The 57,671-nt window shown below is 58.4% G+C and carries 47 protein-coding genes, 1 tRNA gene and 1 pseudogene (2 of these 49 only partly in view); 36 read left to right on the top strand and 13 right to left on the bottom strand.

What is annotated here, in order from left to right:
- The 3 genes from AB4O08_RS11740 to AB4O08_RS11730 all read left to right on the top strand — a co-directional run.
- Nucleotides 1-492: the end of a ShlB/FhaC/HecB family hemolysin secretion/activation protein gene (locus tag AB4O08_RS11740; RefSeq protein ID WP_457244227.1), read on the top strand. It extends 1,230 nt beyond the left edge of the window; the window shows 492 of its 1,722 coding nt (coding positions 1,231-1,722); its start codon lies off the left edge, out of view; it ends in the stop codon at nucleotides 490-492.
- Between the two features lie 31 nt (nucleotides 493-523).
- Nucleotides 524-7,792 carry a two-partner secretion domain-containing protein gene (locus tag AB4O08_RS11735; protein ID WP_460114143.1) on the top strand — a complete coding sequence of 2,423 codons (7,269 nt, stop codon included), beginning with the start codon at nucleotides 524-526 and terminating at the stop codon, nucleotides 7,790-7,792.
- 917 nt (nucleotides 7,793-8,709) lie between these two features.
- Nucleotides 8,710-11,298 carry an autotransporter family protein gene (locus tag AB4O08_RS11730; protein ID WP_460114142.1) on the top strand — a complete coding sequence of 863 codons (2,589 nt, stop codon included), beginning with the start codon at nucleotides 8,710-8,712 and terminating at the stop codon, nucleotides 11,296-11,298.
- A 63-nt stretch (nucleotides 11,299-11,361) separates the two neighbouring features.
- Here AB4O08_RS11730 and AB4O08_RS11725 read toward each other — a convergent pair whose 3' ends face one another.
- Together AB4O08_RS11725 and AB4O08_RS11720 are read right to left on the bottom strand one after the other, a co-directional pair.
- Nucleotides 11,362-11,949 (bottom strand): hypothetical protein, encoded by a 588-nt coding sequence (locus tag AB4O08_RS11725; protein ID WP_021491656.1) that lies wholly within the window; start codon nucleotides 11,947-11,949, stop codon nucleotides 11,362-11,364.
- Between the two features lie 15 nt (nucleotides 11,950-11,964).
- Entirely contained in the window at nucleotides 11,965-12,576 is a 612-nt protein-coding gene (locus tag AB4O08_RS11720) for a hypothetical protein (protein WP_460114141.1), read from the bottom strand.
- A gap of 272 nt (nucleotides 12,577-12,848) precedes the next feature.
- Between AB4O08_RS11720 and AB4O08_RS11715 the strand changes: the two genes are divergently transcribed.
- The 7 genes from AB4O08_RS11715 to AB4O08_RS11685 all read left to right on the top strand — a co-directional run bounded on the left by AB4O08_RS11715 (nucleotide 12,849) and on the right by AB4O08_RS11685 (nucleotide 18,270).
- Nucleotides 12,849-13,430, top strand: a complete 582-nt coding sequence (locus AB4O08_RS11715; RefSeq protein WP_010214229.1) for a hypothetical protein — start codon at nucleotides 12,849-12,851, stop codon at nucleotides 13,428-13,430.
- 40 nt (nucleotides 13,431-13,470) lie between these two features.
- Nucleotides 13,471-14,151 carry a CsgG/HfaB family protein gene (locus AB4O08_RS11710; RefSeq protein WP_010214228.1) on the top strand — a complete coding sequence of 227 codons (681 nt, stop codon included), beginning with the start codon at nucleotides 13,471-13,473 and terminating at the stop codon, nucleotides 14,149-14,151.
- 41 nt (nucleotides 14,152-14,192) lie between these two features.
- On the top strand, nucleotides 14,193-14,555 hold the full coding sequence (locus AB4O08_RS11705; RefSeq protein WP_010214227.1) for a DUF4810 domain-containing protein: 363 nt from the start codon (nucleotides 14,193-14,195) through the stop codon (nucleotides 14,553-14,555).
- Nucleotides 14,552-15,202, top strand: coding sequence for a DUF799 domain-containing protein (locus AB4O08_RS11700; protein WP_010214226.1), 651 nt, complete (start codon nucleotides 14,552-14,554; stop codon nucleotides 15,200-15,202). The genes AB4O08_RS11705 and AB4O08_RS11700 overlap by 4 nt, the downstream gene beginning before the upstream one ends.
- 112 nt (nucleotides 15,203-15,314) lie before the next feature.
- Complete coding sequence (locus AB4O08_RS11695) at nucleotides 15,315-16,955, top strand: vWA domain-containing protein (RefSeq protein ID WP_460114140.1); 1,641 nt, start codon at nucleotides 15,315-15,317, stop codon at nucleotides 16,953-16,955.
- Nucleotides 16,956-17,107: 152 nt separating this feature from the next.
- Entirely contained in the window at nucleotides 17,108-17,680 is a 573-nt protein-coding gene (locus AB4O08_RS11690) for an RNA polymerase sigma factor (protein WP_010214223.1), read from the top strand.
- Nucleotides 17,677-18,270, top strand: coding sequence for a hypothetical protein (locus AB4O08_RS11685; protein ID WP_042571286.1), 594 nt, complete (start codon nucleotides 17,677-17,679; stop codon nucleotides 18,268-18,270). The genes AB4O08_RS11690 and AB4O08_RS11685 overlap by 4 nt, the downstream gene beginning before the upstream one ends.
- Nucleotides 18,271-18,474: 204 nt before the next feature.
- Here AB4O08_RS11685 and AB4O08_RS11680 read toward each other — a convergent pair whose 3' ends face one another.
- Nucleotides 18,475-18,609 (bottom strand): KTSC domain-containing protein, encoded by a 135-nt coding sequence (locus AB4O08_RS11680; RefSeq protein WP_236447483.1) that lies wholly within the window; start codon nucleotides 18,607-18,609, stop codon nucleotides 18,475-18,477.
- A gap of 1,220 nt (nucleotides 18,610-19,829) precedes the next feature.
- Between AB4O08_RS11680 and AB4O08_RS11675 the strand changes: the two genes are divergently transcribed.
- The 4 genes from AB4O08_RS11675 (at nucleotide 19,830) to AB4O08_RS11660 (ending at nucleotide 26,045) form a co-directional block, all read left to right on the top strand.
- On the top strand, nucleotides 19,830-20,039 hold the full coding sequence (locus AB4O08_RS11675) for a hypothetical protein (RefSeq protein ID WP_289634958.1): 210 nt from the start codon (nucleotides 19,830-19,832) through the stop codon (nucleotides 20,037-20,039).
- Complete coding sequence (locus tag AB4O08_RS11670; RefSeq protein ID WP_460114139.1) at nucleotides 20,036-20,668, top strand: Fic family protein; 633 nt, start codon at nucleotides 20,036-20,038, stop codon at nucleotides 20,666-20,668. Before AB4O08_RS11675 ends, AB4O08_RS11670 begins: the two co-directional genes overlap by 4 nt.
- A gap of 824 nt (nucleotides 20,669-21,492) precedes the next feature.
- Nucleotides 21,493-24,090, top strand: a complete 2,598-nt coding sequence (locus AB4O08_RS11665; protein WP_460114138.1) for a hypothetical protein — start codon at nucleotides 21,493-21,495, stop codon at nucleotides 24,088-24,090.
- An 11-nt stretch (nucleotides 24,091-24,101) separates the two neighbouring features.
- Nucleotides 24,102-26,045 carry a hypothetical protein gene (locus tag AB4O08_RS11660; RefSeq protein WP_460114137.1) on the top strand — a complete coding sequence of 648 codons (1,944 nt, stop codon included), beginning with the start codon at nucleotides 24,102-24,104 and terminating at the stop codon, nucleotides 26,043-26,045.
- A 260-nt stretch (nucleotides 26,046-26,305) separates the two neighbouring features.
- On the opposite strand, the gene AB4O08_RS11655 is transcribed toward AB4O08_RS11660, so the two are convergent.
- The 4 genes and pseudogenes from AB4O08_RS11655 to AB4O08_RS11640 all read right to left on the bottom strand — a co-directional run bounded on the left by AB4O08_RS11655 (nucleotide 26,306) and on the right by AB4O08_RS11640 (nucleotide 28,945).
- Nucleotides 26,306-26,521 (bottom strand): hypothetical protein, encoded by a 216-nt coding sequence (locus AB4O08_RS11655; RefSeq protein WP_460114136.1) that lies wholly within the window; start codon nucleotides 26,519-26,521, stop codon nucleotides 26,306-26,308.
- 92 nt (nucleotides 26,522-26,613) lie between these two features.
- Nucleotides 26,614-27,456 (bottom strand): chromosome segregation protein SMC, encoded by an 843-nt coding sequence (locus tag AB4O08_RS11650; protein ID WP_460114135.1) that lies wholly within the window; start codon nucleotides 27,454-27,456, stop codon nucleotides 26,614-26,616.
- 98 nt (nucleotides 27,457-27,554) lie between these two features.
- Nucleotides 27,555-28,607 (bottom strand): annotated as a pseudogene (locus AB4O08_RS11645) (DUF927 domain-containing protein); the annotation flags it as partial.
- A gap of 261 nt (nucleotides 28,608-28,868) precedes the next feature.
- Nucleotides 28,869-28,945, bottom strand: a tRNA-Arg gene (locus AB4O08_RS11640).
- 371 nt (nucleotides 28,946-29,316) lie between these two features.
- On the opposite strand from AB4O08_RS11640, the gene gabD reads away from it, so the two are divergent.
- From gabD to AB4O08_RS11625, 3 genes are all read left to right on the top strand, one after another.
- Entirely contained in the window at nucleotides 29,317-30,759 is a 1,443-nt protein-coding gene (gabD, locus tag AB4O08_RS11635; protein ID WP_010214182.1) for an NADP-dependent succinate-semialdehyde dehydrogenase, read from the top strand.
- A gap of 180 nt (nucleotides 30,760-30,939) precedes the next feature.
- Complete coding sequence (gene gabT / locus AB4O08_RS11630) at nucleotides 30,940-32,217, top strand: 4-aminobutyrate--2-oxoglutarate transaminase (RefSeq protein ID WP_021491636.1); 1,278 nt, start codon at nucleotides 30,940-30,942, stop codon at nucleotides 32,215-32,217.
- Nucleotides 32,218-32,356: 139 nt separating this feature from the next.
- A complete protein-coding gene (locus tag AB4O08_RS11625; RefSeq protein WP_010214176.1) occupies nucleotides 32,357-33,565 on the top strand; it encodes an HDOD domain-containing protein in 1,209 nt (402 codons plus the stop codon).
- Nucleotides 33,566-33,567: 2 nt separating this feature from the next.
- Here AB4O08_RS11625 and AB4O08_RS11620 read toward each other — a convergent pair whose 3' ends face one another.
- Both AB4O08_RS11620 and desA read right to left on the bottom strand, forming a co-directional pair.
- Nucleotides 33,568-34,569 (bottom strand): GGDEF domain-containing protein, encoded by a 1,002-nt coding sequence (locus tag AB4O08_RS11620; RefSeq protein ID WP_010214174.1) that lies wholly within the window; start codon nucleotides 34,567-34,569, stop codon nucleotides 33,568-33,570.
- A gap of 188 nt (nucleotides 34,570-34,757) precedes the next feature.
- On the bottom strand, nucleotides 34,758-35,942 hold the full coding sequence (gene desA / locus AB4O08_RS11615) for a delta-9 fatty acid desaturase DesA (protein WP_010214171.1): 1,185 nt from the start codon (nucleotides 35,940-35,942) through the stop codon (nucleotides 34,758-34,760).
- Between the two features lie 166 nt (nucleotides 35,943-36,108).
- Between desA and dibA the strand changes: the two genes are divergently transcribed.
- The 6 genes from dibA to AB4O08_RS11585 all read left to right on the top strand — a co-directional run bounded on the left by dibA (nucleotide 36,109) and on the right by AB4O08_RS11585 (nucleotide 42,347).
- Nucleotides 36,109-38,022: a phosphodiesterase DibA gene (gene dibA / locus AB4O08_RS11610; protein ID WP_045791421.1), complete on the top strand. Its 1,914-nt coding sequence runs from the start codon at nucleotides 36,109-36,111 to the stop codon at nucleotides 38,020-38,022.
- Nucleotides 38,023-38,233: 211 nt separating this feature from the next.
- A complete protein-coding gene (gene oscA, locus AB4O08_RS11605; RefSeq protein WP_003170956.1) occupies nucleotides 38,234-38,416 on the top strand; it encodes a sulfur starvation response protein OscA in 183 nt (60 codons plus the stop codon).
- Between the two features lie 73 nt (nucleotides 38,417-38,489).
- Nucleotides 38,490-39,500: a sulfate ABC transporter substrate-binding protein gene (locus AB4O08_RS11600; RefSeq protein ID WP_021491633.1), complete on the top strand. Its 1,011-nt coding sequence runs from the start codon at nucleotides 38,490-38,492 to the stop codon at nucleotides 39,498-39,500.
- A gap of 158 nt (nucleotides 39,501-39,658) precedes the next feature.
- Nucleotides 39,659-40,477, top strand: coding sequence for a sulfate ABC transporter permease subunit CysT (gene cysT, locus AB4O08_RS11595; protein WP_010214167.1), 819 nt, complete (start codon nucleotides 39,659-39,661; stop codon nucleotides 40,475-40,477).
- Nucleotides 40,478-40,490: 13 nt separating this feature from the next.
- Complete coding sequence (gene cysW / locus AB4O08_RS11590; RefSeq protein WP_010214166.1) at nucleotides 40,491-41,363, top strand: sulfate ABC transporter permease subunit CysW; 873 nt, start codon at nucleotides 40,491-40,493, stop codon at nucleotides 41,361-41,363.
- A gap of 3 nt (nucleotides 41,364-41,366) precedes the next feature.
- Entirely contained in the window at nucleotides 41,367-42,347 is a 981-nt protein-coding gene (locus AB4O08_RS11585) for a sulfate/molybdate ABC transporter ATP-binding protein (protein WP_034101869.1), read from the top strand.
- A gap of 70 nt (nucleotides 42,348-42,417) precedes the next feature.
- On the opposite strand, the gene AB4O08_RS11580 is transcribed toward AB4O08_RS11585, so the two are convergent.
- Complete coding sequence (locus tag AB4O08_RS11580; protein ID WP_010214164.1) at nucleotides 42,418-42,942, bottom strand: Mpo1 family 2-hydroxy fatty acid dioxygenase; 525 nt, start codon at nucleotides 42,940-42,942, stop codon at nucleotides 42,418-42,420.
- 83 nt (nucleotides 42,943-43,025) lie between these two features.
- Here AB4O08_RS11580 and AB4O08_RS11575 point away from each other — a divergent pair, with 83 nt between their 5' ends.
- The gene (locus AB4O08_RS11575) at nucleotides 43,026-43,712 is read left to right on the top strand and encodes a Crp/Fnr family transcriptional regulator (RefSeq protein WP_010214163.1); all 687 of its coding nucleotides are present in this window, start codon (nucleotides 43,026-43,028) and stop codon (nucleotides 43,710-43,712) included.
- Nucleotides 43,713-43,749: 37 nt separating this feature from the next.
- Entirely contained in the window at nucleotides 43,750-44,115 is a 366-nt protein-coding gene (locus AB4O08_RS11570) for a response regulator (RefSeq protein ID WP_010214162.1), read from the top strand.
- A gap of 172 nt (nucleotides 44,116-44,287) precedes the next feature.
- Here the strand turns inward: AB4O08_RS11570 and AB4O08_RS11565 are convergent, their stop codons facing one another.
- Nucleotides 44,288-45,292 carry an AraC family transcriptional regulator gene (locus tag AB4O08_RS11565; RefSeq protein ID WP_021491630.1) on the bottom strand — a complete coding sequence of 335 codons (1,005 nt, stop codon included), beginning with the start codon at nucleotides 45,290-45,292 and terminating at the stop codon, nucleotides 44,288-44,290.
- A 100-nt stretch (nucleotides 45,293-45,392) separates the two neighbouring features.
- On the opposite strand from AB4O08_RS11565, the gene AB4O08_RS11560 reads away from it, so the two are divergent.
- Nucleotides 45,393-46,487 carry a fatty acid desaturase gene (locus AB4O08_RS11560; RefSeq protein ID WP_031290684.1) on the top strand — a complete coding sequence of 365 codons (1,095 nt, stop codon included), beginning with the start codon at nucleotides 45,393-45,395 and terminating at the stop codon, nucleotides 46,485-46,487.
- Nucleotides 46,488-46,623: 136 nt separating this feature from the next.
- Here the strand turns inward: AB4O08_RS11560 and AB4O08_RS11555 are convergent, their stop codons facing one another.
- Nucleotides 46,624-47,793, bottom strand: a complete 1,170-nt coding sequence (locus AB4O08_RS11555; protein WP_047544215.1) for a CynX/NimT family MFS transporter — start codon at nucleotides 47,791-47,793, stop codon at nucleotides 46,624-46,626.
- Between the two features lie 176 nt (nucleotides 47,794-47,969).
- Between AB4O08_RS11555 and AB4O08_RS11550 the strand changes: the two genes are divergently transcribed.
- The 8 genes from AB4O08_RS11550 (at nucleotide 47,970) to AB4O08_RS11515 (ending at nucleotide 54,929) form a co-directional block, all read left to right on the top strand.
- Nucleotides 47,970-48,821, top strand: coding sequence for a LysR family transcriptional regulator (locus AB4O08_RS11550; RefSeq protein ID WP_010214153.1), 852 nt, complete (start codon nucleotides 47,970-47,972; stop codon nucleotides 48,819-48,821).
- 226 nt (nucleotides 48,822-49,047) lie between these two features.
- The gene (locus AB4O08_RS11545; RefSeq protein WP_010214150.1) at nucleotides 49,048-49,629 is read left to right on the top strand and encodes an alpha/beta hydrolase; all 582 of its coding nucleotides are present in this window, start codon (nucleotides 49,048-49,050) and stop codon (nucleotides 49,627-49,629) included.
- A gap of 50 nt (nucleotides 49,630-49,679) precedes the next feature.
- A complete protein-coding gene (locus tag AB4O08_RS11540; protein WP_021491626.1) occupies nucleotides 49,680-50,606 on the top strand; it encodes a sigma 54-interacting transcriptional regulator in 927 nt (308 codons plus the stop codon).
- A gap of 126 nt (nucleotides 50,607-50,732) precedes the next feature.
- Entirely contained in the window at nucleotides 50,733-51,515 is a 783-nt protein-coding gene (locus tag AB4O08_RS11535) for a MetQ/NlpA family ABC transporter substrate-binding protein (RefSeq protein WP_010214145.1), read from the top strand.
- Between the two features lie 484 nt (nucleotides 51,516-51,999).
- Nucleotides 52,000-52,665 carry an amino acid ABC transporter permease gene (locus AB4O08_RS11530; RefSeq protein ID WP_010214144.1) on the top strand — a complete coding sequence of 222 codons (666 nt, stop codon included), beginning with the start codon at nucleotides 52,000-52,002 and terminating at the stop codon, nucleotides 52,663-52,665.
- Nucleotides 52,646-53,305, top strand: a complete 660-nt coding sequence (locus AB4O08_RS11525) for an amino acid ABC transporter permease (protein WP_010214141.1) — start codon at nucleotides 52,646-52,648, stop codon at nucleotides 53,303-53,305. The genes AB4O08_RS11530 and AB4O08_RS11525 overlap by 20 nt, the downstream gene beginning before the upstream one ends.
- A complete protein-coding gene (locus tag AB4O08_RS11520; protein ID WP_010214139.1) occupies nucleotides 53,302-54,078 on the top strand; it encodes an amino acid ABC transporter ATP-binding protein in 777 nt (258 codons plus the stop codon). Before AB4O08_RS11525 ends, AB4O08_RS11520 begins: the two co-directional genes overlap by 4 nt.
- Nucleotides 54,075-54,929, top strand: coding sequence for a transporter substrate-binding domain-containing protein (locus AB4O08_RS11515; protein WP_460114134.1), 855 nt, complete (start codon nucleotides 54,075-54,077; stop codon nucleotides 54,927-54,929). Before AB4O08_RS11520 ends, AB4O08_RS11515 begins: the two co-directional genes overlap by 4 nt.
- A gap of 99 nt (nucleotides 54,930-55,028) precedes the next feature.
- Here AB4O08_RS11515 and AB4O08_RS11510 read toward each other — a convergent pair whose 3' ends face one another.
- Nucleotides 55,029-56,189, bottom strand: a complete 1,161-nt coding sequence (locus AB4O08_RS11510) for an AAA family ATPase (RefSeq protein WP_031290682.1) — start codon at nucleotides 56,187-56,189, stop codon at nucleotides 55,029-55,031.
- 121 nt (nucleotides 56,190-56,310) lie between these two features.
- Between AB4O08_RS11510 and AB4O08_RS11505 the strand changes: the two genes are divergently transcribed.
- Nucleotides 56,311-57,393 carry an efflux RND transporter periplasmic adaptor subunit gene (locus AB4O08_RS11505; protein ID WP_010214134.1) on the top strand — a complete coding sequence of 361 codons (1,083 nt, stop codon included), beginning with the start codon at nucleotides 56,311-56,313 and terminating at the stop codon, nucleotides 57,391-57,393.
- Nucleotides 57,390-57,671: the beginning of an efflux RND transporter periplasmic adaptor subunit gene (locus AB4O08_RS11500; RefSeq protein ID WP_010214131.1), read on the top strand. 789 nt of this gene lie beyond the right edge of the window; the window shows 282 of its 1,071 coding nt (coding positions 1-282); its start codon is at nucleotides 57,390-57,392; its stop codon lies beyond the right edge, outside the window. The genes AB4O08_RS11505 and AB4O08_RS11500 overlap by 4 nt, the downstream gene beginning before the upstream one ends.

The following is a 57,671-nucleotide window of genomic DNA, read 5'->3' as shown; positions in this document are numbered from 1 at the left end:
CGCCAGCCCAATTCACGCTACCGCAAATACACCGCCACCGTCAGCTACCTGCAGCCGTTCGCCCTGTGGGGCGAGTCGTTCAGTTTCTCCAGCCTCGCCACCGGCCAACGCAGTGAAGACATTCTGTTCAGCCCGCAGCGCATGAGCCTAGGTGGTTCTGCCTCGGTGCGTGGTTTCAAGGATCAGCAGTTGATCGGCGATAGCGGCGGCTACTGGCGCAACGAAGTGCGCTGGGCCCGTGCGGTGACCGTCGACTGGCTGCGCCCGGCTTTTGCTGAATACGGCGCCAGCGTCGGCTATGACCAAGGCGTGATCAGCAATGATCGCTATAACGACCGTGTGCACGGCCGGGTTTCGAGCAACTCCCTGGAGCTGTTCGCCCGCGGCAAGAACCTGAGCACCAGTGTGACCTTTGCGCATTCTTTGGAACGCCCGGCAGTGATGAGCGAGCGCGAAGCGCCGATCTACTTCCGTATGGATTTCTTCCTGTAATTAAACGCCCCGCAGCAACGAGAATCTGAAAATGGATGTTCGCCAATTTGCCTTTCTGGCCCGCCAACCTTCCGCGGCATTGATACCGCGTAACTCGTTCCTCGGCCTGCCCAAGCGCGGGCTGGTGCTGATACTGGCCAACGCGTTGTTCTGGCAGCCGCTGCTGGCCCGGGCCGACGGCATCGTGGTCAGTGCGCCGGGGACCACCGTTGGCGCGGCGGGTAATGGCGTGCCCGTGGTGAACATCGCGACGCCTAACGGCAGTGGCCTGTCCCACAACCAGTTCAAGGACTACAACGTGGGTCCCAACGGTGTGATCCTCAACAATGCCAACGGTGCGGTGACCAACACCCAGTTGGGCGGCTATATCGTCGGCAACCCCAACCTCAAGGGCGGCGCAGCCAGCGTCATCCTCAACGAAGTCAACGGCGGCAGCCCCAGCCAGCTGCGCGGCTACACCGAAGTGGCGGGGCAATCGGCCAAGGTCATCGTGGCCAACCCCTACGGCGTCACTTGCAGCGGCTGTGGTTTCATCAACACGCCAAACGTCACCCTGACTACTGGTAAACCGGTGCTCGACGCGAACGGCCAGTTGCAGCGCTACCAGGTCGATGGCGGCGCCGTGACCATTGATGGCCAGGGCTTGAACGCGAGCAACGTCGACCGCTTCGAAATCATCACCCGCTCGGCCAAGATCAACGCGCAGATCAACGCGCGCGAACTGACGGTGATCGCCGGTCGCAATGACGTGGACGCGCGAACGCTGAACGCCACCCCACGCGCCGATGACGGCAGCACCAAGCCTGAGCTGGCCATTGATTCGTCGGCCTTGGGCGGTATGTATGCCGGCGCGATCAAGCTGGTGGGTACCGAAGCCGGTGTGGGCGTGAAACTCGACGGCACGCTCGCGGCCAGCGGCGGCGATATCCAGATCGATGCCAATGGACGCCTGAGCATGGCGCAAACGCAGGCCACCGGTAACGTCAAAGTCACGGCGCAGAACGTCGACCTCACCGACAAGGTCTACGCCGCCGGCAACGTACAAGTGACCAGCGCCCAGGCACTGGTCAACCAGAAGAGTGTGGCCGCCGGCCAACGCATCGAAATCAAGGCGACCACGGTCACCAACCCAGGCATCATCGAAGCGGGTGTCGCGCCCGATAACAGTCGAAACACCACCGGCGACCTAGTCGTCGATGCGCAAACCGTCAACACCACCGGCAACTTGCTGGCCAGCCGAGCCCTGGCGATCACCGCCGCGCAAGCGCTGACCAACCAGGGCGCAATCATCCAGGCCAAGAGCGTCAGCGTCAGCAGCGCCAAACTGACCAACCAGGGCGCCACTGCACGTCTTTTCGGCGAGCAGGCCCTGACCGTCGACGCACCGGCCATTGTCAACCTCGGCGGTTTGATCCGCTTTGGTGACGGCCAGGCCGCCACGCTGACCAGTGCCTCCCTGGACAACCGCCAAGGCCGCATCGAAATGGCCGGCGGCAGCCTGGTGCTCGACAGCCGCGAGCTGAACAACAACGGTGGGCAGGTCGTCGCCAACCAACTGACGGTCAACGCGGGCAACCTGAACAACCAGAACGGCGTGCTGCTGGCTGGCGTGACGACAGTCAACGCCACCAACCTTGATAACAGCCTTAAAGGCTTGATCCAGGCCGACAATGGCGCGTTGAATCTCACCGTCGCCAACGCCTTCAACAACAACCAGGGTTTCGCCCAGGCCAGCACCGACCTCAGCCTCAACGCCGGCACCCTTAGCAGCAACGCCAATGGTGTGCTGAGCGCCAACACCGGCAAGCTCACTCTCGTGACTGCCCAACAGCTCAACAACGCTCAAGGCCGCTTGCAGGCCGGGCAGGGCAATGTCGAGCTGCACGCTGCGAACCTGGATAACCAGAGCGGCGTGATCGTCGGCAAGCAGCTGCTGCTCGACGTCAACGCAGGGGACATCGACAACCGCGCCGGCCGTGTGCTCGGCGACAAGCTCGACGTACGCGCCTCCGGCCTCGATAACCGCAACGCCGGCCTGCTGGCCGGTGGTGCCGAAGGCGTCAGCCTGCTGCTCAAAGGCCCGGGCCAGTTGCTCAATGCCCAAGGCCGCATCCAGAGCGAAGGCCTCTTGCAACTGCAAGGCGAGCGCCTGGACAACAGCGCCGGCATCCTGCTCGGCCAAACGGTCGACGTGACCGCCCAGCGCTTCACCAACAGCAACAAGGGCGCGCTGGTCAGCGATGGCGGCGACATCACCTTCAACGTCAGTGACCTGCTGACCAACGTCGATGGCGTGATCGACGCCGGCGAGCGCAACCTGCTGGTCAAGGCCCTCACCACCCTCAACAACGACGGCGGCACCCTGCGCGGCAAGCGTCTGGACATCGCCGCCCAGTATTTGAACAACGACAACGGCCAACTGCTGGCCGGCAACCTGGGCCTGGGCTACAGCGGCCAGAGTGTGACCAACCGCAAAGGCCTGATCCTCAGCGGCGGCGCGCACACCGAACTGGACACCGCAAGCCTGGATAACCAGGGCGGCACTGTGCAAGGCGATACCTTGACCGTCACCGCCGACAAGGCCGACAACGGCAGCGGTGGCCTGATGGCGAGCTTGCTGGGCGACCTGCAACTGACGGTCGAAGCCCTGACCAACCGTGGCGGCAAACTGTTCGGTAAAGAACAGGTCACCGTCAGCGGCGCGACCCTCGACAACAGCGCCAGCGGCCAGATCAGCGGCAATGTGCTCAACCTGACCTCACGCGCTACCCTCACCAACCAGGGGGGCCTGATCGAAGCCAACCAAGGCCTGACCCTCGTCGGCGGCAACCTCGACAACAGTGCCGGCGGCCAAGTGCGTGCATTGGGCGGCGCCAACAGCAGCCTCGACTTCAGCGACCAGCTAAACAACCAGAACGGTACGTTGGAGTTCGCTAGCCAGGCCTTGCGCCTCGACACCGCGAACCTCAACAACCAGGGCGGTATGTTGCAGCACGCCGGCAGTGGCCTGTTCCATATCAACACTGCCGGCCTTACTGGCAGCCAAGGCAATATCCAGGGCATGGGCACCGCTGACTGGGCATTCGGTAAAGTCGTCAGCCTCGGCCGTGTACAACTCAACGAAGTCCTTACCTACAAAAGCGCCCAGGGCCTGACCCTCAAGGCCGGTGACCGCATGGCCAGTGGCAAGGGGTTGATCCTCGACGTAGCCAGCCTCGACAACGGCGGCGAATTGCTCAGCGATGGTGATTTGAGCATCACCACCACCGGCGACATCACCAACAGTGGTCGTGTGTCGGCCTTGCAAAAACTCAGCGTGACGGCGAATAACCTCAGCCAGAACGGCGGACGCCTGGCGGGCAGCCACACTCAACTGAACCTGGGCGGTACGCTGGATAACCTTGGTTTTCTTACCGCACGTCAGCAACTGGACATTGCGGCGACCCAGATCAATAACCGAGGAACCCTGGGCGCCCAGGGTGCCGTGAACCTGCTGGCGTCGAACGGTTTCACCAATGCTGCCGATTCGCTGCTGTTCAGTGGCGGCAATATGATTTTGCGTGGCAACAACTTCAGCAATACCTACGGTGACGTGTACAGCCAGGGCAACCTCAGCTTTGCCGCCATTGATGGCGGGCCTGCCGCCGGTTTCAGCAACCTTTCCGGCACCGTCGAAAGTACCGGCAATATCAGCATCAATGCGGCGTTTGTGGAAAACGCCAAGGCCGAATTCGAACTCGGGCAAACCCTGCAGGGTGGGCGTGTGGAGTGGTTATGTGGCCAGCATTGCGACGGGCATGATTCGTTCAAACGTGGCCAAATCAACATCTACCAGACCTACCTCGAATCAGCGGTCAAGGACTCGGCACCCGCTCGCCTTGTGGCAGGCAAGGATCTGCTGATCCAGGCGAATATGGTGCAGAACCGCTACAGCCTGCTGGCCGCCAATGGCAACCTGGGCATCGTCGCCAATGACCTGCTCAACCAGGGCGCGGGTACGCGCACCGGTCAAAACACCATCGTCATCGGTACGCCGTACAGGATCGACCTTGGCTATTGGGACCAGATGGAGTACGTCGATATCCCGGCGTTCAACGCTGCGGTCGCGGCCGGTAACTTTGACCTGGCGCGTTTCGAAGCACTCAAGGCGCGTTCTTCGGATGCCCGTTTCGCTGAGGTCAGTAACGTCACCACCTGGACCGACAACACCGGCCCAGGCTATGGCGCCACCCTGCAAGCCGGCGGCACCGTCAACCTCAACGTCGCCCGCACCCTGCAAAACGGCACGTTGCACGAAAACACCCTGGCGCAATTGACCGGCACCTTGGGCGATGACCAGACCGGCATCCCTGTCGGTGGCATCAACATCAACCTGAGCAAGCACGCCAACGACGTCAGCGCCCAGTCGCCCGGCACCGTGCTGCCAGTGGCCGGTGTCGCACCCGGCGGCGGATTCGTGCCTGTGGACTACACGGGCACGCCGTTCGCGCCGGTCGACCCCACCACCGCGCCCAACTTCCAGTTGCCCAAGGGCGAATACGGTCTGTTCGTTAAAAACGTCGACCCTACCAGCCATTACTTGATCGAAACCAACCCCGAGTTCACCTCGTTAGAGGGCTTCTTCAGCTCCGACTACATGCTCGGCAAACTCGGCTACAGCGCCGACGACGCCTGGCGTCGCCTCGGTGACGGCCAGTACGAAACCCGCCTGATCCGCGACGCGGTGCTCGCCCAGACCGGCCAACGCTTCCTCGCTGGCGGCCTGTACAGCGACGCCGACCAATTCCGCTACCTGATGGACAACGCCCTCGCGAGCAAAGACGCCCTGCGTCTGAGTGTCGGTGTCACGCTGACCAGCCAGCAGGTCGGCGCCTTGACCCACGACATTGTGTGGATGGAAAACCGCGTAGTCGACGGCCAGACAGTCCTCGTCCCGGTGCTGTACCTGGCCCAGGCCGAATCGCGCAACGTACGCGGCAACAGCCTGATTCAGGGGCGCGACCTGAACTTGGTCACCGGCGGCGACCTGGTCAACGTCGGCACCCTGCGCGCCAGCAACAATCTCTCTGCCGCCAGCACGGGCGGTAGCATTTACACCGGCGGCCTGATCGAAGCCGGCAACAACCTGAGCCTGCTGGCCGACGACAGCATCCGCAACGCCATGGCCGGCGAAATTCGCGGCAAGCAAGTCAGCCTCGCCACGCTCAAAGGCGACATCACCAACGACACCACCGCCATCCAGGTGCGTGACGGCGCCGGCATGCGCACCCTCAGGGACAGCAGCGCCGGCACCATCGTCGCCCGCGAAAACCTGGCCATGGACGCCCACCGCGACCTCACCAACCGCGGCGCCCTGGTCGCCGGTAACGACGCCAGCCTCGTCGCCGGCCGCGACCTCAACCTTGTTGCCGCCAGCGATACCAGCGTCAAGCATGAATTCAGCGACGGCGGCCACAAATCCAGCATCACCACCGACGTCAAAAACCTTGCCGCCTCCGTCACGGCGGGGGGCAACCTGAACATGAAGGCTGGGCAGGACGTCAATATCATCGGCAGCAACGCTACCGCTGGCAAAGACATGAACGTGCAGGCTGTACGCGATTTCAACGTTGTCTCCGTTGGTGATACGCACAACGTCGAGGGCCGGGAAAAGGATGGCAAGAAACGCATCAAGACCTCGGACGAGCAAACCACGCAAGTCGCGAGTGTGTTGACAGCTGGCAGGGACTTTACCAGCCAGGCCGGGCGTGACACGACGCTCGTCGCCAGCAAGATCAGTGCGGGGAATGAGGCGTACCTGTACAGCGATCGGCGCTTGGGCCTGCTGGCGGGGCAAAACAGCGCCTACACACTCTATGACATGAAGAAAAATAGTGGCTGGGGGAGTAAACAAACCCGTCGCGATGAAGTGACCCGCGTGACGCACGTCGGCAGTGAAATCAATGCAGGTGGCGATATCGGCTTGATCAGTGGCAGTGACCAACTCTACCAGCGCGCCAAATTGACGAGTGGCAAAGACGTCAACATCCTCAGTGGTGGATCGGTGACGTTCGAGGCGGTCAAAGACCTGCATCAAGAAAGCCATACCAAGAGCAAAAGCGATTTGGCCTGGACGAGCTCATCAGGGCGCGGCAACACCGATGAAACCCTTCGCCAGACTCAAATCGTTGCACAGGGCAAGTTCGCGATCCAGGCCGTCGATGGCTTGAAGGTTGATATCAACCATATCGACCAGAAAACGGTTGCCCAGACCATTGATGTGATGGTCAAGGCGGACCCGCAGTTGGCGTGGTTGAAGGATGCCGAGAAACGCGGCGATGTCGACTGGCGCCAGGTTCAAGAGGTGCATGACTCCTTTAAGTACAGCCATTCGAGTCTGGGCCAGGGCGCGATGCTGGCCATCATTATTGTCGTGACGGCACTGACCGCGGGAGCTGCAAGCGGCCCACTGGGTGCTGCGGCCGGGGCCAGTGCCGGGTCGGGTACGGCAATGGCGGCGGCGGGCAGTTCTGCGATGGTGACGGCGGGCACAGCGTCAGGTGTGGCGGCGGCAGGCTGGGGTAACGTGATGATTACAACGGCACTCTCTTCAATGGCAGGCACGGCGGCTGCAAGCACGATCAATAACAAGGGTAATCTTGGAAAGGTGTTTGACGATGTGACCAGCGCAGATGCCCTGAAAGGCTACGCCACGGGCGCGGCGATTGCCGGTTTTGGTGCGGCCTTCACCAACGGTTGGGGGCGTGAATTAACATCGGACGGTAACTACAAGACGGTGAGTTATGCCGAGCGGGTCAAGGCTTATACCGCGAATACCGCACTGAAAGGCGTGTTGAGTGGCAAAGATAAAAAGTCTTGGCTGACCATCGCGGGCACGGGGGCGCTGACCGAAGTGTATGAATACTCTGCTGGCCGTGGGCCGGATGTAAGACCAGGCGTGGACAGAGACGGAGGGGCAAAATATGACCCGCTTAGCGGCGGCTATGTCCCACAAGTTGATGAGGGTGGCGTGATAAGAGAGGGGAAAAATATTGGTCTTAACCGTACAACAGACTGTGGTAGCTTTTATTCTGTTTGTCACGGTACTCCAGTCAGCAATATATTAAATCAAGTTCCAGGGTTTAATGGGTTTGCTACATTGCACGATGGCTGGATGATTAATTTGGAAGCCTACAAAAAAGCGGATATGTCGCTTTTTGAAAATTTGGGCAGCATGCCGCCTGCTCTGATTGTGAATTATGGAGCCCTGTACGATAAGTACCGCCCAGCCATTGAATCGGAGAAAAAGCGTGAAAATTAATAAATGGCTTTTAATCGTATTATTGTCGGCCTTGGCGGGGTGCGCACCTTCCCATTCCAATTGGGAAAATGGAATGAATCTCTGGGTAGGTACTCATTTTGATTCCCATCTTTACAAGGACTGCACGCGAGGCTGTGGCGACTCATATTGGTCGCCTGTAAATGAGAACAAGACGTTTGATAAGGTTGTTGATGAAAGCGGAGGCAAACGCTATTACATAACTTGGATTAGAGATTGTCGATATTCGGTTTTTGTCGCTGCGGATCGGATAATAAAGTCATGGAGATACGAAACGTCTAACGTAAAAGGATGTTATGTCTTTTAACGGCTGTCTTGAGCGGAGAGAAAGCATACAGGTTTATTGAGTGATTACTGGCCGGTCAGCGCCAAGCCTAAATAAATCCGTCCCCATTTTCGCGTCCCCATTTTCGATATAGGCGGTTCGTCAGAAATTCTTGGAAGCAGTCTGCGCCTACGGTTCTGAAGTTATTAACGGCGTTATAACCAGTGGGTGCTCCAGCCAATAAAGCCAACTCCAGTTGCTACCTGTTTTAGAAAAAAGTCGGACACACGGGTGTGGTGTGATGGCGACGCGCGTAGATATTGATTTCTGTGCTCGACTACGCATCTTGCCGATACAGCCCCGAACCTTTTCGTGGATCCCAATGTCTTTACCCCGCCCAACCCCATCCGGTTGGGCTGCATGGACTGCAACGTTTTCAACAGCATTAAGGATTAATGTGAGCCTTCCCCCCTATTCCCTGCCTCGTCACTGCCTTTCGCGGTGCGAAGGGTTGCACCTGCGCATCCGGCACGCGCGACAAGGGTATGCACTCGGATCCTTTGATCCTTCGCTCAGTACACCTGCGGCCGCCGGGCCTATTGGCGGCTTTGATCTGTAGTTCATGGAGTTAGAAATGAAGCGCAAGCAGTTCCAGAAAAGCCTGTTGGCAGTCATGGTCGGCGCAATCAGCACCCAGGTGCTGGCGGTGGATGTCGACCTTGGCGCAGGCAAAACGATGTTCATCAGCGAAACCTACAATGAGTCGTTGGTGCTCACCGGGCAGACCACCCAGCTGGTCGATCAGAACAGCACGGCCGCTGCGGGGCTGGGGGTCGCCAATACCCACATCCAGGGCTCGTTGATCAACCGCGCGGACATTACGCTGAATGCCGATGGCCGTACCATCCGTGGCATTGCGCTGGACCCGATGTACTGGACCGGTCCTCAGAACCTGAGCCCCGGTTCTGTCACGGGTAACGTCGAGCAGGCCGGTATCATTTCGATGAACAATGGCGGCGACGAAGGCATGGAGATCGGCAAGACGGTCATTGGCGGCAGTGTGATCAACTCCGGCACGATCCGTTCGACACCCCCTTCGACACCGGCACCGTTTCCCTCCTTCATCGGTGGGGGCGAGGGTATTTACCTGCATGGCACCACCATCGCCGGGGATGTTTCCAACACTGGCCTGATCGACATGGCGGGTGAAGGCGCGATCGGCATCATTCTGGACCGTGACAACAATACCCCGACCACCATCGGCGGCAAGATCCTCAACTCCGGCACCGTCAAGGCGACGGGCGAAGGCGCCTGGGGCATCGAAGTTGAAACCGAGACCAGCCCGCTGCGTATCGAAAACAGTGGCCTGGTCTCGGCCAATGGTCTGGGCGCTCGTGGCATGTTGGTGTACCAGGGCACCTTCGATTACATCCTCAATACCGGCACCATCGAAGGCGTGGGCACCGATGCGGGGGCGTTCGAATTCTCCGGTGCCGACTTTGTGCAAAACAGCGCGGCGGGCTCACGCGGTATCGTCAACCGCGGGATCATCCGCGCTGACGGCACAGCCATCAGTGTCAACCCGGCCGACCAGGTCTCGACGTTTGAAATCAACCAGCAGGCCGGCGAGATTCGCAGCAATTCCGGTACCGCGATTGATGCAGCCAACCTCGCGACGTTGAATTGGACAGGTGGCAACATCATCGGTGATGTGCTGAACCTGAACGCGGTGAACATCGACGGCCAGGCGGGTTTCACGGGCAGCCGCATCATCGCGCCGGTGTCGATCAACTCAGGTTCACTGAACCTCTCCGCGCCAGGCACTGCCATTACCGGCAACCTCAACGTGGCCAGCGGCGCCGGCATTGATATGCACCTTTCCGACAGCGTGGTGCCGACCACGCCGTACCTGACCGTCAACGGTGCCGCCAACTTTGCCCAAGCCTCGAAGCTGACGGTAAGTGCCAACCCAGGTGATTTCGCCAGCACCAACAGCGGCACTCAATACACCCTGCTGCAAGCCACCAGCGTGCAAGATAACGGCCTGTCGGTGGCCAGTTCTTCGGCGCTGCTGAACGTGCTCAGCTACTCGGCCGACGCGCAGACAGTCAAGGCCGTGGTGGCGGTCAAAGATAATCAGCAAGTCCAGCAAGCGCTGGCCGGAGTGGGCGCCAGCGCGGCTTCAGCCACAGCGGTCAACACCTTCAAGAATGGCGTACTGAGCCAGCTCAGCCAAAACGATCAGGTGTTCCAGGCCCTGGCCAACGCCGGTACGGCGCAGCAACTGGCCCAGATCAGTGACCAGCTCAAGCCGGACGTCAACCGTGGCGCCCTGGATGTGGCGTTGTCCGGGCAAACCGTGATCAACGGCGCGATCTTCAATCGCCTCACTGACCAACGCGAAAGCCGCCAGGCCGGTGGCGTGTGGGTGCAGGGTCTGAGCAGCAACATGGACCAGGACGGCCGTGGCGGTGACAACGGTTACTCGGCCAACAGCAGCGGCATGGCGGTGGGTGTGGACAGTCGTGTGAACGACACCACCACCTTGGGCGTGGCGTACAGCTACCTCAATTCCAACATCCATTCCGACCTCGGCAACAAGACCGATGTCGAGGGTCATGCGCTGTCGCTGTACGGCAATTGGTCGCTGCAGAACTGGTTTGTCGACGGCAGTCTCAGCTACGGCCATAACGACAACGACAGCAAGCGCCATATCGCAGGCACTACGGCCAAGGGCAGTTACGACAGCAACGTATTGTCGGCCAGCGTGATCGGCGGCTACAGCTTCAAGCCGTCCCAGGCCGTCGTGATCGAGCCTCGTGTGGCTGCGCGCTACTCCAACGTGCGCATGGAGGGCTACGACGAGAAAGGGTCGTCGGCCGCCCTGAGCACAGGTTCGCAGCGTTATGAAGTGGGCGAGTTGGGCGCTGGCGTGCGTCTGGCTGGCAACCTGCCAATGGGCGCAGGCAGCCTGCAGCCGGAAGCGACGTTGATGGCGTATCACGACCTGATGGGCGATCGCGTGGCGCAAACTTCCAGCTACATGCTCGGCGGTTCGGCATTCACTGTGACCGGCGCGTCAGTGGCACGGGATAGCTATGAAGCCAGTGTGGGTGTGAACTACCAGGTTGCAGACTTCACCGTGGGCGCCAGTTACACCCGTCAGGCGCGCAGTGGGTTTGACGCCGATGGCGTGATGCTCAAGGCGCGCTATGCGTTTTAAGCACAGTTAAGGTCATACGCTTTGCCTGTGGCGAGGGAGCCCGCTCCGTCGCCACAGGTTTCATCAGAACAACTTGCGCTGCACCGCTTCATCCAGGGTACTGCGCGTCAGCGCCTCCACCACTTCCCGCGTGTCCGCCTGGAACGGGATGCCCACGATCAGCACCAGGTGCATCCAGGTGCGTACCGATTCGCTCTTCTTCACACGAGCCAACTCCTTGCCATCCTTGTCCTTGAATACCGTTTCCAGGGTGAAGGTGTTTTTTGCCGTGCTCGGAATGAGGAACAGCGTAAAGCCGGTGATGAACGCCGACACCGGGCTGTACTCTTCGTTGTTGTGCAGCGTGGCATCCACGTAGATGTCCGAGTCGACTTTGTCAGTGCTCACCCGTGAAAAACGATTGGACTGGCGCAACGAGTCAGCCACGGCTTTTTCCCACACCACCACCGGGGCACCGACGGCAGCATTGCCCGGACCGCCGTTGACGTGGTTTTGCGCGGTGGTATGCACATAGGCCGTCGGTTTTTGCGCCGGCACGTTAGCCGTCGGAGGCCAGGTCTGCACAGCTGGCAGTTCGTGTTGTGAGTAGGACACGCAGCCGGTCAGCAAGACTGCCGCGAGTACCAGGCAGTGTTTGATCAATCCTTTCATGTGTTGCTCCTGAAACTAGGGTTTCGCCAGGTTGGCGGTAGCGGCGTCGAGCAGTTGCGCGACCAGTTTGGTCAGTTGCTGGCCGCCCATCGAAGGCGCCCAATATTGGCCGCTGTACAACCCGACGTTATGTTCGAACTTGATCGACTCCTTCGCCGACGCCAGCTCCTTGCCGTCGCGATCGACGATGACCAGGTCGCCGGCGACGTCAAAGCTGTCCACGTAGATCGGTCCGTTGACCCAGATCCAAATGGTCAACGTCAGCAGCGCCCCCGGCACGTACGCCGGGTGCGGGGCGCGATGACCCTTGAGGGAAGTCATATTGAATTTGAGGGTGACGTCGTGCTCGCTCAGGCGTACCGGATACTCGGTCACCTGCTTGAAATAGCCCGCCGTGCGCACGTACTGGGTGATCTGGGCCGTCAGGGAGCTGCTGATCGCCGTTTTGTTGGCTTCATTGACGTCGGTGGCACTCACCGTCACATCGGCGACTTGCGCACTGCGCGGGCTGCTGGTGGAAGCCGGATGGAGCGGGGCGCCGATGGGGCCGGTGACGGTGTATGACACACAGCCGGTCATCGATAACGCGGCGACGAGCGTTGCCGCCCGGAGGAGGGTTTTCAACACGCAATATCCCTATAAATGAATGAACCAAGCCACTGTCTCGTCTTTCAGGGGCATAACTTGAGCGGAGGTTTTTTATCTGCCGGGTGAAGGCTATTAGCCATCACTCTTTTTGGTTGACTGACAACGCCTTAGCGCACGGCGACCGGATGTTTGCACGTAAGCGTCAGTAAAGCGACGCCACACGGGCTTCAAAACAACTTGAGAACGGCTTTCAACTCCGTAAAATGCCGCGACTGTTTAAAGCACGATACTTTTCAGGGACGAATTCAGACATGCGCGTGTTTGCCGTATTTCTCGCGGCGTGCCTTATGGCGGGCTGTGCCTCCAAGCCGGATTACTACATCTCCCCGGCGCCGGTGACCATTCCCAAGACCGCTACCTACTGGCTCGACACCTTCGATGTTGAGGTGGTGGGCAAGAACGAACGCTTCCTGTCGGATGACAAAGTGCGCCAGCAGCTCGGTGTCGATTTGATCGACCGCCTGCTCAAGGCCAAGCGCTACGCCAGCAGCAAGGACAAGGCCGATTACCTGCTGGATGTGAACGTCATCTATACCCGGCGGATACAAGACACCCAAGGCGGTTTCATGACGGCCATCGTCGATGACAAGACCATCCTCGCCAGTGTCGACTTCAACTACCAGGTCAAGGTCAAGAAAGCCGGCGCCGAAGTGCTGCATTTCTCTCAGGCTCGCCAAGGGCTGATGCCAGGCGGCTACAAGGGCGACTGGCAGAACATGAAAACGATGGCCGGGGTGCTGACCAACTCTGGCAACTCCAGTGTCGAGACCTTCTACACCGGTTTATTGAGCCGATTCATCGTTGACGATTTGCGCGACATTCCGTCCCGCTAGCGTCAGCGGCCGCACCCGATTTCCCACTTAGGAGCACCCTGTGAAAACACTGTCCAAAATCCTGCTGTCCGGCCTCACCGCCGCAGCGCTGCTGACCGTGGCCGGTTGCGCCACGGAGAGCAATCGCGCCATGCCGGTGGAACAAGTCGCCAGCGCCAACGTCGCCTATTCCGGTGTGCGGGTACCGATTGCAGTCGGTAAGTTCGACAACCGCTCCAGCTACATGCGCGGCATCTTCTCCGACGGCGTTGATCGCCTCGGTGGCCAGGCCAAGACCATCCTGATCACCCACCTGCAGCAGACCAACCGCTTCAGCGTGCTGGACCGCGACAACATGGGCGAGATCTCCCAGGAAGCCGCGATCAAAGGCACTGTGCAGAAGCTCAAGGGCGCTGACTACGTCGTGACCGGCGACGTGACCGAGTTTGGCCGCAAAGAAACCGGCGACCGCCAGCTGTTCGGCATCCTCGGGCGTGGCAAGACCCAAGTGGCTTACGCCAAAGTCGCGTTGAACATCGTCAACATCAGCACCTCCGAAGTGGTGTATTCCACCCAGGGCGCCGGTGAATACGCGCTGTCCAACCGTGAAGTGATCGGTTTCGGCGGCACCGCCAGCTACGACTCCACCCTCAATGGCAAGGTCCTCGACCTGGCCATGCGTGAAGCCATCAACCGCCTTGTCGACGGCATCAACGCTGGCGCCTGGAACCCACGCAACTGATCAGCAGCACCTCAAGCAGCACTTCAAGGAGCAGTACAAGGATGAGCAAGGCAGTCAAGTTGGCGCTGATGCTGACAGCAGTGGCGACGGTCGCCGGGTGCCAGACGGCGCCCCAGCCGTTGTATCAATGGGAAAGTTATCAGCCGCAGGTTTACGAATACTTCAAGGGCGAGCCCAAGGAAGCGCAGGTCGAGGCGCTGGAGCGGGACCTGCAGAAGATCAACGCCAGTGGCCGCAAGGCCCCGCCGGGTTACCACGCCCACCTGGGCATGCTGTACCTGAGCCTGGGCAAGGATGACCAGATGGTGCAGGAATTCCGCACCGAGAAGGCGCTGTTCCCTGAGTCTGCCTCGTACATGGACTTTTTGCTGAAGAACGCCAAGACCGGAGTCGCCACTAAATGAGCCTGTTGAAACTCACGGGCGCCTTGCTGGCCCTGGCCCTGCTCGGCGGTTGCGCAGCCCCCAAGACCATTGATTACACGGCATACAAACAGGCACGACCAAAGTCGATCCTGGTCCTGCCGCCGATCAATGAGTCGCCGGAAGTGCAGGCGTCCTACAGCATGGTCTCGCAAGTGACCTACCCGCTGGCCGAGGCTGGCTACTACGTGTTGCCGATCGCTCTGGTGGACGAAACCTTCCGCCAGAACGGCCTGACCACCGCCAACGATATCCAGGCGGTGCCACCGGCCAAGCTGCATGACATCTTCGGCGCGGATTCGGCGTTGTACATCACCGTTACCAATTACGGCACCAAGTACATGCTGATCTCCAGCGACACTTCCGTGACGGCCTCGGCCAAACTGGTCGACCTGCGCACCGGCACCACCCTGTGGACCGGCTCGGCGCATGCGTCCAGCGAGGAAGGCAACAACAACGGCGGCGGCCTCATCGGCATGCTGATCACTGCGGCGGTCAAGCAAGTGATCAACAGCTCCACCGACGCGGCGCATCCGATTGCCGGTATCACCAGTGCGCGCCTGCTGTCGCCGGGTCAGCGTGCGGGGATCCTGTACGGTCCACGTAACCCGAAATACGGTACTGACTGATTGAGCGGTTCGGCGGGGCAGGTTTTCCTGTTCCGCCGAACGGTTTAACCCGAACAGCCAGCCCCTCGCGTCTGACCTTGTGAACGGATCATTCATTCACGAGGTTCAGCCCATGTCCCGTCCTCTGCTCTTCCTGCGTCCTGCTGCCCAGGGCTTTGCCGTTACCTTGCTGGTGACGCTGGCCGGTTGTGGGCTGTCCTCTTCCCATGATGCAGCCGAGCCTGCCGAAGCTGCGCCGGTCTCCGAGCTGCAAAGTATCCCCGTACAAGGCGCATTGGTTAAACGCATGCCCATGCCTGCGCCCATGAGCGCACAAAGGATGATGCAGGAATCCATCGCGATGGAATACCGCAGCGAACCCCGCGAACAATACGAAAACCTGCCGGAAAACCCGGTGCATCGCGTGGCTGAAACGCCGGTTTCAACCTTCAGCGTGGACGTCGACACCGGCAGCTACGCCAACGTAAGACGTTTCCTCAACCAAGGCAGCCTGCCGCCCGAAGGCGCTGTGCGTCTGGAGGAAATGGTCAACTATTTCCCCTACAGCTACGCACTGCCCACCGACGGCTCGCCCTTCGGCGTGACCACCGAAGTGGCCGCCACACCATGGAACCCTCGCACCCAGTTGCTGCGCATCGGCATCAAGGCCTCCGACCGCGCCGTGGCAGAGTTGGCGCCGGCCAACCTAGTGTTCCTGGTGGACGTGTCCGGCTCCATGGACCGCCGCGAAGGCTTGCCGCTGGTCAAAAGCACGCTGAAATTGCTGGTGGACCAGTTGCGTGAACAGGACCGTGTTTCGTTGGTGGTGTATGCCGGTGAATCCCGGGTGGTGCTCAAGCCTACCTCGGGTCGTGACAAGCAGAAGATCCGCAACGCCATCGACCAACTCACTGCCGGCGGCTCCACGGCGGGCGCGTCCGGCATCGAACTCGCCTACCAGATGGCCCGCGAAGGCTTTATCGACAAGGGCATCAATCGCATCCTGCTGGCCACCGACGGTGACTTCAACGTGGGCATCAGCGACTTCGACAGCCTCAAGCAGATGGCCGCAGAGCAGCGTAAAAGTGGCGTGTCTCTCACCACCCTGGGCTTCGGTGTGGATAACTACAACGAACACCTGATGGAACAACTGGCCGACGCGGGCGACGGTAACTACGCCTACATCGACACCCTGCGTGAAGCGCGCAAAGTGTTGGTGGACCAACTCAGTTCGACCCTGGCGGTCGTGGCTCGGGATGTGAAACTGCAGGTGGAATTCAACCCCGCACGCGTCAGCGAATATCGCCTGCTCGGCTATGAAAACCGCGCCTTGAAGCGTGAGGATTTCAACAACGACAAGGTCGACGCGGGTGAGATCGGTGCAGGGCATACGGTAACGGCGTTGTACGAAATTGTGCCGAAGGGCGAGAAAGGGTGGTTGGAGCCTTTGCGTTACGCGGCCGTGCCGGCGCCTGAGGAAAAATCCGCTGAGCTCGCGATGCTGCGTGTGCGCTACAAGCCTGCTGCGGGAGGTGACAGCCAGTTGATCGAGCGGCCCATCAGCACTGTTTCGGGCAAGGCCAGTGAAGACCTGCGTTTCGCCGCCGCCGTCGCTGCCTTCGCCCAACAGCTCAAGGGCGATGGCCGCTACACTGGTAGCATGAGCCTGCAGGACACCGCTGCACTGGCCCGCTCGGCCCGAGGCAATGACCCGTTCGGCCTGCGCAATGAGTTCGTACAACTGGTGGAACTGGCCCAAAGCCTCAAACACTGATTGCCCATGCAACGACGATCCAATGTGGGAGCTGGCTTGCCTGCGATAGCATCATTGCGGTGTGACTGAAACACCGAAGCCTCTGCATCGCGGGCAAGCCCGGCTCCCACAGGTCATCTGCATTGATCCATCGAAAGGAGTTCGCCACCTACATGGCCGTACCCGATGATTCACCCAGCGACGAAGCGCTACTGGCCCGCTACCGAACCGGCGACAGTGCCGCGTTCGAAGCCCTGTACGCACGGCACCGCCAGGGCCTGTACCGATTCCTCGTATCCCTGAGCAACAAGGCCGAACTGGCCGAGGAAATCTACCAGGAAACCTGGCTCAGCCTGATCCGCAGCGCCACCCAGCCACAAGGCCGGGCGAGTTTTCGCACATGGCTGTTCCAGATCGCCCGCAACCGCCTGATCGACCATTGGCGCAAGCACGGCATCCACAACCCGCTGCACGACAGCTACGACGAGCAATTGCACGCCCAGGCCGACGACAGCGCCGGCCCCGAGCAGCAACTGAGCCTGAGCCGCGACCAGGCCCGCCTCGATGCAGCGCTGCAAGGCCTGCCCGAAGACCAGCGCGAAGTCTTCCTGCTGCGCCTGCACGGCGACCTCGAAGTGCCGCAAATCGCCGCCCTCACCGGCACCCCGCTGGAAACCGTCAAAAGCCGCCTGCGTTACGCCCAGCAGAAACTGCGCCGCCTGCTGGCCGAGGAGATACCCGCATGACCGACTCCCGACACACCCCGGACCCCGACGACGTGCTGCTCCAGCATTTCCGTCAACACAGCACCGGCGAACCGCCCGCGTCCCTCGACGCCTTCATCCTCAACGCCGCCCGCCGCGAAGCCCCTGCGCCGCAGCCGAACCTGTGGCAACGCTGGCTGCAAGCCTGCCAACGGCCACGCTGGCAAATGGCATTCGCCACCGTCGCAGGCGTGGCACTGATGATCGGCGTAGTGATGCGCTCGCCTGTGCCGCAACCCGAAATCTCCACCGCGACCTTCTCCGCACCTCAAGAGCAAGCCGCACGTCCAGCCCCGCCACCAATGTCCGCCCCTGCCCCCGTGGCCCGACTGGCCATCGCGCCCAAAGCCGAGAGTGCGCAAGTCATGGGCTCAATGGCGGACGAGTCGAGCACCCGACTCAGCAAGCGCGCGCCGGTGGCGCTACCTTCGTTGGAGGAGGGGTTGCAGGAGATTGTGAACCTGCGTGCGGCAGGGCAAAGCAAGGCAGCGGATGAGAAGCTGCTGGCGTTGCATCAGCGTTTTCCTGAGGAAGACTTGCCGGCGTTGTTGGAGGCGTTGCGAAAACATTGAATCGCTGCGCGTAAAAAAGCCCCAGGTGTTTTGAGCTGGGGCTTTCTTGTTATGTCTGGTGACCCGGCGTCGTTTGAACTGGGCGTAAGATGCCCGGTTTATACGGGTTCTTGTGGTGGTGTTTCGGTTAGGCATACACGAGGGCATACACGGCCCCCCGTGCTGGGTGTGCATCTGGCTTGAAATACGCCTGTATGCCCAAGTCTAGCACTGGTACCGATCCTTGATCATCCTATCGAAATAAGTACCTTTCGAGCCGGCCCCCATGAGGCCCTGATGAATGTTAGGTGGGACGCGGCAGTAGTCGTAAGTACGCCCTTGCTTGAACGTGATTTTCATCCTGCCTGTCGCGGGGTCATAGCCCACAGCTGTGATAGCCGTCGAGTTGACACGAACCATATCCATAGCGCTTTCCCTACCCCTGATTGATAACTTTCTCTGTTCTGATACTAGTCCGTGTTTCGTTCGGCGGTGCCATTGCGTCCTTGCAAAAGGAGGGCGGGGCTGAAAAGCTGCTGGGGACCCTGAGGTTTTTCTTCCAGCACGGGGCATGAAACCCGCGGGATCGAGTTAGTGGGAGGTGCCAGAAGTTACTGAAATTTCAATCGTTGAAATTGAAAGGATCTTGAAGAAAAAGGGCCATCGTTACAGCTTCGGTAAAGGTGGCTGTATCTGTTGCTGATAGTGAACACCTGCATGGCGTCAACCATGGTGATGGGTGTCAACCACGTCAACCTGTCAACTAACTTAAAAAATCCAGCCGCTAACACGAACGCGCGGGTTCTATGCCCCGTGTCTATCCGAAATGCCCAGGGTCCCCAGCGGCTTTTTGATTCATAGGGCAAATGTACTGGTGAACAGTAGTTCACCCGGTTCACCTGTTCACTAAGCTGGGCACTTTTCCGCTGACATGATCACGCGGGTTTCCTACCCCGTATCGGTCTCAATATGTCAGGGGACTCCGGTTCTGCCGGAATCTCCTCGCTGGTGGAGCTTATTGCTAACGGGGAGCGGGGACAGATACCTATCAAATACCCTGTTACTCGAGTTACGCGTGTTACATTTTTAATTAACTCGTTGAATTTAAATAATAAAAATAAAGTAACACTTGCTTGGATCCTCATTCGTCTTTGATGTAACACTGCTGGAAGGTGTTACGCTTTTAGTCAATCGCCAAGGATCAAGGAAACCAAGCACATAAGGTCAGCTGTCGGCCGAATAGTGGGCAGTCGATAAGCGAATAGGTAGCGTCCCCCCGGCTAGAGCCTACCCCTTAATGCTGCAACGGGCTGTGCGTGGCGCTTAGTCAAGGTTGCGTGCGGCTCTAGCCGTTTCGTATCGGGATGATAGATTCAACGGCAGGCACTGAGCGCACAGATAGAAAGCGTGAGAACAGGCTACAATCAGGGACGCTGACTATTAATCCACCTGCGTCGGTGTCTGGAGCCGGGAACGTAAATTTTCTTGCGATCTTCGTCAACGGGGCCGATAAATAAGTAATGACACATGGCGTGCGCGGGTGTCGAATTTATATGCCAACCAGTGCAAAGGAGGTAAACATGGCTAAGAATTTCTTGGATTTGAAGACCGATCCGGGTCTGTTGTGTGCGCTCCAAGGCGCCTCGCAACACAAGCAGACTGCCGCCGAGATGCTGGAACAGCGAGTCTCGTTCGTCTACGGGTCCGTAAGCTCGAAGAACGGCGTTACACGCGAACAGGTTCGAAAGCTGATCCTTGAGCAGGAAGGAGTCGAAGGAGCGAAACGTTGATCCTCTTTGAGCTGTGCGGCAATACCGAGCAAAATCCAGTCTACCAAGAACTGGAAATTTCCAATGGCAATCGGCAGTACGACTTCTTAAGGTCCATAGTAGGCGCTGCATTGGCTGTGGAACGCGCGTTTCTTTCGAATCACATCATCAAGGCATTGAATTTTCATGCCATCACTTGCCTGCATACGAACGCAGGCGAGTACCGTCCATGCCAAGTGGTCGTAGGCAATCATGTGCCCCCCGAGCACTACCGGGTTGAGGCGCTCATGGACGATTTTGTGAATATAGTGAATAGGAGCTGGGAGCAATCCGACCCAGTGACCCTCACGGCATACGTGCTCTGGCGGCTAAATCATATTCACCCGTTCATCAATGGCAACGGTCGAACGGCTAGAGCTGCCTGCTATTTCGTATTATGTGTAAAGTCCGGTGGCTGGCTACCAGGAACTACGATTCTTCCTGAGCTGATTTGTCGAGACAGGGATGAGTACGTCGTTGCACTCCAGCGTGTAGACGAGTCTTTGACCCGAGGTCCGTTCGACTTAAGCCCACTGCATGAGCTGTTGTCGAGGCTCGTCACCGAGCAACTCAGTACGCAACAGCCTCCCGCTGAGAACCCTCAGGTTTAATCTCTGTAACGCCTTTGTCGCTTTGGGCCAGATTCACCCTGGGGGTATTTCCATTTTAGGCTCTGGGGGATTTTCAACGTGCAGTGGCAGGCTCTTTGCGTTGGTAAGCAGGGACGCGCGCACAAGATGGTGACAGTTATTGAGTGGGCACGAGCAGCTGTGTTACTCGTTCAATCTTGAATATCAATTTCAGTCACTTAGCCTCTACGAAGCATTGAACTGTGTCTCGATCTGAGCGACATGCTCCATTATCTCCCCGATTTCTATAGCCCGGTTGGGCGTACGTCGATTGATCCCGAACCGATGATTTGTGTGAGCACCTACGCCGTGGGTGAATACTTTGAGAGGTTCTGGCCGAAATGCTACCGAAGCGCCTACCGCTGGCTGAGACTCAAGCCCGCTGTGCTTATGCTCCAAGAGGATCATCGTTCTTCGTATGTTCACGGAATATCAGATTGATACCGCACAAGGCGTGATTCTGGATGTGGTACTCACGCAGCTAAAAAGGCGCAAAGGCCAACAACGGTCCGGAAAAAGTTCAATGTGGTGAATAGGTTCTGCGATGGTAGTCTTCCTAGAGTTCAGGTGCTCTGGAAATCTGCCTTTATTCTACAGTAGTGGTCAATAGAGACCATTTGCTGGCGACGATCCTAGGCCGTTCATAGACCTTGCAGATTGTCGCCAATCCAGATTCCCCTTTGGGCACAAGGAAAGTAAGATGAGGGAATCGCATGATGGCTTTTTGTTATCGCTGCGCCAGCGAGCAGGGCCGTCATGAGATGTAAATATCTAGAAGTAAAAATAAACTAATGAACAGGATGTCTATGTCTAGGTTAATTGCGGTGAAATCTCACTCCCATTTTCAAGGGAACACTGGAGTAGTGATACCTCTGATAATTGAAGAGGATGGGAGGGCTCCTAGAGAGGTATATCCAGAGGAATTCGAACATGGGAATAAAATTTTCATTGCAGATGAATACCAGGCAAAAATTGACGATAGCTACAGAGAGGATGAGTTATTTGTAATAACTGCATGGAGTGAAACAGATAAGGATGACTGGAAGACTAATACTAGCAAACAAAGATACATATCATTCAGCAACTTGATTAGGCCGCTTGAAAAAAGTGCATATCTACCGATTGTTGATATGGAAATGCCTGACATAAGCACGGGGTCAGTGGAGTCAATTCCAAACTCGGGGCTTAGCAATACCCACTTTATGATTCGAAATGGAGGCTTCATAAGTGGTCCGTTTACCGCGCAACACAATGGTTCAGCATGGAGCGTATCACCAGTCCTTGTTAATACACCGCTTTCATTGCAAACACATAATATTGCGCAATTTACAGAAGAGGATTTATCTTCAAGTGGGTTGCTAATAACAACAAAGCTAAATGGTATTACACACTGCTACCTATCCTCCCTAGAGCGCGCGAAGCATGTTGAGCACGATGTGCAAGACTACATTTCAGACTCGGGACTTATTACTTACTACACAAAGAACGGTTTTGGGAAAAACGATAAAAATAGTTTATCTAGAACAGAGGCAGGTAAGCTCAAGGCTGCGGTAGAAGCTTACAAAAAGACTAATAAGGCAGTAGAGAATAACGATAGGCTTAATCGCCTTAAAGAAATTTTAGATAGCTACTTAAACTCTGAGGGAGTCGGCCTCGAAATTATTGATGGCTATTTAAATAATACACAGAATGGGCGAGACTTCTTAGAGAATTTTGTCAGGCAAAATAGAGATATTCTATTAAAGGATAAAGCTGAAGAGCTAAGGAAGAGGTTGGAGGAACAAAAGGAAAGGAACGATCTTGAGCTCTCAAAGCTTTCTTCTGAAATTGAGCAAAGAAAGCAAGAATTAAAGCAAGAAGAAAACAAAGTTTTAAATCAACGAAAGATCTCGGAGCAAGAAATTGAAGAGATCAAGAAAAAAACAGCTGCTCAGATCAAAGAGGATTCACTTAAGGGGCAAGAGGATCTAAAGGAAGAAATTAGGCATTTAGAAAAATTAAAAGAAGATTTGCAGGGGGAAGTGGAAGCAATTAATCTGGATTTTTCACAGCTCACTGAAAAGTTGAAGTTGCCAAAAGAAATACAACATATTCAGTTCACACTGGAGGATAGAAAAAGGCAAATATCTGAACTTGAACGTACGAATTACGATCTCGAAAAGCTAGTCGAAAGGCAGATGGCGAAGCTTTCATCTCCTGACTTAAGCATAGTTATGCTAGAGCACAAAACCATCAGCCAAATTCTAAGTGGGCAAAAAACCACTTACAATCCAAAAATAAAACCATATTTTCCTAAAAGGTCTGCTAAAGAGTTAGAGGATAATACTCGAGGAGATTATATTGAAGGTCTGAAAAAGCAACTTGAAGGTGAGGATGGTCGGCAGTTTAATTATGATGAGGTTGGCAATCTAGTAGTCACGATGATGCAGTCTTTTTTAACTGTTCTGGCTGGCCCTCCCGGTACTGGTAAGACATCTACAGTTACTAGATTGGCAAAGCATATGGGACTTATAAATACCGATAGTTCTGATTCTGATCAAATAAATAGATTTCTCAATATCCCTGTTGGGAAGGGTTGGGTATCTAACCGAGATTTGATTGGATTCTGGAACGGTTTAAAAAATATATATCAGCCTTCTCGCTCTGGATTGTATGAGTTCATGCGTGCAGCGGAAATTGAGAACAGTGAATTTTCTAATGATTTACTCAATTTGGTACTGCTTGATGAAGCCAATCTTTCGAGTATCGAGCATTATTGGAGCGACTTCCTAACATTGAGTGATACATTTAACAATGACGGTAATAAAATAAATCTCGGAATTCAAGGTTCAGAACATCAATACTTAACAATACCTAAAAGCTTACGTTTCATCGCTACAATTAATAGCGATGAAACTACTGAGCGTCTATCTCCGAGATTGCTTGATAGAGCCCCGGTTATATCTTTAACTCACTGTCAGTTTTCTCTGCCTACTGTTAACGACTTCGAGTCGTTGTTTAGTGGGGCAGTACCGTATAGCTCTCTTCACAAAGCTTTCAACCCAAATGATATTACATTTGCATTGAGTGATGCAGAAGACAATAACTTAAAGTCTATAATCACAACACTTTCGTCTGGGCATAATCGAACAGCGCCAATACATATAAGTCCTCGAAAAATTCAGTCGATTCATAAATATTGTAAAACTGCGAACGAGCTATTATTTCAAAGATATCAGACAATGGATTTTGCTATTGCGCAGCATATACTCCCAGTGATAAATGGCTATGGTAAGGGGTATAGAGATAAATTGGTGCAGCTTCATCAGAAGCTAGGGGATTATAATTATGAAATTTCGCGTAATCTTCTCGGCAATATTATCGAGCAAGGTGATGAGCTGACAGAATCATACTCGTTCTTTTGAGGACTTTGATCATGCTTAAACTCGAATTCCTGTCTGGTGCCCGAAAGGGTGAACAAGCTATATTGAACATAGCCTCAGACGAGGCCACTTCACGTCCGCAAATACGCGAAGATGACGTTATAAAATTCACAGCGACTCTTGATCGAGAGGCTAGGGTTAAGCTTGTTCTGCATGAAATACAAATGTACGCTACAAACCGAAAGCAAGATGGTGATAGTTGGATATATGAGTGGTCGCCAGGTCTAGGGGAGTATAGGCATCATTGCTTTTTTCAAAACTACTATGGTCTTGCGTCATTAGATCTTCTTATTGAGGAATTTGAACCCTCTGATTTGACTCTTGAATATGCACCCGTCTCACCTTCAAGTAGTAAAATACTCATTGAGTATCAGGAGATCGAAGTTCTGGCGAAGAGTGAGAATGCATCTCGAGTGGATGCCATGATCAACTTTCTAAGTTCCCAGGATTCCAATCTCATTGCAAGCGTCTTCCGTGTAACTCGACTTAGAGCCGGATTTATCGGTGATGAAGGTCGTTCAGATAGTCAGTATTTAGACAGAATTGAGAAGAATACTAGAGAGCTTGAGAGAGTTACCAGAGCGCTCTTCAGGAACCCGATCCTAAAATCTAGAGCGCAAACTCGCCTGGTCGTTCCAAACGAACACTCTGTCCCTGATGATTCAACAATTTCTTGGATTAACGATAATACCAGTGAGATTTATCAAACAGATGATCAGTTCTCTTCTTTCTTTGAGGTTGATGACGTTCACTTTAATGCAAATAAAATTTTAGAAACGTATGTGACTACAAGTAGTGACTGCTACGAGAATAGAGTTATTCACGGGTATGTGGTTTTATTAAAGCGAGCAGTGAAATCAATTCTTGATTCAATGAAGTCACGAAAGTTTGTTCAAGAAAAAGAGCCGCCGAAAGGTTATGCTTCCTTTTTTACCCAAATCAATAAATATTCTACAATAATTAACAAGAACAAAATTCAACGTTGTTCAGATCTTGATCTTCGCTTAGGCGCTATATTGGCAAAGCTGAAAAAGCTGATACCTGTCAGTAATCTCCACCTTGGGGTTCCGCAACTAACACCAAAGGCGAAGTCTAATCCAATTTATAGGGAGATATTTGTGCGCATGATTGAATTCATGCGCTTTGGGAAGCCAAGCTGGGATGTAAATGATGAACTGTTGTCAATCACCTCAGTGCCTAAGCTGTTTGAGTACTATTGTCTGTTTATAGTTAGGGAGAAAATAGAAAGTTTTATTGTAAAGGAAACCCCTGCTCATCGTGCGGAGAATGAGGCTACGGAGAATATTTCGAAATTTAGCTATGCGTTCCGGGAGCTAACCATAAATTTGCTCTACGAACCGTCTTATTGGACTCACGGTCATCACAATGCAAAAAGTGCACAGCTGATAAACAGCGAAGGGTGGACTCGCTCCAAGCTCGAAAAATTTAAATATAGCTCTGATCCACTTATTGATTTCAGTGTTGGTAAACGAGGTACTACTGGCCCACATGCTCGCCGTAGTCCGGACTTGGTGGTTCAAGTAGAAGCACCTGGTCGTCAAACTTTATCAATAATTATTGATGCCAAATATACAGGGAATGAAAAGGCATTTTTAGATTACCTTCCCGATTTGACAATGAAATATATTCATGGCATTCATGACAAGGCTACGGGCCATCAGCAAACTGTAGCATTAATCATCATTAATCCAACTAGCGATCTTGAAGAGCGAACTCGACACTTTCACTCGGAAAGCTATTCAATTCACGGTAGCTCACCAGTGATTCCTGCGCTGCTTGTCAGCTCTTTGGACTTTACAACGGCTGAGCTACAGGTATCAGATTTTCACAGTAATATCATCAAATTGCTTGAGTTGGTTACAAATATGCAAAGCATTAACGATAAGGAGAAAGTAAAACTGTCCATCGTGGCGTGATTGCTATGAATTAAAAAACACGTCTAAAATTCTCGTTCTTTTAGTAGGTGCCAATATGAATATGATGTTTGCAAATTTTTCGCCATAGATATCCCCATAGGTTTCTGGTGTGATTTATTGCTTGCGATTATTTATATTGTGTAAAGTCATCATGAGGTGACCTATTACCACTGAAGTGTCTATAAGCCAAAGGCTTCGAAATACTGTCTATCAGGATTCTATCCAAAAAAGCGGAAGCGGCTGAGGCTTCCGCTACCTCATCAGCCGCCCTTTCTTTTGAGTTGAAGGACAATAAAATCAAGCTCTGCCTTGATTGCTTCGACCGTCAATGTCTCGACTTTACTGACTTTACTGACTTTACTGACTTTACTGACTTTACTGACTTTGTTGTCTTTATTGTTGGGCTTCTTTTTCGCGGCCGATGCGATAATTATCCCATCCAAATGGAGCTTTCGGGCCTTTAGGTAATCAGGCATCTGAGCATTGTTCTGTGGTGGTTATTCATGGTTAGAGCGATGGTTGGCCCGAAGCAGCCGATCCTCGCCGGTTGCTTCGGGGAGGGTTTAGGTTAGGCCGCCAATAGGTCAACTAGGCTGTGTTGATGTGAGCGAGTCGCGAGTTCTCGCCAGGTCCAGCTTCCGAAGTGCCCGCCTTGCTCAGGGATATCAAGCTTCATCAACGCAACCGGCTCTCGGTTAATCAGATTGCGTGCTGCCCACAACTTACCGCCGGTTTCCAGCAGCGCTTTCGCAGCCTCGTTCCACTTTTCTTCTAACACTGCGTTCGCCAGATGAGCCGCTTTGTTCTCGATCTTGGCGCGTTCTTTTTGTGCCTCCGTGATGTGCAGATCAATCGTCACCAACTCTTGTTCCAGGGCGTTGATGAGCAGTTGTTGACGGCGATGGTGCTCAACCGCAGCTGTGAGGTTTTTTGCTGCCTTTTGAGCTTCTGCATTAGCGGCTTTCTCGCCCTCCACATCGCCCCAGGCGACAGCCTGCGCATAGGCGGTGGCGGCATTCGTTTCAGCTTGTCGAGCTTTTGCCATGTCTTCCAGATCGCTCTGGCGGACCTGCTGCAACCGGGTCTCGATGCTGCTGCGCTTTTCGTTGAGTTCCATCTCGTCGGCTTTCCAGTTCGCCATATCGCTGAGATATCCCGCAGCCAAGCTCTCACGGTTTGCCAATCTCTCAAGGCGATGAATCTTTTGATTCAGGCTGCTGATCTCCAGATTTCGCGAGTCGATGCGTCTTTTGTGATCGTTGATTTCATCCTGCACGGCTCGTTGACGGCCCTGCTGGATAACCTCCGGGCTTTCCAGCGCCTCTTCGAAGGGAGCCAGGTCACCCTGAATGCTATCCACTTCGAGGGTCAGTTGGTCGCGGCGGTCTTTCAATTTTTGGATAGTGTTCATCTGGATTGTCTCTGGGTACTGCGGTTAATAGGGATGGTCGTCGAATGGCTGGCAAGGCCGGTAATGAGCCGGCGCTACCTCGATCAGCAGGCTCGCCGTCAGGCGGCCTTGGCCTCGCCTTCGTCCGTTCCTGGAACGGTCTTCACCACGTAGCAGCGCTGGGGCCCTAACCCGGGCAGACGGATCAAGCTGTAGGCCTTGCCGTCACTACCCGGCTCAAGCACGCCGCGTTGCAGCAACTCCTTGTTCACCGCACTGATGTTCATGCCCTTGAATATTTCGGCTCTCCAGGCTTCAGGTAGCACGTAGTAGGTGTTGGTGGTGTGCAGGGCATCGCCCACGCCGTGTTCCATCGTCTTGCGAAATCCCAATCGATCAATCGTGCGTGGGCCGTGTTCATCGATTTTGGCGGCGGCAGATTCCCAGCGGGTAAAGCGACTTTCTCCAAAGCGCTCGATGACTTGTCTCAATCGCGCCAAAATCGCATCGCCCTCGAAGTTTCCGGCGTCGCCACGCTCGGCTAGCCACGCATGCAGACACACACGTGCAGCGGTCGTGGCTGTGCCGTCCGGCCAGCCGGTGACTCCGAAGGCGGTGGCTAATTCTCCGGCCGCTGCGGCGAGGCCGAAGCGAAGGGCAGCACGCTGGGCTTGACCACTGGCCGACGCGGGCAGGTTTTGGGTGATGAACTGCTCCACCGTGCGGCGAATGATCACCGTCCATCTGAGCATTTCTCCTGGCGCGCATAGTGCGTGCAGGAAGGCGGTGAGGGGTGTGCCGTAATACTTCGCTACACGGGCCTTGAGCGCATCAGAGAGGGCAGCAGCATCCTCAAAACCATTCAGCACATCGAACATGTCGAGGCCTTTGCTGGCATCCGCCATGTGCTTCGCCAACGTCTTCTCGCTGGTCGAGAGAAAGAGCAAGCGCCACTCCTGCACCTGCCGGCCCGCTTGTCCTCGATCATTCGCCCGTGCCTTACCGATGCCGTTGCCGAGCATCTACACCGTCTCGCCAATAATGCACGGGTCACACATGCTGATTTCATCCAGCACCAGGAGCCCGTCTGAGTGTGCAGCGGCGATGGACTCCAAGGCGTTATCTGTCGAGCGCCATAAACGCACCAGGCGCGGCCCGCCATAAGCTGCTGCCCCTGCTCCAGAGAGCCTCCCTTGATGATCATGGCAACTTGTACAGGCTTCAAAAAATGCACGTGGCCGTCGCGTGCGCTGATCTGTTGTCCAAGCAATTACAACGCATTGAATTGCCAGCCTAAACGCCTCGCCATATGTGTACACGGAAGGAGTTTAGAGGGGGAGACGGGACGAATAGCCAGAAACAAGAAAGCCCGCACAGGGCGGGCTTCTTGGGGTGTTTCGTAGACTGTCTGAGACAGCCAGAAACTAAATATATGGTGCACCCGGCGGGATTCGAACCCACGACCCCTGCCTTCGGAGGGCAGTACTCTATCCAGCTGAGCTACGGATGCTTGTGCGGGCGACATCATACCCATGTCGACCTTGGGCGTCCATGCTGGTCTTTGGGCGTTCATGTGTAGGCATTTGCCGTACAGAGGCCCTAAGCCGGGCGCTACCGATCAGGGCGGGGGAACCCGGCTCGGCGACGCTGATCAGATAAATCTGCTAAATGCGCCGTTTTCGTTCTTTTTTTCGAACAGACTATTGCCCTGTACCCCCATTGATCCTAGGATTCGTTTGAGATTTCAAACGCTCTGTCTCCCGTGCGCTCCTTCACTTTTCTTGCGCGCTGGGGCTGATTTCCCTGACGGCAGCCCACAAGGCGCCTTTCAACAACTCTAATTCGCTCCGCGTGCGCGCGGTGCTGTTAAGGAAAGCCGACATGCAGCTTAAAGATGCCCAGTTGTTCCGCCAGCAAGCCTTTATCGATGGCGCTTGGGTCGATGCGGACAACGGTCAGACCCTCAAGGTCAATAACCCTGCCACGGGCGAGATTCTCGGTACTGTGCCAAAGATGGGCGCCGCTGAAACCCGCCGCGCTATCGAAGCCGCTGACAAGGCGCTACCGGCCTGGCGTGCACTGACCGCCAAGGAGCGCGCGAACAAGCTGCGCCGCTGGTTCGAACTGCTGATCGAGAACCAGGACGACCTCGGCCGCCTGATGACCCTGGAACAAGGCAAGCCGCTGGCCGAAGCCAAGGGCGAGATCGTTTACGCCGCTTCCTTTATCGAATGGTTCGCCGAGGAAGCCAAGCGCATCTATGGCGACGTGATTCCCGGCCACCAGCCTGACAAGCGCCTGATCGTGATCAAGCAGCCGATCGGCGTGACCGCCGCCATCACCCCGTGGAACTTCCCGGCGGCGATGATCACCCGTAAAGCCGGCCCGGCCCTGGCCGCCGGTTGCACCATGGTGATCAAGCCTGCTTCGCAAACGCCGTTCTCGGCACTGGCCCTGGTTGAATTGGCGCACCGTGCCGGTATCCCGAAAGGCGTGCTGAGTGTGGTCACTGGCAGTGCCGGCGACATCGGCGGCGAGCTGACCAGCAACCCGATCGTGCGCAAATTGTCCTTCACCGGCTCGACCGAAATCGGTCGCCAGCTGATGGCCGAATGCGCCAAGGACATCAAGAAAGTCTCCCTGGAACTGGGCGGCAACGCGCCGTTCATCGTGTTCGACGACGCGGACCTGGATAAGGCCGTCGAAGGCGCGATCATCTCCAAGTACCGCAACAACGGCCAGACGTGCGTCTGTGCCAACCGCCTGTACATCCAGGATTCGGTGTACGACGCCTTTGCCGAAAAACTCAAAGTGGCCGTGGCCAAGTTGAAGATCGGCAACGGTCTGGAAGAAGGCACCACCACCGGCCCGCTGATCGACGAAAAAGCCGTGGCCAAGGTGCAGGAACACATCGCCGACGCCCTGAAAAAAGGCGCCACGTTGCTGGCCGGTGGCAAGGTGATGGAAGGCAATTTCTTCGAGCCGACCATCCTCACCAACGTGCCGAAAGACGCTGCCGTCGCCAAGGAAGAAACCTTTGGTCCGCTGGCACCGCTGTTCCGCTTCAAGGACGAAGCCGAAGTGATCGCGATGTCCAACGACACCGAGTTCGGCCTGGCCTCTTATTTCTATGCCCGCGACCTGGGCCGTGTGTTCCGTGTGGCTGAAGCCCTGGAATACGGCATGGTCGGCGTCAACACCGGGTTGATCTCCAACGAAGTGGCGCCGTTCGGCGGTATCAAGGCTTCGGGCCTGGGCCGTGAAGGTTCCAAATACGGGATCGAGGATTACCTGGAAATCAAATACCTCTGCCTGGGCATCTGACCAGCACGAGTTTGCCGCAAACGCAGAGGGCACGAGAGCGCTGTCCCTTTGCGTGTTTCACCGCGTAATTCGTAGTGGCCGGGAAAGCTGTGGCAGTCGATCATCGCATGCTGCCGTAGTTGCCTCCCCGCCACGTATTCCTTGGACCACGCCACCCGATGAGTGGCGAATGAGGACTTTATGAGCAAGACCAACGCATCCCTGATGAAGCGCCGCGAAGCCGCTGTACCACGCGGTGTTGGCCAGATTCACCCGATCTTCGCCGAATCCGCGAAGAACGCCACCGTGACCGACGTTGAAGGTCGCGAGTTCATCGACTTCGCCGGCGGTATCGCCGTGCTGAACACCGGCCACGTGCACCCGAAAATCATCGCGGCCGTGACCGAGCAACTGAACAAGCTGACTCACACCTGCTTCCAGGTCCTGGCCTACGAGCCTTACGTGGAGCTGTGCGAGAAAATCAACGCCAAGGTCCCAGGTGATTTCGCCAAGAAAACCCTGCTGGTCACCACCGGTTCCGAAGCTGTCGAAAACGCCGTGAAAATCGCCCGTGCTGCCACCGGCCGTGCTGGCGTGATCGCCTTCACCGGGGCCTACCACGGCCGCACCATGATGACCCTGGGCCTCACCGGTAAAGTTGTGCCTTACTCGGCAGGCATGGGCCTGATGCCAGGTGGCGTGTTCCGCGCGCTGTTCCCGAACGAACTGCACGGTGTGAGCGACGACGACGCCATCGCCAGCATCGAACGCATCTTCAAGAACGATGCCGAGCCGCGTGACATCGCCGCCATCATCATCGAACCGGTGCAGGGTGAAGGCGGTTTCTACGTCGCGCCCAAATCCTTCATGAAGCGCCTGCGCGAACTGTGCGACAAGCACGGCATCCTGCTGATCGCCGACGAAGTGCAAACCGGTGCCGGCCGTACCGGCACCTTTTTCGCCATGGAGCAAATGGGCGTTGCTGCCGACCTGACCACCTTCGCCAAATCCATCGCTGGCGGTTTCCCGCTGGCCGGTGTGTGCGGCAAGGCCGAATACATGGACGCCATCGCGCCAGGCGGCCTGGGCGGCACCTACGCGGGTAGCCCGATCGCCTGCGCTGCGGCCCTGGCCGTGATGGAAGTGTTCGAAGAAGAGCACCTGCTGGACCGCTGCAAGGCTGTCGGCGAGCGTCTGGTGACCGGTCTGAAAGCGATCCAGGCCAAGTACCCGGTGATCGGCGAAGTGCGCGCTCTGGGCGCAATGATCGCGGTTGAGCTGTTTGACGACGGCGACACCCATAAGCCAAACGCCGCTGCCGTTGCCTCCGTGGTGGCCAAGGCGCGTGAAAAGGGCCTGATCCTGTTGAGCTGCGGCACCTACGGCAACGTGTTGCGCGTACTGGTCCCGCTGACCTCGCCGGACGAGCAGTTGGACAAAGGCTTGGCGATCATCGAAGAGTGCTTCTCCGAGCTGTAAGCGGAAATTGACCTGATCGACAGAAAAAACCCGCTTCGGCGGGTTTTTTTATGCCCATTGCCGCACATTCAGGCCGTGTTCATTGTACCTGGGCGTCTGCATTGTCTAAGGTTGCAGCATTGCCGATGGAGCGTGCTGGATGACTGCTGTTGATTTACCCGCTGTACCCCGCGTGTTGATTGCCGAGGCGGACCCCTGGTCGCGGGACCTGCTCAAGCAGGTGTTGTTGAATGTGCGCTGCGACGCGCGGCTCGATGTGTGTGCCGATGGGCAGCACGCGGTGACGTTGCTGCGAGAAAAAAACTACGATCTGATCCTGGCCGATTGGGAGCTTCCGGGCGTCGATGGTCTGAGCCTGCTGCGCAACGTGCGCCAGCAGCGCCGCTCGCCGGCGTTGCCGTTCATTCTGCTGAGCAGCCGCAATGACAGCGCCAGCGTGCGCGAAGCCTTGCCCCTGGCGCCTACGGCGTACCTGACCAAACCGCTGAACATGGAAGGCCTGACCCAGCGCCTGCAAGACCTGCTGCTCAACGAAGGCGAAACGGTGTACTGCGAGGTTCCGCCGCTGGCGCCCGGCATGACCTTGCCCGTGTTCCTGGAGCGCCGCCGCGAAGCGTCCGATGGCGCACCCTTGCGAGTCGATGTGAAAGCCGCCGTGCAACACAGCCTCGGCCCCGATGGCCTGGATCTCAAGCGCCTGGAGGACCAGGTGCGCATGGACCCGCAAATCACCGCCGTGCTGATCGCCGCCGCCAACAGCGCCGGCCATCACGGCACACCCGTGCAAACCTTGCCCGCTGCCCTGCATAAGCTGGTGCCGGGGCAAAGCATGAACCTGATCCTCGGCCTGGCGCTCAAACACAACGTGGTGCTGGGGGACCCGGCTTTGGTGGCCTATGCCGAGCGCCACTGGCAATTGTCCCTGGACACCGCCGACTACGCTCGGCGGCTGGCGCGCATGCTGGAGCTGGACCACGAACGCTGTTACAGCGCCGGCATCCTCCATCGGCTCGGCGACCTGGCGCTATTGCGCTGCCTGGAAAACTGGCGCCAGGGCGGTGGTGCGCTGGATGACGAAGCGATTGGTGAGTCTCTCTACACCTTTGGCGCGGCCTATGGTTCAGCGCTGCGCACACGTTGGCGTTTGCCACTGGAACTGCGCCAGTTGATCGCGGCGATTTATGCGTTGGAGGGCGGCGTGTATGCCCGGGAAGCGCTGGTAGTGAACCTGGCGGCGCAGATGGCGCGTTTGACTGAGCATGAAGGCTTGGAGGAGCTGGCCAGAAGCAAGACTGCGCGATTGCTCAGGGTCGGGTTGGCGGAATTGACGCGGATCCGCAAGGCTTAGCGTCAGCCGGCCACCACGCGGTTCTTGCCCAAGCGTTTGGCCTCGTACATGGCGGCATCGGCTCGGGCGAACAGGCTGTCCAGGGTCGAATCTGCCTCGGTGAGGCTGGCCAGGCCCTGACTGATGGTCACGCTGAACGCCTGGCCCTCATAGCTGAAGCTCAGTTCCTGAATCTCCCGGCCCAACCGCTCAGCCACTTGCAAGGCCATCTCCGGCGCACAGCCGGGCAGGACGGCGGCGAACTCTTCGCCGCCAATGCGTCCGAACAGATCACCACGGCGCAATACCCCGCGACCGCTCTCGGCGATACGCCGCAACACTTGATCACCCTCCAGGTGGCCGTAGCTGTCGTTGACGTCCTTGAAGTCATCGATGTCCAGCAGCAGGAAGGCCAGCGGTTCTCCTTTGGCACAGGCCGTGTCGAAGGCCAGGTTGGCGCACTCGAAGAAGTGCCGGCGGTTACTGCTCTGGGTCAGCACATCGGTGGTGGCCAGGCGATGCAGCTCCAGCTCCATCTGTTTCTTTTCGGTGATGTCTTCGGCCATGCCCACCACGATCAACGGTTCTCCGGGCTCGACCCGCTGGTTGATGTAGCATTTGTCGCTCAACCAGCGGATCTGCCCGTCAGCGGTGATGATGCGGTACTCACGGTCCTCCACGGCGCCCCGTTCCAGCACGCGGGCCAGGCTGTGTTCGGCATAGTCGAGGTCTTCGGGGTGAATGCTGTTGCGCCATTCCCGATGATCGGCCAGCAGCAGGCCGGCAGAGCGTCCGAACACGCGCTCGTAGGCCGGGCTTACGTAGAGCACCCGGCGCGTTTCCCAATCCATGGCCCAGAGCACGGCGTTGACACTCACCAACATCGAACTCAGCAGTTGTTCCCGCTCGCTCAACCGCTCGACTTCACCCTGGGCATGCACCAACGCCAACAGGGTCGCAGCCGCAGCCGGACGCGGATGTTCAGCGGTGGGAGGATCGGGCAAATAAGGATTTTCGTGAACCATCGGCACAACTCTCTCTGGGCGCGCCGCAGGCTGGAGCAGCGGTCGCTACAAGGGGCCACCATGATGGCGAAGTGTTCATTGAGAGAGGGTAATTGCGGTGAAGTTCCGTCAATAGTGCCGATTGCCGGTGCCCGGTAAATGACGCCAAAAAGCTGGTAGGTGGGAGAGCAAGCCCTCCCACCGCACCATCAGACTGCCGCAGGACGCAGCGAATAAGTCTTCAATTGGTGAGCGAAATCCCGCAGGGACTGGATGCCGCTGGCCTCGGCTTCATGCACCCATTCCTTGATCGCCGCCAGCATATCGTGGCCATTGGAACTGGTCTTGAGCCAGATCTGCTGCAGCGCCAGGCGCTTTTCGTAGATCACTTTCAGCGCGTGGCTGTGTTCCAGCATGTTCTGGATACGCAGGTGATGGCGGTCATCGAGCAAGCTGGTTTCCCGCGACAGCAAGCGCTTGGCACGATGGAACTGGTGACGCACCGAGTGATCGACCTTTTCCAGCTCCTGCTTGACCAACGGGCCAATCACCAGCTTGCGGTACTGGGCCATGATCTGGAAGCGGTTGTTGAGGATCGCCATGGCGGTGTCCATGTCCAGGTGGCCCTTGCCTTCCACGCGGTGGGCGATGGGCGCGACACGCTGCACCTTGGCCAGGCGCAGGAAGCTGAACACCTTGATCCAGGCCCAGCCCAGGTCGAACTCCCACTTCTTCACCGACAGCTTGGCCGAGTTGGGGTAGGTGTGGTGGTTGTTATGCAGCTCTTCGCCGCCAACGATGATGCCCCACGGCACCAGGTTGGTCGCCGCGTCACGGCATTCGAAGTTGCGATAGCCCACGGCATGCCCAAGGCCATTGATCACGCCGGCGGCCCAGAACGGAATCCACATCATCTGGATGGCCCAGATGGTAATGCCGATGGTACCGAACAGCAGCAGGTCGATCACACCCATGATCGCCACGCCCAGCAGCGGATAGGGGGTGTAGATTTTGCGTTCGATCCAGTCATCCGGGCAGTTCTTGCCGTAGATGCGCAGGGTCTCGGGGTTTTCGGCCTCGGCGCGGTACAGCTCGGCGCCTTTGCGCATCACGGTGGACAAGCCTTTGATGACGGGGCTGTGCGGGTCGTCGACCGTTTCGCACTTGGCGTGGTGCTTGCGGTGGATGGCGGTCCATTCGCGGGTGTTCTGCGCCGTGGTCAGCCACAGCCAGAAGCGGAAGAAGTGTTTAAGACCGGCATTGAGCTCCAGGGAGCGATGGGCGGAATAGCGATGCAGATAGACTGTGACCGCAACGATGGTCACGTGGGTCATCAACAGAGTGACCGCCACCAGTTGCCAGGCTGACAGGTCAAGAAAACCGTTGTACCACATAGGCTGTATGGCCCTCAGATAAAGAAAAGAACAGCTCACGCATTATCACTCAGCCTACAGAGAAAACCAGCCACGCTTTCAGATAGGAGTGACTGGATGTTTCTTATTCTATAATCCGCAGTCTTTGTAGGGCGACTCTGTCTTTTTGGTAAGGATTACTGACCATATGCCGTTTTCATACCGGGGTGCCCTACGTGCGGGGCTGGTATACCTGTTGATTTCCGTCCTGTGGATTGGCGTCACTCAGCGCGTATTGATCGAGTTTCTCGATAACCAGAGTGAGTTGAACCACTGGCTGCAGGTGCGCGGCTACGTGTGGGTGACACTGAGCGCCTTGGCGATCTACCTGATCTGCGCCCGATTTGCCCGGGCCAACCAACTGCAACAGCCTTTGAAAGAAAACCGCGAACGCTTGCGCCAGGCTGCCGCTGTGTTCGATTGCACCCGTGAAGGGGTGTTGGTCACTGACACAAAGGGGCTGATCGTGCACGTCAACCGGGCCTTCATGGAAATCACCGGCTACAGCCGCGAAGACGTCATGGGCCAACAGCCCAGCCTGTTCAAGTCCGGTCGCCATTCGTCGAATTTCTATCAGCAGATGTTCCAGAGCCTGGAGCGCACCGGCGAATGGAGCGGTGAGATCTGGAACCGACGCAAAAGCGGTGAAATTTATCCCCAGTGGCAGACCATTCGCGTGATTCACGATGATCAGGGTCAGGTCAGCCATTACGTCGCAGTGTTTTCCGATATCAGCGCCATCAAGGACTCCGAGCACGAACTGGCTCACCTGGCCCATCATGACCCGCTGACCGACCTGCCCAACCGCCTGTTGTTCACCGACCGCGCCGAACAGGCGCTGGCCTCGGCGCAAACCCACAAGCGTGGCTGCGCCTTGTTGTTGCTGGACCTGGACCACTTCAAGATCATCAACGACAGCCTCGGCCATAACGTCGGCGATCAGTTGCTCAAGCTCGTCGGCGAACGGCTCAAGGCGCTGTTCGGCCCTGGCGTGACCTTGGCGCGCCTGGGGGGGGATGAGTTCGCGGTGCTGGCGGAAAGTTGTCCACAGGTGGCTCAGGCCGCGGGCCTGGCGCAGCGCATGCTGGACGCGATGAAGCAGCCCTTCATCTTTGACGGCCACCAGCTGTTTATCAGCGCCAGTATTGGTATCAGCCTGTTCCCCAGCGACGCCCTGAGCGCGGAGCAATTGCTGCGTAATGCCGACTCAGCGCTGTTCAAGGCCAAGAGCGCTGGCCGTGAAGGCTACGCCCTGTACACCGAAGAGCTGACCGCCCATGCGCAGAACCGCGTGGAAATCGCCAGTGAGCTGCGCCGTGCCCTTGAGCAGCAAGAGCTGTGCGTCTACTACCAACCGGTGCATGACCTCAACGACAGCCGCCTGATCGGCGTCGAAGCGCTGGTGCGCTGGCAACACCCGGAGCGTGGCCTGGTGCCGCCTGGGGAATTTATCCCGATTGCCGAACGCACCGGGTTGATTGCCGATATCGACGCCTGGGTGATGAACCAGGCCTGCCGACAGATGTGTGATTGGCTGGCGCAGGGTACGCCGCTGAGTTTTATCGCCATCAACGTCTCCAGCCGCCTGTTTGCCCGGCGCGAGTTGTACGAGCAGGTGGCCCAGGTGCTGCACGACACCGGCCTGGATCCGGCTTTCCTGGAGTTGGAAGTCACCGAAAGCGCCGTGATGGAGGACCCGGAGGTGGCGCTGGAGCAACTGCACCGCCTGCGCGAGCTGGGCCTGCGCCTGGCCATCGATGATTTTGGTACCGGTTACTCGTCGCTGTTGCGCCTCAAGCGCCTGCCGGTGCAGAAGCTCAAGATCGACCAAGGCTTCGTCGCCGGGTTGCCGTGGGATGAAGACGACGCGGCGATCGTGCGCGTGGTGATCGCCCTGGCAAAAAGCATGGGCATGCAGGTGCACGCCGAAGGGATCGAGCAACTGGAGCAGGCGCGTTTCCTGCTCGACCAGCAGTGCGACCTGGGGCAGGGGTATTGGTTTGGTCGACCAGTGCCAGCGGGCGAGATCGATTGGTCGAAAGCACCCGCCATTCGAGAGTGAAAGGCGGCCAAAATGGATCTTCTCAAGGCTTTATTTTCGGTGCTCGGGCACCGAACCCGCGCGCAACCCCACGTCACACCAGAAAATTCTTTCTGGTTATATAAGCATTCTTAAATAGTATTTTTAAGAATATCTGCGCTTATCTACTATCGCTCTCACGCCGCAAGCAGTGCCGCCACTGCAAGGCACTATTCATTTAAGGAGCGAGACCATGAGCGCCTCTCTACGTAGCGTCGACGGCCAGGACGAAGCAGCCATTTTGCGTGAGATCCAGAGCGCGTTGCGCGATCTGCGGTTTGGTGCGGTGGAAATCACCGTGCATAACGCGCAAGTGGTACAGATTGAACGCAAGGAAAAATTCCGACTGCAGAACCCGGGCAACAAGCCGAGCTAGGCAAGAACGGCGATTCGCATGCTAGACCCGCAACTATAAGAAAAAGCCAACACCCAGAATTTCAGGAGCTTCTATGTCGTCGATTCGCCGTTATGCCCTGGCCGCACTGGCCAGCGCCGTGTTTGCAGGTTCCGCCGTTGCCAAGGACTACGAGTTGCTCAACGTCTCGTACGACCCGACCCGTGAGCTGTACCAGGACTACAACGCGGAGTTCACCCAGTTCTGGAAACAGTCCCACCCAGGTGACAACGTCAAGATCCAGCAATCCCACGGTGGTTCGGGCAAGCAAGGCCGTGCCGTGATCGACGGCCTGCGCGCCGACGTGGTCACCTTGGCCCTGGCCGGTGACATCGACGAAATCGCCAAGCTGGGCAAGACCCTGCCGGAGAACTGGCAGACCCGCCTGCCGGACGCCAGCACCCCGTACACCTCGACCATCGTGTTCCTGGTGCGCAAGGGCAACCCTAAAGGCATCAAGGATTGGGGCGACCTGATCAAGAAAGACGTGTCCGTGATCACCCCGAACCCGAAAACCTCCGGCGGCGCCCGCTGGAACTTCCTCGCCGCTTGGGCCTATGGCCTGAAAACCGGCGGCAGCGAAGCCAAGGCCCAGGAATACGTGAAAGAGCTGTTCAAACACGTCCCCGTACTGGACACCGGCGCTCGCGGTTCGACCATCACCTTCGTCAACAACGGTCAGGGTGATGTGTTGCTGGCTTGGGAAAACGAAGCCTTCCTGGCCCTGAAAGAAGATGGCGGTGCTGATAAGTTCGATATCGTCGTGCCTTCCCTGTCGATCCTCGCGGAGCCGCCGGTGGCCGTGGTCGACAAGAACGCCGAGAAAAAGGGCAACACCGAAATCGCCACTGAATACCTGAAGCACCTGTACAGCCCGGCTGGCCAGGAGATTGCGGCCAAGAACTTCTACCGCCCACGCGATGCAAAAGTGGCCGCCAAATACGCCCAGCAGTTCCCGAAACTGGACCTGGTGACTATCGACAAAGACTTCGGCGGCTGGAAAACTGCCCAACCGAAATTCTTTAATGACGGTGGCGTGTTCGACCAGATTTACACCGCGCAATAACGCAATCTGGCGGCGCACGCTTTGCCCTGTGGGAGCTGGCTTGCCTGCGATAGCATCACCGCGGTGTGACTGACATACCGAGGCGCTTGCATCGCAGGCAAGCCAGCTCCCACAGGACGTGTGTGCCTTCAGTGGTTTTCCCTTAACCAAGGACTCTTATGTCGCGTCGTATCTCCCCCGTCATACCCGGCTTCGGGCTGACGCTGGGCTACACCGTGGTGTACCTCAGCCTGATCGTACTCATCCCCCTCGCGGCGATGTTTGTACACGCCGCTCAACTCACCTGGGATCAGTTCTGGAACATCATCTCCGCACCGCGCGTGTTGGCGGCGTTGCAACTGAGCTTCAGCACCGCGCTGTACGCCGCGCTGATCAACGGCGTGATCGGTACGCTGCTCGCCTGGGTGCTGGTGCGTTACACCTTCCCTGGCCGCAAGATCATCGATGCGATGATCGACCTGCCGTTCGCTTTGCCCACCGCCGTCGCCGGTATCGCGCTGACCGCGCTGTACACGCCTAACGGCCTGGTCGGCCAGTTCGCCGCCGACCTGGGCTTCAAGATCGCCTATACCCCCTTGGGCATCACCCTGGCGCTGACCTTCGTCACCCTGCCGTTCGTGGTGCGCACGGTGCAGCCGGTACTCGCCGATATCCCTCGGGAAGTCGAAGAAGCCGCCGCCTGCCTGGGTGCCAAGCCGTTGCAGGTGTTCCGGCACATCCTCGTACCCGCGTTGCTGCCAGCGTGGTTGACCGGTTTCGCCCTGGCGTTTGCCCGTGGCGTCGGTGAATACGGCTCGGTGATTTTCATCGCCGGCAACATGCCGATGAAAACCGAGATCCTGCCCTTGCTGATCATGGTCAAGCTCGACCAATACGACTACCGCGGCGCCACGTCCATCGGCGTGCTGATGCTGGTGGTTTCCTTTGTCCTGCTGCTGCTGATCAACTTGTTGCAGCGGCGCATCGAACGTCCATAAGGAGGCGCGGAACATGTCCCAATCGTCTATTTCCGCCGCGTCCTCGGCCAACGCCGCCCGCCGTGGCAGCGCTGCGTCCCGACGTATCCTGATCGGCCTAGGCTGGCTGGTGTTCGCGCTGTTCCTGCTGTTGCCGCTGTTTATCGTGGTCACCCAAGGCCTGAAGAACGGCCTCGGGGCGTTCTTCACCGCGATCCTCGAACCCGATGCGTTGTCGGCGCTGAAACTCACGGTGATCGCCGTGGTGATTTCGGTGCCGCTCAACCTGGTGTTCGGCGTCAGCGCCGCGTGGTGCGTGAGCAAGTATTCGTTCCGTGGCAAAAGCATCCTGGTGACGCTCATCGATTTGCCGTTCTCGGTGTCGCCGGTCATCGCCGGCCTGGTCTATGTGCTGATGTTCGGGGCCCAGGGTTTCTTTGGCCCGTGGTTGCAGGACCATGACATCCAGATTGTGTTCGCCTTGCCCGGCATCGTGCTGGCGACCATCTTCGTCACCGTGCCCTTTGTGGCCCGTGAACTGATCCCGCTGATGCAGGAGCAGGGCACCCAGGAAGAAGAGGCTGCGCGTCTGCTCGGCGCCAATGGCTGGCAGATGTTCTGGCATGTGACCGTGCCGAATATCAAATGGGGTCTGATCTACGGCGTGGTGCTGTGTACCGCACGGGCCATGGGTGAGTTCGGCGCGGTGTCGGTGGTGTCTGGCCACATTCGCGGCGTGACCAACACCCTGCCGCTGCACGTCGAGATTCTCTACAACGAATACAACCACGTTGCCGCGTTTGCGGTGGCGAGTCTGTTGCTGATCCTGGCGCTCTTTATCCTGCTGCTCAAGCAGTGGAGCGAGAACCGTATTAACCGCCTGCGCGCCGGTGCGGCTGAGGAATAAGTCATGTCGATCGAAGTCCGTAATGTCAGCAAGAACTTCAACGCCTTCAAGGCCCTGAACAGCATCAATCTGGACATCCAGAGTGGCGAGCTGGTGGCGTTGCTTGGCCCGTCCGGTTGCGGCAAGACCACCTTGCTGCGCATCATCGCCGGCCTCGAAACCCCGGATGACGGCAGCATCGTGTTCCACGGTGAAGACGTGTCCGGCCATGACGTGCGTGATCGCAACGTGGGCTTCGTATTCCAGCACTATGCGTTGTTCCGCCACATGACCGTGTTCGACAACGTCGCCTTCGGCCTGCGCATGAAACCGAAGAACCAGCGTCCGAGCGAGAGCCAGATCGCAGTCAAGGTGCATGAGCTGCTGAACATGGTGCAGCTGGATTGGTTGTCGGATCGCTACCCGGAGCAGCTGTCCGGTGGCCAGCGTCAACGTATCGCCCTGGCCCGCGCCCTGGCGGTGGAACCCAAGGTGCTGCTGCTTGACGAGCCCTTCGGCGCCCTCGACGCCAAGGTGCGAAAAGAATTGCGCCGCTGGCTGGCGCGCCTGCACGAAGACATCAACCTGACCTCGGTGTTCGTGACCCACGACCAGGAAGAGGCCATGGAAGTCGCCGACCGCATCGTGGTGATGAACAAGGGGGTGATCGAGCAGATCGGCTCACCGGGTGACGTCTACGAAAACCCGGCCAGCGACTTCGTCTACCACTTCCTGGGTGATTCGAACCGCCTGCACTTGGGTGAAGACAAACACGTGCTGTTCCGTCCCCATGAAGTGTCGCTGTCGCGCCATGAGCTGGAAGACCATCACGCCGCCGAAGTGCGGGATATTCGCCCGCTGGGCGCGACCACGCGTGTGACGTTGAAAGTTGAAGGCCAGAGCGAACTTATCGAAGCCGAAGTGGTGAAAGACCACGATAGCCTGACCGGTTTGGCGCGCGGCGAGACCCTGTTCTTCAAGCCCAAGGTCTGGCAAAAAGCCTAAGCCTCCAAACAGCGCAAAACCCTGTGGGAGCCGGGCAGGCCCGGCTCCCACATTTGATCTCTAGGGTCTGTCAGACCGTGGCGTTTTTCGCGCGCACCGCCACAGGCCCCGACCGCGCTTCGATCTGCTGCTTGAGCCCCTGCCGCAACCCCAGCAGAAACGCCAGCTCCGCCACCACAAACAACGGCCCTACAATCAGCCCCGACACGTCATCCACAAACGCCGGCTTCCTGCCTTCGTAATAGTGGCCGACAAACTGAATCACCCAACCCACCACAAACATCCCCACGCCGCTGCTGAGCCACACCATTGTGCTCTGCGCCGCCAGCACATGCCCGGCCCACACCGACAAGCCGATCAGCACCGTCATCAGCACACCCAGCGCCAGCTCCAGGCGCAAGTAAAACCACGCGCAAAACAGCGCGAGCAGAACGGCCGGTGAGATCCACAACCCACCGACATTCCATTCCGGACGTGACAACAGCACGGCGACCGCGACGACAATCAGCGGGATGCCGATAAAGTGGCTGGCGATGTTGCGCGGGTCTCGGTGGTAGGCGGCGTATTGACTGAGATGGTCGACGAGGCTTTTCATTGTTATTCCTCCTGTAGGATGTTTGATCATGCCCTGTCAGCCTGTGGCGTACTGTCAACTGGGCGACAATCTTCGGAGTTCACATGGATGCAGACCAATGGCGCTCCCGGTTGGCCACCGGTCACTGGTTCAGTCACCTGCCCTTGCCTTTTCAGCATAGCTTGCTGGCTCAGGCCCGATTGAGGCCGCTCACGGCGGGACAGTACTTGTTCAAGCGCGGCGACCCACCCTGTGGCTTGTATGCGGTACTCGACGGCACCCTGCGGGTCAGTGCGGTGAACGAGCAGGGCAAGGAAGCGATTCTCAGCCTGGTGGAGTCACCCTTTTGGTTCGGCGAGATCTGCCTGTTCGATGGCTTGCCACGTACCCACGATGCCTGCGCTGTCGGGCCTTGCACGTTGCTGCAGGTCCCACAACAGGCGCTGCTGAACATACTCGATGACAGCCCCAGGTACTGGCGCGACCTGGCGCTGCTGATGAGCCAGAAGCTGCGCCTGAGTTTTATCGGCCTTGAACAGCTCAGCCTGATGCCGGCCTCGGTTCGGTTGGCTCATCGTTTGTTGATGATTGTTGAAGGTTATGGCGATACCGAGCATTCAAAGCGTGTACTGCATCTACCCCAGGAAGACCTGGCAGCGATGTTGAGCCTGTCGCGCCAGACCACCAACGCGCTGCTCAAGGATCTGCAAGCCCAGGGCCTTGTGCGTCTGGGCTATGGCGAGATTGAAATCCTCGACGTACCGCGGCTACGGCAGGCGGCGCACACCTGAGGGTGTTAGCCTGCAGGCCTATCAAACGAGGTGTGTTATGCGTGTGCTGTTAGTGGAACATGAATCCGAAGAAGCACAGCGGATGGCCCAGGGCCTGAACGAGGCCGGCTACAGCGTGGAAGTCGCGGCCAATGGCATGGCGGCGCAGCGGTTTGTCGAGGGCGTCGAGTACGACCTGGTGATCCTGGATGTGATGCTGCCGGGGCTCAATGCCTGGAAACTGCAGCAGGCGATCCGGCAGAAGGGCGAGACGCCGCTGCTGTTCCTGACCACACCGGGCGGGATTGAAGATCGCCTGCGCGGGTTGGAGTTGCATGAGGATGACTATTTGCTCAAGCCGTTTGAGGCCAAGACGCTGGTGGCGCGGGTGAAGAAGGTGTTGCGGCGCGATCGCGGGCGTTGATTGAGCTGAAATGCCCAGTGCTTGAACCTGCGCTTTCGCGCGCACGCCCGTTCCCACACGTGGAATGCGTTCCCCTGTCTTCGCGAGCAAGCCCGTTCCCACACATGGAATACGTTCCCCTGTGGGAGCGGGCTTGCTCGCGAAGAGGCCTCCCTATCCAGCACCAATCTGCCTACCGCAATCCATCCCGAAACTGCCCCGGTGTCATCCCCGTCCAACGCTTGAACGCACGGTTGAAGCTGCTGGTATCGGCAAAGCCGAGCAAATGGCTGATCTCGGCCAATGAACAGTGCGGATCGCGCAAGTGCAGCAACGCCAGGTTTTCCCGGCACTCGCTGAGCAACGCATCGAACCGACAGCCCTCATCCGCCAAGTGCCGCTGCAAACTGCGCAGGCTCAGGTGCAGGGCCTGGGCGATGCGCTCGGCACTCGGCTCGCCATCCGGCAATTGCGCCTCGATGGCCGCGCGCACCTTGCGCTCCCAGGTCAGCGGTTGCAGTTGGGCGAGGGTGCGCTTGAGTACGGTTTCGTTGTGCTCGGCCAGTTCGGGATTGGCGTCGTCCAGGTGGCTGTCGAAATCCGCGGCGGCGAACTCCAGACGGTCCTCCTCGGCATCGAAAAATACCGGCGCGCGAAACACCGTGTGCCAAGGCTTCGGGTCAACAGGTTCCGGCCTTCGCAGGTACACCGCCAGCGGCGCGTACTCGCGGCCCAGACGGTTGCGACAGGTACGCACATAGATCGCCGCAAATGCATCGATGGCCTCGAACGCCGGCGCCGGGCTGCCCGGTAGTTGCAGCAGGCGGAACCGATAACGTTCGCCATCGCCGCTCAGCTCCAGGCTCAAGGCATCGCTGACCACCTGGTGATATCGCACGATGCGCTCGAACACTTCGCGCAAGCTCCCACTGGCCACCAGCGCATACCCCAATGCATGAAAAGTGGTGGCGCTGACAAACCGCGACACCCGCAAGCCAATCGCCGGATCACCACTGGCCTGTACCGCCAATTCCCACAGACGCGTGGTGGCCGACAGCGGGTAGCGCGCGTTGGGATCATCCATCTTCTGCGGGTCGAGCCCGGCTTGCAGGCACAGGGCGCCGCTGTCGAGGCCCAGGGCGTCGAGCTGCTTGCGCAGGGCGCGGGTCCAGCTGGCGAGGGAAGTGGGTTCGGTCATGGCGATTGGCGCTTGCGGTCAACAGGTTGGCGTGTGGAGCTGATGCCCTGGCGGACCGCTTGGGCCAGGATGCAGCTATCAATCACCAGAGGATGGAAGCATGGACGGTACTTCTGCAAGTCCCCAGCAGATGAACGCACAACAGCGCTCGGCGCATATCCGTGAAGTGGTGCTGGCCGAAGGCGTGCGCCTGCGCCGGCAGCACCCCTGGCTGCTGCATCAGGACGCGCTGGGCGCGAGCATTCTGGCGTTTGCGCTGCTCGGCATGGTGGGCTCGGCGGCGCTCTACATCACGGGTCATATGGCGTGGTGGGTGTGCTTGCTGCTGAACGCGTTCCTGGCCTCGCTGACCCACGAGCTGGAACACGACCTGATCCACAGCATGTACTTTCGCAAGCAGCGCCTGCCCCATAACCTGATGATGGGCCTGGTGTGGCTGGCGCGGCCGAGCACCATCAACCCGTGGGTGCGCCGGCACCTGCACCTCAACCATCACAAGGTCTCCGGCACCGAAACCGATATGGAAGAGCGCGCCATCACCAACGGAGAACCCTGGGGGGTTGCGCGGTTGCTGATGGTCGGTGATAACGTCATGTCGGCCTTCATCCGCATCCTGCGGGCCAAGACCTGGACGCACAAACTGGCCATCCTCAAGCGCTCGCTGCTGGTCTATGCACCGCTGGCGCTGCTGCATTGGGGCGCGTGGTACGTGTTCCTCGGCTTTCATGCCGCCAATGGCATTGCCAGTCTGCTCGGCGCCCCCATCGCGTGGTCCGCCGACACTGTGCAGGTGATGCAGGTGATCGATATCGCTGCCGTGGTGATCATCGGCCCTAACGTGTTGCGCACCTTTTGCCTGCACTTTGTCAGCTCCAACATGCACTACTACGGCGATGTGGAGCTGGGCAATGTGATCCAGCAGACCCAGGTATTGAACCCCTGGTGGATGTGGCCGTTGCAGGCGTTCTGTTTCAACTTCGGCAGCACCCACGGCATTCACCATTTTGTGGTGAAGGAACCGTTTTACATCCGTCAGATGACCGCCAAAGTGGCCCACAAGGTGATGGCTGAGATGGGGGTGCGCTTCAATGATTTCGGGACGTTTGCGCGGGCTAATCGGCTTGGCTTTCCACCGTCAGCAGGGTTTCGATCAGCACCTTCGCCGCAGGCGACAAACGCACCCCAGCGCGGCTGATCACCCCGCAACGGTTGCTGAGGCGCTCCACTGAATGAGGCAGATTGCGCCCGTGCAACCCCTGCAATTGGCCATTGGCGAAGGCATTTTCGGCAGCCAGGTCGATGGCGCCGGACTGCCGATCTTGAATGCCTATTTATAGAGCGGGGGCCGTGCGGTAGGTCGCGGGACTGAACACCCGCGTCACCACCAGCATCGCCACCGCCGTTACGGTCAGCACCACCCAGGCACTGACAAAGCTGCCGGTGAGTTCGCGCAGCCATCCGGTCAACCATGGCGAAATTGCATTGATCAAAAAGCCCACGCCTTGCACGAACGCCGCCAGTTGCCCGGCCTGGCGCGGGTCGCGGTGGTGATCGAGGGTCAGCAACAGGCTCAGGGCAAAACACGCGCCCAGGCCGAAGCCACACAGCGCCACCCACAGATGAGGAAACTGCAGCGGCGCCATTAACAGGCCGAGATAGCCGAGGGTCTGGGCCAGCAGGCTGATCCACAGCAGTGGCCGACGATCGATCCCGCGTTGCGCCAGCACCGGCATCAACAGCGCGGCGATCACCTGGAAGATGGTCATGAAGGCCAGCAGCGAGCCACTGGGCAGCACGTCCCAGCCCAGTTGCTGATAGTAGGCCGGCAGCCACGCCACCATGCTCATGTAACCGCAGTTCACCAAGCCGAAATACAGCGCCAGCAGCCAGGCACGGCGGTTGCGCAGGCCCTTGAAGGCGGGGATGACCTTTGCGCTTTTTGCCGCGCCCAGCGGCAACCAGGCCCACAACAGCAGCGCGGCCAGTGCCGGCAACAGCCACACACCGAGCCCGGCCTGCCATTGCTGGAAATGCGTGGCCACCACCGGACTGAGCAGCGCCGCCAGCCCGCCACCGGCCATCAGCGACGCCGAATAAACGCCCATCGCCACCGGCACGCGGTGATGAAACTCGCGCTTGATCATCGCCGGCACCAACGCCTGGATCAACGCGACACCGGCACCGCCGAGCAACGCGGTCACCAGCAACGTCGAGCCCTGGCCCATCAACCAGCGGGCCAGGCAGGCCAGCAGGATCATCATCAGGCCCAGGGCGATGCCACGCCGCTCTCCAAGTTGCGCTTCAACGCGCACGCCTACCAGTGCCACCAGGCCCATGCACACCACGGGCAGGCTGGTGAGCAGGGCGCTGCTCTGGAAGCTCAAACCGGTGGCCAGGCGAATCTCGCCGAGCAACGGGCTGATGGAGCTGAGAATCGGCCGCAGATTAAGGCCCAGGACCACCAGCAGCCCCCAGCCGGCGAGGGATTTATTCAGGGTCATGCAGGTTTTTCCACGGGTGATACAGCGTGGTCATGGCCGCGTCGGGCAGGTGCTGTTGAGCGTCGCTCATGGAGACCCCTCTGGGCAGGATGGAGGGTGAAGTATGGGCAGTGGTCGAGGTATTCTGAAATTAAATATAACCATGCCAATCAGTGGCAAACGCAATGGTGACTGCCATGTTCGATCCCGTGCTGTTGCGCAGCTTTGTCGCCGTGGTGGATTGCGGCAATTTCACCCGCGCCGCCGAGCGCCTGCACCTGACCCAATCCACGGTCAGCCAGCAGATCCGCCGCCTGGAAGAGGCGGTGGCGTGCCAGCTACTGAACCGCGACCAGCGCCGCGTGGTGGCGACAGCAGAAGGCGAGCGCCTGCTGGCCTATGCGCGACGCATCCTCGCGCTGCATGAAGAAGCCGCCGACGTGTTGATCAGCCAGCAAAGCGACGGCGTGCTGCGCCTCGGTGTACCTGAGGACTTTGCGTCGGAACGGCTCATGCCGCTGCTGTCGGCCTTTGTGCTGGCCTTTCCAAGGGTGCGCCTGGAAGTCACCAGCGGCCTTGGCCCCGAGTTGCAGCGCCAATACCGCAGCGGCGAGTTCGATGTGTTGCTGGTCAAGCAGATGGGCGAGAGTGATGACTGCCTGGCTTCGTGGCCGGAGCCTTTGTGTTGGGTGGACAGCCGCAACACGCCATCCTTGGGACGTGACCCTTTGCCCTTGGTGGCCTTTCCCGTGGGGGGGCTGTACCGCAATGAAATGCTGCAACACTTGGAGGTGGGGGGGTGGCGCTGGCGCATCGGGTATTCCAGCGCGAGCCTGGCGAGTGTGTGTTCAGCGGTGGCGGCGGGGTTGGGCATTAGTTTGCTGCCCCGTCGGGTCGTACAGGCTGGGCATAGCGTACTGGGCCCGGACAGCGGTTTGCCCAGGGTGCAAGGCGTGCGGCTGGCGCTGTATGGCCGTAGTGGCTTAGGTGCGGCGGGGCAGAGCCTGCAACGCCAGCTGCTTGATTTGTGTGCGAACAGCCCTGTCTGAGCGATGGCTTTTTCTGAATTTTTTACGCCGGAAAGGCATTCAAAAACGGCCTCCCATGCAGGCGTATCGGTTGTGTTGTTTCCGCCCTGGCAACGGTGACGCGTTGGAGCGGGCGTTGGTGTTTATGAGATTTTGGTTATTAATAAATAGCTTCTTATTCCTTAAGGAATGTAACAGTCGTCCCTATACTGTTCAGCAACGCTAAACGCTGCAGGAGGGCACACCCATGCACAGCGAGTCGATTCGTTATCTGATCGTGCCGGGCTGGCAAGGATCGCCAGAAGATCATTGGCAAAGTCATTGGCAGAACAGCCTGCCCAACAGCTCCCGCGTGGAGCAGGCCGACTGGCTGACCCCACGCCGTGAAGACTGGGTCGCCGCGCTGGCCGAGGCCATCGCCGCCGACAGCACGCCAGTGATCCTGATCGCCCATAGCCTGGGCTGCATCACCGTGGCGCATTGGGCGGCCACCGCGCCGGTGCACTTCCTGCGCCAGGTACGCGGCGCTTTGCTGGTGGCCCCGGCCGATGTCGAACGCCCGGCGTGTGCCCCCGCCTTGCGTAATTTTGCGCCCATCCCTACCGACCTGTTGCCGTTCCCGAGCCAGGTGGTCAGTTCCGACAACGACAGTGCCGTCAGTGCGCCTCGGGCTCTGGAGCTGGCACGCCATTGGGGGGCCGAAGCCGGGATTTTGTCCGGTGCCGGGCATATCAATGTGAAGTCCGGCCACCGGCGTTGGGAGCAGGGTTTCGCCTACCTCTATCGTCTGCAAAGCCGCCTTGAGCATCACGCCCGGCGCACTGCCTGAACATTTTTCAACGCCCCGTCCCTTAAGTGGATTGGGGGCGGGAGCCTGCCATGAGTCTGCATGAAACCTACGGCCAGCCGTTGCTGACCTTTCCCGACGCGGAAAAAAGCCCGCTGAGCATCCGCGCCAAGGCGCTGGTATTTGTCGATCCCCGTTCGCGGCAACTGCGCGAAGAGCTCGAAAGCCTCGCGCCGCGCGCCTTGCCCGTGTTGATTCGCGGCGAGACCGGCAGCGGCAAGGAACTGCTGGCGCGGCACATCCACCGCGGCAGCGACCGCACCGGCTTGTTTGTTTCGGTCAATTGCGGTGCCATCAGCCCGACCTACGCCGATGCCGAATTGTTCGGCTACGCAGCCGGTAGCCACAGTGGTACGGCCAGCAGCCGGGCCGGTTGGTTCGGTTCGGCGAATGGCGGCACCTTGTACCTGGACGAGATCGGCGACTTGCCATTGCCGATCCAGGTAAAACTGCTGGCCGCCCTGGAAAACCACGAAGTCACCCGCGTCGGCGCCCATCAGCCCAGCCCGGTGGATGTGCGCCTTGTCGCCGCCACCAGCATCGACCTTGCCCAGGCGGTGGCGGCCGGCAAGTTCCATGAGCGCTTGTTCCATTACTTGAGCGAAGGGCGGCTGGACTTGCCCGCACTGCGCGAGCGCGTGGGGGATATCCTGTCACTGGCCGAGTACTTCCTGGGTATCTACAGCCAGCGCCTGGACCTGCCGGTGCCGCTGATCAGCGACGCCGCCCAGCGGGTGCTTGAACACCACAGTTGGCCGGGTAATACCCGTGAGCTGGAAAACGTCATTCACTTTGCGTTGCTGGTGAGCAGCGGCGATGAAATCTTGCCCGAGCATTTGAACTTGCCGGTCGCGGGTTCGCCGTTGGAACAGGTGCAGCGGATTTTCCAAAGTGCCAGCCCCGCCGAGCAGGAAACACTGCGTAAATTCCTGCATGAACAAAATGGAATATCAACGTGAATAAAAGATATTGTTCGGGAATAAAAAATCTAGGTATTGTCCCGTTCACGCCGCGATAGCACTTCGCTGGTACCGCTCATAAAAACGGTCGTCAGAGACGCCCCGGAATTCCGATAAGGACACTGCATGAAAAAGGTTCTGTTGTTTACCGCACTGGCGGCTGCCCTGACTGCAAGCTTCGCCCAAGCCAACGAGAAACTGGTGGTTGCCGCGACCCCGATCCCGCACGCCGAGATTCTGGAGCTGATCAAGCCGACCCTCGCCAAAGAAGGCGTGGACCTGCAGATCAAAGTCTTCACCGACTACGTGCAACCCAACACGCAGGTTGCCGAGAAGCGCCTGGACGCCAACTACTTCCAGACCCTGCCGTACCTGGAAAACTTCAACAAGGGCAAGGGCACCAACCTGGTGACAGTGGTCGGTGTGCATGTTGAACCCATCGGTGGTTACTCGAAAAAGATCAAGAACATTTCCGAGCTCAAAGATGGCGCCACCGTGGCCATCCCGAACGAAGGCTCCAACAGTGGCCGTGCGCTCTTGCTGCTGCAAAAGAATGGTCTGATCACGCTCAAAGACCCGAACAATGCCCTGTCCACGCCGAAAGACATTGCCAGCAACCCGAAAAACCTCAAATTCAAAGAGCTGGAATCGGCGCTGCTGCCACGCGTGCTGGATCAGGTTGACCTTGACGTGATCAACACCAACTACGCCCTGGAAGCGGGCCTCAACCCCGCCAAAGACGCGCTGATCATCGAAGATGCCAAGTCGCCGTACGTGAACTTCCTGGTGGCTCGCCCGGACAACAAGGACAGCGACGCTATCCAGAAACTGTCCAAGGCCCTGACCAGCCCGGAAGTCAAAGCGTTCATCGAGAAGAAGTACAACGGCGCGGTAGTGCCTGCGTTCTGATGTAACCCAAACCCCCTTCAAGGTTTGACGCCGACGGCTTATTTAGCGTCGGCGTTTTTTATGGTTGGAACACCATCAAAACGGTGGGAGCGGGTTTGCTCGCGAAGGCGGTCTGTCAGTAACGGATAGGTTGACTGATCCACCGCCTTCGCGAGCAAGCCCGCTCCCACATTTGGATCTCCATTGGATTACAGAGCGCGGCTATTGAGCGCCCTGCGCAACGCCACCAACCACTTCATCAACTCCTGCGGATCCATCGGTTTCACTTCCTTCATGGTTCAATCCCTCGAATCTCAGACCCCCCAACCATAGCTGCCACCCGCCAAACCCGCGAATCCGGGGGTTATCTTTTTGGGTGATATCAATATGCTATTTGGGTATTTAAATTTTCTTTTTTATACCTTTAAAGTTCGCGCTACCCGGCGTTACCCACGCCGGATCGGATTGCGCTCGCTGCATTACCCGTGCGGCTCATGGACTGGAAATGACCTTCGATTTCGCATTTATCCTCAGCACCCTGCCGGCCTTTCTTAAAGCGGTGGGCGTGACGCTGCAAGTGGGCTTGATCGCCATTGCCACCTCGTTGTTGGTGGCGCTGATCAACGCGGCGCTGCTGGTGTTTCGCACGCCCTACCTGTCGCGCCTGGTGGCGCTCTATGTGGAACTGGCGCGAAACACGCCGCTGCTGATCCAACTGTTCTTCGTGTACTTCGCGCTGCCGGCCCTGGGCTTCAATATCTCCGGGTTCTGGGCGGCGATCATCACCCTGACTTTCCTCGGCGGCGCCTACCTCACCGAAGTGCTGCGCGCGGGGGTGGAAGCGGTGCCGTTGGCGCAGGTCGAGTCGGGCAAGTCCATCGGCCTGTCGGACTGGCAGCTGCTGCGTCATGTGATCCTGCCCCAGGCCGGCATCCTCAGCCTGCCGGCGCTGTTCGCCAATTTCATCTTCCTGCTCAAGGAGACCACCGTGGTCTCCGCCGTGGCGGTGCCGGAGATCCTCTACACCACCAAGAGCTACATCGCCCTCTACTACAAGACCTATGAAATGCTCGCCGTGCTGACACTGATCTGCGTGCTGCTGTTCTTGCCGCTGTCGCTGCTGCTCAGCCGCCTGGAAAGGAGGCTCCAGCATGGCCAGTTCGGGTCTTGAGTTGTTGTGGGTGTCGTTGCCGCAACTGGGCAAGGGCGCTGCGCAAACCCTGTCTATTTCATTCTTGAGCATCGCTTTCAGCACCGTCGGCGGCGTGCTGTACGGCGTGCTTCGCACCTTGAACAACCGGCTGATCAACGCGGTGCTGCGGGTGTACCTGGAGCTGTTCCGTGCGATCCCGGTGCTGGTGTGGCTGTACCTGCTGTTTTTCGGCCTGCCGATTTTCTTCGGTCTGAGCCTTCCGAGCTTCTGGTGCGCGGTGCTGGTGCTGTCGCTGTGGGGCGCCAGCGAAGTGGGCGAGGTGGTGCGCGGCGCCTTGCATTCGCTGCCCCGTGGCCAGCGCGAAGCGGGGTTGTCGATTGGCCTTTCCGACCCGCAACTCTACGGCTATGTGCTGCTGCCTCAAGCCCTGAAACGCATGACCCCGCCGACCCTCAACGTCTACACGCGCATCATCAAGACCAGCTCCCTGGCGGTGCTGATCGGTGTCGTGGATGTGATCAAGGTCGGCCAGCAAATCATCGAGCGCACCTATGAGTCGGTGTTGATCTACGGCGTGCTGTTCCTGTTTTTCTTCTTTATCTGCTACCCGTTGTCGGCCGCCTCCAAGGTGCTGGAACGGCGCTGGACGCAAGCATGAGCGCATTGATCGAGTTTCAGGGGTTCAACAAATTCTTCGGCGAAGCGCAGGTGCTCAAGGGCATCGACCTGAGCGTGCAACGCGGCGAAGTGGTGGTGATCCTCGGCCCCAGTGGCTGTGGAAAAAGCACCTTGCTGCGTTGCCTCAACGGCCTGGAAGTGGCCCACAGCGGCAGCCTGCGGTTTGCCGGCAATGAGCTGTTGGACAAGCAAACCGACTGGCGCCAGGTGCGCCAGGACATCGGCATGGTGTTCCAGAGTTATCACCTGTTCCCGCACATGAGCGTGCTCGACAACATCCTGCTCGGCCCGCTGAAAGTACAGCAACGCGATCCGCGCGAAGCCCGTGAGCAAGCGGAGAAACTGCTGGAGCGCGTAGGCCTGGCCGAGAAACGCGACGCCTTCCCGCGCCAGCTCTCCGGTGGGCAGCAGCAACGCATCGCCATCGTCCGCTCGTTGTGCATGAACCCCCAGGTCATGCTGTTTGATGAAGTCACCGCCGCCCTCGACCCGGAAATGGTCAAGGAAGTGCTGGAAGTGATCCAGGGCCTGGCCCGCGATGGCATGACCCTGCTGATCGTCACCCACGAAATGGCCTTCGCCCGTGCCGTCGCCGACCGCGTGGTGTTTATGGAGGCCGGTCGCATCCTCGAACAGAACACCCCCGAGGCATTCTTTACGAACCCGCAAACCGCACGCGCGCAGCAGTTCCTGGAGAAGTTCTCCTTTGTTTCAACACTGCCCAAAAAAACCAAGGAACTGGAGCTGATATGAAAAAGTTACTGCTGCCACTGTTTGCTGTTGCGTTACTGGCCGGCTGCGATAAGAAGGCCGAAGAGCCCACCAAACCTGCGGCTGCCGCCGTCAGCGCTATCGATAAGATCAAGGCGCGGGACAAGTTGATCGTTGGCGTCTTCACCGACAAACCGCCGTTCGGTTTCGTCAACGAAGCGGGGCGCTATGTCGGCTTCGATACCGACATCGGCCGCCAATTCGCCAAAGATCTGCTGGGCGATGAAAACAAGGTCGAGTTCGTGGCTGTCGAACCGGCCAGCCGCATTCCATTCCTGCAAAGCGACAAGGTCGACCTGATCCTCGCCAACATGACCGTGACGCCTGAGCGCAAGGAAGCAGTCGACTTTACCAACCCCAACCTGAAGGTCGCGGTGCAAGCCCTGGTGCCAAACGACAGCGCGGTAAAAAGCCTGAATGACCTGGCCACCCGCACCACCATCGTCACCACCGGCACCACCGCTGATATCTGGTTGACCAAGAACCACCCGGACTGGAAGCTGCTCAAGTTCGAGAAAAACTCCGAATCGCTGCAGGCGCTGTCCGCCGGCCGTGGCGATGCCTATGCCCAGGACAACCTGGTGCTGTTCAGCTGGGCCAAGCAGAACCCGGGCTACCGTGTGCTGGAAGAAAAGCTGGGTGATGAAGCACCGATTGCTCCGGCGGTGAAGAAGGGCAATACCGAACTGCGCGACTGGGTGAATGCCGAGCTGGCAAAGCTGGGCGAGGAGAAGTTCCTGCTCAAGCTCTATGACCAATATGTGCGCAAAGAACTGAGCGATGACACCAAGCCTGAAAGTGTGATTGTCGAAGGTGGGAAGTGGCAGGGCTGATAGAGCTATCGCAGGCAAGCCAGCTCCCACATTTGAATGTATTCACAGGTCAAAATGTGGGAGGGGGCTTGCCCCCGATGAGGCCGGTACAGTCACCACCTACTCCGGCCAATGCCAGGCCGGCCCATCCAGAATCCCTTGCCCCACGATCCGCGTTTCCCCCAACACCTTCTCCAGCACAATCGAATTGCACCCCTCATCCTGCTGCAACGCCGCAATCAAGCGGCTGGCATGGGACACCACCCACACCTGGCACTGCTGCGACGCCTGGATGATCAAGCGCGCCAATGCCGGCAGCAGGTCCGGATGCAGGCTGGTTTCCGGCTCGTTCAGCACCATCATGGTCGGCGGCCGAGGTGTGAGCAGCGCCGCGATCAGCAGCAGGTAGCGCAAGGTGCCGTCCGATAACTCCGCCGCCGACAGCGGCCGCAGCAAGCCCTCCTGATAAAACTCAATCGCAAAACGCCCACCCTGCAACGGCTCGATATTCAGGCGTGCGCCGGGAAACGCGTCGCTGACTGCCCGCTGCAGCGCCTCCGGGTCACCTATCTCCCGAATCGTCTGCAACGCCGCCGCCAGGTCGCGCCCGTCGTGGTGCAGCACTGGCGTGCGCGTGCCTAATTGTGGCTGGCGTACCGGCGCATCCACGTCACTGCGAAAGTGATCATAAAAGCGCCAGCCGCGAATGCTTTCGCGCAGCAGCAACACCTCCGGCGAACCGCGCAGGCTGCCGACCTGGTCAAACAGGCTGTGGTAGTTGGGTGTGTGCTGGGCGAGGACGTCCCAGTTTCGACCGTCGCGCGCACGCACCATCGGCCCTGAGCGCTGCACCAGCAGGCTGGCCGGGCGGTAGACATGGCCGGCCCAGATGCATTCTTTCTTAACCTCCGGGTCCAGGGCGAAATAGGACAGGGTCTTTTCCGGCAGCCCCAGGGAGATGGCGTAGCTGAAATCTTCGCCAGCAAAGCCCAGGCGCAGGCGCTTGACACCCTGGCGTACGACGGGCTCCACCGGCACCTCGCCGTTGTGCATGCGCCGGCTGATGGTCTCCGGCCCGGCCCAGAAGGTCGAGTCCAGCCCACCCTCCCGCGCCAGCGCATTGATCACCCCGCCCTGCGCCGTTTCCGCCAGCAGGCGCAGGGCGCGGTACAAGTTGGACTTGCCGCTGCCGTTGGGGCCGGTGACCAGGTTGAGTCGGTCCAGGGGCACTACCAATTTGTTGATCGAGCGGTAATTGGCCACCGCGAGGGTCTTGAGCATGGACATTCAGTCGGCGTGGGAACCATTGGAGTATGGGAGCCTCCATGCAGATAAGGAACCCTGAACTAAGCTCACAGTCGCATACACACTGGCACGTCGGCATCACGCACAAGGAGCCTGCATGGGCGGTCGCATTTTCACCTGTATTTTCGGACTTGGCCTGCTGACGCTACTGAGTGGCTGTGGCGAGGAGAAGGCTGAACCCAAACAGCATTCGCGGGTATTTGTGCAAACCGTGCAGTCAGCGGACTTTGCTGCGGCGGTCACGCTCACCGGCGATATTCAGGCTCGGGTGCAAACCGATCTGTCCTTTCGCGTGGGTGGCAAGATCATCCAGCGTATGGTGGACGTGGGCGACCGTGTGACCGCCAAGCAAGTGCTGGCCAAGCTCGATCCCAAGGACCTGCAGACCAACGTCGACTCCGCTCAGGCCCAGGTCGTGGCCGAGCAGGCACGGGTCAAGCAAACCGCCGCCGCCTTCGTACGCCAGGAAAAACTCCTGCCCAAGGGCTACACCAGTCGCAGCGAATACGATTCCGCCCAGGCCGCGCTGCGCAGCAGTCAGAGCGCACTGGCCGCCGCCCAGGCCCAACTGGCCAATGCCCGCGAGCAACTCGGCTACACCTCGCTGATCGCCGATGCACCTGGTGTGATCACCGCACGCCAGGCCGAGGTGGGCCAGGTGGTACAGGCCACCGTGCCGATTTTCAGCCTGGCTCGCGATGGCGAGCGCGACGCGGTGTTCAATGTGTATGAATCCCTGCTGGTGGAACCGCCACCGGATGCGCCGATCACCGTCAGCCTGTTGGATAACCCGAGCATCAAGGCTGTGGGCAAAGTGCGTGAGGTCACGCCTGCCGTGGCCGCCAATACCGGCACCGTGCAGGTGAAAATCGCCCTGCAAGCGTTGCCCAAAGGGATGGAGCTGGGCTCGGTGGTGAGCGCCACTGCCAATGGCCCGGCCAAGGCCAGTATCGAATTGCCTTGGGCTGCGCTGACGAAAGACCTCAGTGAGCCCGCCGTGTGGCTGATCGATGGCGACGGCAAGGCGCAACTGCACAAGGTCACCGTGGCGCGTTACCTCACCGGCAAAGTCATCATTGGCGACGGGCTCAAGGGCGGCGAAAAAGTCGTGGTGGCCGGCGGGCAATTGCTGCACCCCGGCATGCGGGTCGAGATCGCCCAGCAAGGAGCCCAGCCATGAAGCGCCTGACGGGGATACTCGCCGCCAGCCTGTTGCTGGTGGCCTGCTCCAAGGAAGACGCGCCGCCGGAGCCCGTGCGGCCAGTGCTGTCCATGGAAGTGAAAGCCGAGGATCAGGAAAACCTCGGCCGCTTCGCCGGCACCATCCAGGCGCGCTATGAAAGTAACCTGGGCTTCCGCGTGCCCGGTCGCATTGCCCGCCGCGTCGTGGATGTGGGCGCCGAGGTGGAGAAGGGCGCCTTGCTTGCTGTCCTGGATCCCACCGACCAGCAGAACCAA

Source organism: Pseudomonas sp. H3_E07, assembly GCF_054668895.1.
The sequence above is the reverse complement of the archived record's forward strand: the minus strand, read 5'-3'. Positions and strand labels throughout refer to the sequence as shown.

What these genes read in the sequence shown, in the direction of transcription:
- AB4O08_RS11660 (WP_460114137.1), top strand. Translation starts at nt 24,102, where the DNA reads ATGCTTAAACTCGAATTCCTGTCTGGTGCCCGAAAGGGTGAACAAGCT.
- AB4O08_RS11540 (WP_021491626.1), top strand. Translation starts at nt 49,680, where the DNA reads ATGAGTCTGCATGAAACCTACGGCCAGCCGTTGCTGACCTTTCCCGAC.
- AB4O08_RS11565 (WP_021491630.1), bottom strand. Translation starts at nt 45,292, where the DNA reads ATGACCGAACCCACTTCCCTCGCCAGCTGGACCCGCGCCCTGCGCAAG.
- AB4O08_RS11505 (WP_010214134.1), top strand. Translation starts at nt 56,311, where the DNA reads ATGGGCGGTCGCATTTTCACCTGTATTTTCGGACTTGGCCTGCTGACG.
- AB4O08_RS11535 (WP_010214145.1), top strand. Translation starts at nt 50,733, where the DNA reads ATGAAAAAGGTTCTGTTGTTTACCGCACTGGCGGCTGCCCTGACTGCA.
- AB4O08_RS11730 (WP_460114142.1), top strand. Translation starts at nt 8,710, where the DNA reads ATGAAGCGCAAGCAGTTCCAGAAAAGCCTGTTGGCAGTCATGGTCGGC.
- AB4O08_RS11700 (WP_010214226.1), top strand. Translation starts at nt 14,552, where the DNA reads ATGAGCCTGTTGAAACTCACGGGCGCCTTGCTGGCCCTGGCCCTGCTC.
- AB4O08_RS11665 (WP_460114138.1), top strand. Translation starts at nt 21,493, where the DNA reads ATGTCTAGGTTAATTGCGGTGAAATCTCACTCCCATTTTCAAGGGAAC.
- AB4O08_RS11620 (WP_010214174.1), bottom strand. Translation starts at nt 34,569, where the DNA reads ATGGTTCACGAAAATCCTTATTTGCCCGATCCTCCCACCGCTGAACAT.
- AB4O08_RS11555 (WP_047544215.1), bottom strand. Translation starts at nt 47,793, where the DNA reads ATGACCCTGAATAAATCCCTCGCCGGCTGGGGGCTGCTGGTGGTCCTG.
- AB4O08_RS11530 (WP_010214144.1), top strand. Translation starts at nt 52,000, where the DNA reads ATGACCTTCGATTTCGCATTTATCCTCAGCACCCTGCCGGCCTTTCTT.
- AB4O08_RS11550 (WP_010214153.1), top strand. Translation starts at nt 47,970, where the DNA reads ATGTTCGATCCCGTGCTGTTGCGCAGCTTTGTCGCCGTGGTGGATTGC.
- AB4O08_RS11510 (WP_031290682.1), bottom strand. Translation starts at nt 56,189, where the DNA reads ATGCTCAAGACCCTCGCGGTGGCCAATTACCGCTCGATCAACAAATTG.
- AB4O08_RS11735 (WP_460114143.1), top strand. Translation starts at nt 524, where the DNA reads ATGGATGTTCGCCAATTTGCCTTTCTGGCCCGCCAACCTTCCGCGGCA.
- AB4O08_RS11695 (WP_460114140.1), top strand. Translation starts at nt 15,315, where the DNA reads ATGTCCCGTCCTCTGCTCTTCCTGCGTCCTGCTGCCCAGGGCTTTGCC.
- desA (WP_010214171.1), bottom strand. Translation starts at nt 35,942, where the DNA reads ATGTGGTACAACGGTTTTCTTGACCTGTCAGCCTGGCAACTGGTGGCG.
- AB4O08_RS11625 (WP_010214176.1), top strand. Translation starts at nt 32,357, where the DNA reads ATGACTGCTGTTGATTTACCCGCTGTACCCCGCGTGTTGATTGCCGAG.
- AB4O08_RS11680 (WP_236447483.1), bottom strand. Translation starts at nt 18,609, where the DNA reads ATGAAAATCACGTTCAAGCAAGGGCGTACTTACGACTACTGCCGCGTC.
- AB4O08_RS11685 (WP_042571286.1), top strand. Translation starts at nt 17,677, where the DNA reads ATGACCGACTCCCGACACACCCCGGACCCCGACGACGTGCTGCTCCAG.
- AB4O08_RS11690 (WP_010214223.1), top strand. Translation starts at nt 17,108, where the DNA reads ATGGCCGTACCCGATGATTCACCCAGCGACGAAGCGCTACTGGCCCGC.
- AB4O08_RS11515 (WP_460114134.1), top strand. Translation starts at nt 54,075, where the DNA reads ATGAAAAAGTTACTGCTGCCACTGTTTGCTGTTGCGTTACTGGCCGGC.
- AB4O08_RS11560 (WP_031290684.1), top strand. Translation starts at nt 45,393, where the DNA reads ATGGACGGTACTTCTGCAAGTCCCCAGCAGATGAACGCACAACAGCGC.
- gabD (WP_010214182.1), top strand. Translation starts at nt 29,317, where the DNA reads ATGCAGCTTAAAGATGCCCAGTTGTTCCGCCAGCAAGCCTTTATCGAT.
- gabT (WP_021491636.1), top strand. Translation starts at nt 30,940, where the DNA reads ATGAGCAAGACCAACGCATCCCTGATGAAGCGCCGCGAAGCCGCTGTA.
- AB4O08_RS11525 (WP_010214141.1), top strand. Translation starts at nt 52,646, where the DNA reads ATGGCCAGTTCGGGTCTTGAGTTGTTGTGGGTGTCGTTGCCGCAACTG.
- AB4O08_RS11570 (WP_010214162.1), top strand. Translation starts at nt 43,750, where the DNA reads ATGCGTGTGCTGTTAGTGGAACATGAATCCGAAGAAGCACAGCGGATG.
- AB4O08_RS11655 (WP_460114136.1), bottom strand. Translation starts at nt 26,521, where the DNA reads ATGCCTGATTACCTAAAGGCCCGAAAGCTCCATTTGGATGGGATAATT.
- oscA (WP_003170956.1), top strand. Translation starts at nt 38,234, where the DNA reads ATGAGCGCCTCTCTACGTAGCGTCGACGGCCAGGACGAAGCAGCCATT.
- AB4O08_RS11520 (WP_010214139.1), top strand. Translation starts at nt 53,302, where the DNA reads ATGAGCGCATTGATCGAGTTTCAGGGGTTCAACAAATTCTTCGGCGAA.
- cysW (WP_010214166.1), top strand. Translation starts at nt 40,491, where the DNA reads ATGTCCCAATCGTCTATTTCCGCCGCGTCCTCGGCCAACGCCGCCCGC.
- AB4O08_RS11575 (WP_010214163.1), top strand. Translation starts at nt 43,026, where the DNA reads ATGGATGCAGACCAATGGCGCTCCCGGTTGGCCACCGGTCACTGGTTC.
- AB4O08_RS11650 (WP_460114135.1), bottom strand. Translation starts at nt 27,456, where the DNA reads ATGAACACTATCCAAAAATTGAAAGACCGCCGCGACCAACTGACCCTC.
- dibA (WP_045791421.1), top strand. Translation starts at nt 36,109, where the DNA reads ATGCCGTTTTCATACCGGGGTGCCCTACGTGCGGGGCTGGTATACCTG.
- AB4O08_RS11545 (WP_010214150.1), top strand. Translation starts at nt 49,048, where the DNA reads ATGCACAGCGAGTCGATTCGTTATCTGATCGTGCCGGGCTGGCAAGGA.
- AB4O08_RS11675 (WP_289634958.1), top strand. Translation starts at nt 19,830, where the DNA reads ATGGCTAAGAATTTCTTGGATTTGAAGACCGATCCGGGTCTGTTGTGT.
- AB4O08_RS11705 (WP_010214227.1), top strand. Translation starts at nt 14,193, where the DNA reads ATGAGCAAGGCAGTCAAGTTGGCGCTGATGCTGACAGCAGTGGCGACG.
- AB4O08_RS11585 (WP_034101869.1), top strand. Translation starts at nt 41,367, where the DNA reads ATGTCGATCGAAGTCCGTAATGTCAGCAAGAACTTCAACGCCTTCAAG.
- AB4O08_RS11580 (WP_010214164.1), bottom strand. Translation starts at nt 42,942, where the DNA reads ATGAAAAGCCTCGTCGACCATCTCAGTCAATACGCCGCCTACCACCGA.
- AB4O08_RS11600 (WP_021491633.1), top strand. Translation starts at nt 38,490, where the DNA reads ATGTCGTCGATTCGCCGTTATGCCCTGGCCGCACTGGCCAGCGCCGTG.
- cysT (WP_010214167.1), top strand. Translation starts at nt 39,659, where the DNA reads ATGTCGCGTCGTATCTCCCCCGTCATACCCGGCTTCGGGCTGACGCTG.
- AB4O08_RS11725 (WP_021491656.1), bottom strand. Translation starts at nt 11,949, where the DNA reads ATGAAAGGATTGATCAAACACTGCCTGGTACTCGCGGCAGTCTTGCTG.
- AB4O08_RS11715 (WP_010214229.1), top strand. Translation starts at nt 12,849, where the DNA reads ATGCGCGTGTTTGCCGTATTTCTCGCGGCGTGCCTTATGGCGGGCTGT.